The sequence below is a fragment of the Brevibacillus sp. B_LB10_24 genome, from assembly GCF_046036945.1.
Lineage (GTDB): Bacteria > Bacillota > Bacilli > Brevibacillales > Brevibacillaceae > Brevibacillus_C.
This window is the reverse complement of the sequence record NZ_JBJQOQ010000001.1, coordinates 511,023-567,894: the sequence shown is the minus strand read 5'-3', so window position 1 is coordinate 567,894 and position 56,872 is coordinate 511,023. Positions and strand designations below refer to the sequence as shown.

Sequence of the window (56,872 nt, the reverse complement as noted above, 5' to 3'; positions counted from 1 at the left end):
AACAGCGCAGGCAAAGCCCAAAATGGTCCGAAAAAGCTGTAAATGCCCGCCGTTGCCACCGCCATAAGGGCCACGGAGAGAATCGGTTGGGAAGACATGCCGCAGGCAATCAGCGCAAGTCCGCCGAGTACGGGAGGCAGTGCGGCGTGAAGCTTCCTCTCCCCCGTCCGGTCCGAACGGCGGGCCCAGCCTACCATGGCCAGTCCGGCGAAGACGTAGGGAATCATGCTGAGCATGCCTACTTGCAGATTGGTGTAGTTTGCCGGAAACGATTTGATGATCGAGGGCATCCAGAAGCCGATGCCGTACAGTCCGATGACGAGCGCGAAGTAAATAAAGGCCAGATGCCAGACTCGCCCGTTGGTCAGCACCTCTCTGGTCGTGTACTGCTTCCGTCTGATTTTTTCTTCGTGCTCCCGCTTTAATTCCGCCACCAGCCACGCCTTCTCTTCCGCCGTCAGCCACTTAGCCTGTTCGGGGCGATCCGTCATGTAAGTAAATGCAACCACGCCGAAGATGATTGCCGGCACACCTTCGATGATAAACATCCAGCGCCAGCCCGCCAGCCCGGCCCAATCGATATAGGTCATGATCCAAGTGGACAAAGGGGCCCCGATGATGTTGGAAGCCGCCAGGGCGGTCATCAGAAAGGCGACGGCCCTGGCCTGTTCTTTGGCCCGGAACCAATACGTGATGTACAAGATGACTCCCGGAAAGAACCCCGCTTCGGCCAGGCCCAGCAAAAACCGCAGGATGTACAGGTGGGTGGCATTCTGCACCCAGCCCGTCAGAATGACGACAATCCCCCAGGTAATCATGATTCGGGCAATCCAGACTCTCGCACCGATCCGATGAAGGATCATGTTGCTGGGGATTTCAAACAGGAAATAGCCGATGAAAAAGATCCCCGAGATCAGCCCAAACGTCTGGCTGGAAATCGCCAGCGCCTTGTTCATGTCAAGCGCCGCATATCCAAGGTTGACTCGATCCAGATAGGCAATGATGTAGAGCAGAAAGAGAAACGGAAGAATCCGCCACTTCACTTTGCGAATGGTTTGTTCGCCTAATACGGCACCGGTTTGATTCATTGCACTACCTCCTATTTTGGCTGTAGAAAGATTTTTCCCGGGTTTAAGATCCCGTGCGGATCAAGCACCTGTTTTACTTGCGCCATCACATCTACTGCATCACCGTGCTCCTGGCGCAGGTATTTGGCTTTGCCGACCCCGACACCGTGCTCTCCGGTGCATGTCCCGCCGCGTTCAAGCGCATGCCGGACGATCGCGGCATTGACCGCTTCAGCCTGCTGCAGATCTTCCTCCCGGTCCGGGTCGAGCATCAACAGGGCATGGAAATTGCCGTCGCCGATATGGCCCAGCACGCCGCCCGCCAACCCGGAACGATCGATCTGCAGCCGTGCGTGTTCGACGGCATCTGCCAACTGGCTGATCGGGACGCATACGTCGGTCGTCATCATCCGTTTTCCCGGATGCCCGTGCCCAAAAGCGTAGGCGAGGTTGTGCCGCGCCTCCCACAGGCGGGCCCGTTCCTTCGAATCGGTCTCGTGAATAAACTCCAAAGATCCCTGATCTGCCGCCAGTTCCTCGGCGAACCGGATATCGCGGAGAAGTCCGGCCTCATTGCCGTGGAACTCCATAAACAGCGTAGGCTGCTCCGGGTACGAGGTGCCGCTGTGCCGATTCAACTGCATGACCGAACCTCGGTCAACCAGCTCCAGCCTCGCTACGGGAATGTTGGCCGACAGGATCGCAACAGCCGAATCGACAGCTTGTTTCACTGCGGGAAAAGCGACGCGGGCAGCGACGACGGACTCTGGTATGCCGTGCACCCGCAAAGTCAGTTCGGTAAAGACTCCCAGCGTCCCTTCCGATCCGACGAACAGCCCGGTCAGGTGATACCCTGCCGAGGATTTCGCCGCCAGCCCCCCTGTGCGGATGATCCGTCCGTCGGCCAAGACGACTTCCAATGCGCGGACCTGATCTCTCATCACGCCATAGCGAACGGCCGTGGTGCCGCTCGCGTTCGTCGCCGCCATCCCGCCCAGGGTCGCATCCGCACCCGGGTCGACCGAGAAAAACAGTCCGTATTTTTTCAGCTCCTTGTTCAATTGTGAGCGGGTTACACCCGGCTGAACCCTGACCAAAAAATCCCCCGGGCGCACCTCCAGTATCTGATTCATCCGCTGCATGTCAATCGAGATGCCGCCCTGATACGGGATCACATGGCCTTCCAGGCTGGTGCCGAGCCCAAACGGCACGACCGGCAGCCGATGTTCATGGGTAAAGGCCAGCACGCGGCTGACCTCATCCGCATTTTGCGGAAAGACAACCACATCCGGCCGATGCGGAGCATGGTACGATTCATCCCGGCTGTGCTGTTCGAGCACAGTCGGGTTGACCGTCACCTGATCCGCTGTCAGTATCGAAGCGAGCTGTGAATAGAGTTCCATCTGTTCAATCCCCCTGGTTTTTCTCCTTATTCGGACAGAAATGCTAGCGCGGACCTGGCGTACAGCTGGGTCGTTTCGACCAGTTGGTCAATGTCGACGTATTCATCCGCGTGATGCGGGATGTGGCGGTCACCGGCGCCTGTGGTGATGATCGGTACCCCTGCCAGGTGCAGGTAGGTGCCGTCCGTCGAACCGGGTACCCCGTTGTAGATCGGCTCCTTGCCGGTAATCGCGCGGTAAGAATCGGCAACAGCCCGGACGACGGGCTCTTCTTGCGAGGTCTGGGTCCAAGGTCGCTCCACGATGATCTCCAGTTCGGCCTTGAAGTTGTCGTCCTCCCGCGACAGGACGGCCAAAATCTCTTCGATCTGCCCTTTCAGCACCTCGTGATCCTGACCCGGCACGGTGCGGATATCAAGAGTCGTCATGCACTGATCTGGAACGACGTTGATCTGCGCCTCCCCTCTGACCGGAGCTTGCAGGATCGTCGGCGTGATGCTCGGCCAGCCCAACATCGGATGTTCGCCCAGCCGCTCTTTCTCCTTGCGCTCCAGTTCGTCCAAGGCGACGATGGCCCGCGCCATTCGGGTGTTGGGGTTGATCCCGGTCAGCGGCATGGCGCCGTGGGCCATTTTGCCGAACGTGCGAAGATAGGCCCGAATCGCCCCTTTTTGTGTAATGCAAATCTGGTTTTCCTCCGGTTCGCAGATAATCGCTCCGTCTACGCCATTTGCCCAACCGCGCTGGATAAAATGACGGATGCCCAGCATCTCTCCTTCTTCGTCACAGGGAATACAGAGCAATATTTTCCCATAAAATGGTTCCTCAGAGCGTTGAATCGCCTTTACGGCGCAGATCGCCGCAGCCAGATTTCCCTTGGTGTCGCAGGAGCCGCGGCCGTAAATCCGCCCGCCCGAAATCGCGGCGCCAAACGGGTCGTAACTCCACTTTCGCGTATCGCCTTCGGTGACCACATCGGTATGCCCTTCGAACAAGAGCGTCTTTCCCGGCCTGCCCGAATCGTAAAAAGCGATGACATTGGGTCTGCCCGGCACTACCTCTTCGTAGTAAACGGTTAGCCCCATCTGCCTGAGCTCATCCTCGACAAACCGGGCTACCCGCTGTTCGTTGCCGTCCGCTTCTCCCGGACGGTAAACACTGGGTATCTGCACCAACCTTTGAGTCAATGTCACCACTTCCCGCTCATCTACAAAGGAGCGTACACGATCAATTGCCATTCCTCTCCCGCCTTTCTGTTACTGTCAGAGCTTTTGCCCAAGGCAGCGATGCCCCGGGCATCAGCTCCGCTGCGTTACTCTCTACCCGGAGATTTTTGATTTTTTCTTTCCGGATGAACCGAGCTTCATCCAGGCAGCTACGACCGCCAAGGTGATGATGACCGACACGATCGCCTCGGGAATCCCATTGGCGATGGCGACGGTCAAGGCCACTCCCGGCGCAAAATAGCCGCGGACGACGGCCATGAACAGGACGAGAATCGTGTTGGTGATCGAGCCGATAAATCCGGCGGCCCCGATGGCCAGGTACTGGTTGACGTTTTTCAGCCCGACATAGGTCAGATAGGCCGTGATGCCGATGAACAGCCGCGGTAAAATCGCTACCAGGGGATCTTTGAACAGCGGGATCGTCGCGTTGAGAAACGAAGATACGCCAAAAATGAGACCGATAACCAGGCCGACTCCCCAGCCCCCCATAATCCCCCCGATGACGGTGGGAATGTGCATGATCGTCGCGTTCCCTGCCGCCGTCGGCACTGGAATCGAGCCGAGCCTGGTCACGCCAAGCAGGATGGCGATCGCTCCGAGAACGCCAGCGATCACGATCTTGCGTACGGTTATGCCTTTTTCCATCGTTATTCCTCCCTTTTGCCTGATATGTGGAATCCCCCAAACCAAGCGGGGGCAACTCCCTGCGGTGGGCTTACAACGGATAAGGCACGATGAGCAGGATCATTGCAGTCAGGATGCCAATAGCCAGAGCCGCATAGTCACGCGGAGCGGCCCGATAGTGGTTGTATGTGCTTCGCGCCGCACCAGGGGTGTAGCAGCGGGCTTCCATGGCGAGAATCAAATCCTCGGCCCGCGTCATCGCTACGTTGAACAGCGGGATGATAATGGGAAACATGTCCCGGGTCCGCTTGACGATCCTCCACCATTCGCCAGTTCCAAACTCCGCCCCCCGCGATGCTTGCGCCTTCATCATCTTTTCCATCTCCATCGCAAATGTCGGGACAAAGCGAACGGCAATCGTGATCACCACCGCAAAAGCGTGAACGGGAAACTTCCATTTTTCCAATGGGGAGAGCAGGCGCTCCATGCCATGGGTCAGCTGTGTCGTCGACGTGCTCAGCGTCAGCACGCTGGAGATAAAGATAATCTCAACGAAACGGACCGCGGAGACGATGACCAGTTTGATGCTGGCGCTGGTGATTTTGACGAAAGCATATGCAAGGTAAACGGTTCCGCCTGTCGCTACCCCTCCGTAAAACAATAGCTGCAGCACCCCTAAAATGATAATAAAAGGCACGGCCGGTTTGATTCCGGAGATTCCGTAGTGAAGCGGGATTTTGGATTGCCAAAACAGCCACAGGCAGAAAGCCAGCGCAACCAGGTTGCCGAGATAGGAACTGCACATCGCGATGGCAATGACAATGATCACATAAGCCGCCAGTTTATACCGCGGATCCAGCCGATGGATGACCGAGCCGGTCGGCAAGTACTGCCCGATGGTGATGTTTCTCGTCAATTCGAATTCGGCCGCCACTTTCCTTCACCTCCTGATGCCGGGCAGGACCGAAAGGATCTCCTGCGCCGCTTCTTCGACCAAAAAGGCGTCCGGTTTTACGGCAAAACCGCGATCGTACAGGCGGTACAGGATCTCGACCGTCTCCGGCGCTCCCACCTGATGCTGCTCAAGGACCGACCTGTCGCCAAATATCTCGCGCGGTGTACCGGAGCTGACGACGCATCCGCCAGCCATCACGTAGACGCGGTCGGCGAGGTAGGCGACTTCCTCCATATTGTGGGAGACAAAGATAACGGTCAGCTGCTCCTGCCGGTTCAGCTGCCTGATCCGCTCCAGAAGTTCCTTGCGCGACATGGGGTCAAGGCCTGCCGTCGGCTCATCGAGCACGAGGATTTTCGGCCGGAGCGCCAGAACGCCCGCCAGCGCCACCTTGCGCTTCTGGCCGCCGCTGAGAGCATAGGTGGCCCGGTCTTTCATCTCTTCGAAGGAGAGGCCGACCAGCTCCATCGCCCATTTGACCTGTTCCACTACTTGTTCAAGCGGCAGCCCCTGCTTGAATGGTCCGTACGCGACATCGTCACCCACCAGTTTTTCAAACAACTGGTCTTCCGGGTTTTGAAAGACCAGCCCCACCTTTTTCCGCAGTTCTTTCACGTTCAGCCTGGGCTGCGACAAGTCGACGCCATCGATCACGACTTGGCCGGACTCCGGCAGCTGCAGTCCGTTAAAATGCTGGATCAACGTCGATTTGCCTGACCCGGTGTGGCCGATGATGGCGACGCACTCGCTTTTATTGACGTACATGTCGACGCCGTGCAGCGCCTTGTGCTCTAGCGGCGTTCCCCGCATATAAGTGTGGCGGAGGCCTTTGACCTGCAACAGCGGCTGGCTCACGAACCGCTCACCTCCGCTCTTGGCGGCTGCAGCCGTTCTACTTCATCGACGATCTCGTGTTTGTGAATCAGGTCGGGACGAAACCTCGGGTATTGCCGGTTGATCGCCGCCGCAAGCTGGCTTGCTTGCGGGACGTCCAGGTGAAGGGCATGCAGCCGCTCCGCCTGGCGAAACACCTCGCGCGGCGTACCTTCCAGGACGATTTGCCCCTCCTCCATCACCAGCACCCGGTCGGCATCGGCCGCTTCCGACATGTGATGGGTGACAGAGACAATCGTCATTCCGGCCTTGTTCAGTTTGCCGATCACGCCGAGGATTTCCCTGCGGCCGTGGGAATCCAGCATGCTGGTCGCCTCGTCGAGCACGATGCAATCCGGCTTCATCGCCAGGATGCCGGCGATGGCGATCCGCTGCTTCTGCCCGCCGGACAGATGGTGCGGCGGGCGCTGGCGAAATACGCTCATCCCGACCGCTTCCAGCGCCTGATCGACCCGCTGCTTCATCTCGCTGGCAGGAACCCCGATATTCTCCAACCCAAAGGCCACGTCGTCCTCGACGATGGTTGCGACGAGCTGGTTGTCCGGATGCTGAAATACCATGCCCACGCGACGGCGAATCTCCCGGTGCAGCGATTTTTCCCTTGTATTCATTCCCTCTACCCAGACATCGCCTGCGTCAGGAGTGAGAATGCCGTTTAACATTTTGGAGAGAGTCGACTTACCCGAGCCGTTGTGGCCGATAATGGCAAGGTACTCCCCCGGATACACCTGAAAAGAGACGCCGCGCAGGACGGGTATGATGTTTGTTTGATTGATGGTGTAGGCAAAAGAGACGCCTTCCACTCGGATGAGAGCTTCCTTCCTCATGACCTCTCCCCCTTTCTCGGCCCATCGTTTCAGCCGTTCCAGCAATGGCCAAGCGGCCGACGGATCCAATCAGTACCAGAATATTTGCACAAGTCCTGCTATATGCCACGTCCTCCGTCCACATGAAGGATTTCCCCTGTCACCAGCTTCGCCATGTCGCTGCAAAGGTAAAGGGCTGCCTGGGCGACATCTTCCGGCTGAATCAATGAGCCGAGCGGAACGCTGCTCAAGAATATCTCTTTTGTCTCCCGCTCAACCTGTTCCGGGTCGCCGTTCATAAACCTCGGCAGCATAGGCGTATCGGCCGGGCCGGGATTGATGCCGTTAACCCGGATTTTGTGCGGAGCCAGCTCGATCGCCAGCGCCTTTGTCAGCATGATTACCGCCCCTTTCGAAGCGCAATAGGCGTTTAGTCCGGGACGGGCCCTCACTCCGGCGATCGAAGCGGTATTGACGATGACACCCGAGCCCTGCCGCTTCATATGCGGCACGACATACTTGGCAGTCAGGTAGACGGATTTCACATTCACATCCATGATCCTGTCCCACTGTTCGCCGGGTACCTCCTCGATCGGCGTGAACGACATCGGCATGCCTGCGTTGTTCACCAGGATATCCACCTTGCCGAACCTCCCGATCACCTGATCTGTCAGCTCTTTCACCTGCGCTTCCGCCGTTACATCGGTGACCGCTGCGATCGAATCACCGCTCAGCGCTTCCGCCGTCTGCCGGGCGGCATCTCCATTCACGTCCGCAACGACGACTTTTGCCCCGTGGGAGTCGAAAAGCCGGGCCATTGCCCGCCCCATCCCGGAGCCCCCGCCAGTGATGATCGCTACTTTCTCTTGCAGCAGCATCTTTCTCGCCTCCTTTTTACTCCCATTGCATCAATTTGTCGACGATCGCCGCTCACAGCTCAGCTATCGTCGCCCTGCCGATTCAAATGTACAGCCATTTTCTCTCACCAAAAGATACATTAGGTAGGCAAACTGCATTCTCCTCCCTGTATTCTGAATATTATGCAAGTACAACAAAAAAACTGACGCGAACCATTGGCTCGTCACGTCAGCTTTTTTCCTCAGCGATCGTTTTGAGAAGTAACTCTGTCCTTGAGCGCGATAAAAATGTCGACTTGGGCCAAAGACGGATCGGCAGCCCGTTCGTCGTAAACTTCGAAATCTGCTGTAAAGGCTCGCTGGACGCCTCCTTTTGACCACTCCCAGATGACCTGCCAGGTCTCCAGGACTACCTCGGCCAGCGGCCCCTTTCTGGATGTAAACACCGCATATGCCGCAGGAGGAATGACGATCCCCGCCAACTGGTTCTCCCGGCCTTCCAGCGAATCCACAAATGACCCGATCGAGTAGGTGTAAAGTCCTGTCTCATCTGACTCGTACTGCGAATAGAGGGCGATCGTCTGATTTCCATCCGTCCGGTTGCAGATCTGTTGCTGAACCTGTTCCTGCCTATACTGTTCCCACAGCGAAACGATCTTTCCTCGCCCCGACATCTCGCGCTCATTGTCGGTCTCAACCGATATCCCGGCAAATTTCCGCTCCCCAAGTGTAACGATCCTTGGTTTGTCCATGCTGCCTCCCTTGATTACTGCCATCTCTTCAGTTTTGGCAAATGTTGTTGCAGCAGCTGCCTTGCCTGTTTTTCCTCCATCCCGTTCTTTTGCATAAACGGAATACATGTCTCAATCATCTGCTCCATGGTCAGCTCAGGCTGTTTAAACGCCCCCTGTTCGTAACAATACAGGCAGTACTCTTCGTTTTTGGCACCGTTCTCCTCTGTCCCTGACAACTCTTCCGTCAGCGGCATCGCACAGCTTTGGCACAGTTTTACATTCATAGATGATTCCCTCCTTTGCCATCTATGGTAAAGGAAGCAACTTGACAACAGATTGTCAGGTTTAAAAAAAGAGTTTACGAACCTGGTTTATAGAGTTGGTACACTTTTCTCGCCTGCTCTTTTACTTTTTCCCGCACGTAGACAGGATCCAATACCTCGATGAAGGGACCAAAACTAAGCAGAAAACTGAACAGCCATTCATCCAGTGGCAGCGTGATCTCCGCAAGACAGCCTCCGGTCCCGTCCGTTTGTATCTTCTCCGGGCCAAACCACTCTTCTGCCAAGCTTTTTACTTTAGGGTCAATCTTCAACACCAGGTCTACGAAGTTTTCGGGACGATGCCACGCCTGAACCCAAGGGCGCTCTTCTAACGCAATTTCCCGCCGCTGAAATACAGACGGACGGCATTCAAGCTCCCTCATTCGAGAGAGTTTAAAGAAGCGAAACTGGTTCTTCTCCGTACAAAAAGCGTACAGGTACCATTTTTGCTGTTTTTGCACCAATGTGTGCGGTTCTGCCGTTCGCCGGGATTGTTCACCGGCCGCATTCACATAGGTAAAAGAAAGGTGCTGGCTTCCTTCTATCGCCGCCATGATCAAATCAAATTTTCCCTGCAGCGCCGGGTCTTTCCCCCAGGGTGAAAAGTCGATAAAGATCTTCTCCGCTCTGGCTCGGAAATTCTCTTCTTCATGCTTCGGCACCAGGCGGGCAATTTTTTGGAAAGCTGCACTGACATGTTCATCTTGGATCGTAGTAGACACACTTTTAAGAGCAGTCGCTACCGATGCCAGTTCATCGTCCGACAACCAGTTTTTTTCGAGGCGATATCCATCCATGATGGCGATCCCTCCGTTGGTTCCCTGTGTCGTGATGACGGGTATTCCGGCCAGGCTGATCGTCTCTATATCCCGGTAGATGGTTCTGACTGATACTTCGAAAATCTCGGCAAGCTCTTTTGCCTGCATTTTTCTTTTGGAGAGAAGCAGCAAGACGATGGCCAACAGCCGGTCTAATTTCATTCGAATGACTCTCCTTCATACCTTGTCCGCTGTTGCCCTATGCAGCCAAAATCGCTGAAACGAGTTGCAATTATACGAGCAGCGGAAGTACATACATGAAAAAAGAGCCCGACTTTGATTGTGTCCATGGTGCGACCACGCCAACCAAAAAGGCTCCGCAAGAAAATACTACAAGAATGCAAGATAAACTTCAACCCTAAGGGATGACAGACAGCGCTTTCAACCACATCTAAGAAAAAACTTGATTACAGGGAGGCGGCCTTCTGGGGCAATGGCAGGACATTTTGCAGATCGTCCTGGAGCAGCAAATGGAAATGATGCACACAGTTCTCGGTTAAAGAGAACCTTCCTTGCGTGTATGCGCCGGTTTCCAGTCCCTTTTGCACCACTTCGCAAATATCGCGGTCTTCCTTGCGCAGGATATCATCATACGCAAACAGCTCTTCTGCTTCTTTGCCAACTTCGTCGAGTAAAAAGGTTGTGTACACGTACTTTGTCGTCTTGTGATCGATCGGAATGGATTGGTGAATCGACAGGTTGGCCGGTCCCGGATCAGAGGACATCCACATATTCGGGTACAACCAGTAATACCGTCCTCCCTGGCCCAAATCGAAGTTGTCTGCCGCCACATTTTTCAAGGGAGCGCCTTGATAGCAGTAACGGTCAAAAATACTGATTTCGTAATCTTCCATCTCCAGCTTTTGCACAAACGCTTTGTGAATGATCGGACAATGATCGCACTCCAGGTAGTTGTCGATCCCAATTTTCCAGTTGGAGTGGCAAATCGTCTCCACAACCCTTGACTTTTTGAAATTTTCAAACCTAAATTTTTTCAAACCCTCAAACAGACCGCCGAACACTTCCGACATCGGACGGGCATTTGGATCCAAATTCACAAAAATAAAGGATTCCTGAATTTCCAATCTGACCGGTTTCAGACAAAAGTCCTTTTCATGAAAATTCTCGACACCTTTCATATTCGAGGCCTTGTGAAGTGTACCGTCCAGCCGGAATGTCCACGCGTGGTACGGACACGTGAAAAGACTCTTATGTCCCTCTCCCTCTACCAGTTTGGAAGCACGATGCGTACAGACATTGTAAAAAGCTCTGACTTCACCGTCATTTGCGCGCGTGATGACAATCGGTCGATCCGCCACTTCAATCGTAACGTAATCTCCTGGTCGTTGGACTTGGCTAATATGCCCCGCATACTGCCAGGTTTTACAGAATATTTCCCGTTTCTCTATCTCCAGTACTTCGGGGTTTGTATACAGCCATGCAGGCAATGTGTGGGCTTCACTTAACTTTTGACTGACTCTCACATCTGTGTGCGCCACGCTTGTTCCTCCTCTTCCGCATGAGTTATTATCAGAATTTACCTTATTTTATAACAGAAGCAATCGAAGTACACATGGGTAGATTGAATAAAAATAATCGGAATCCATACAGAAAATTTGTTCACTTTCACCTTCACCAATGGAATGCGGAGTGCTTTGCACAAGCTGTACACAAAAAAGAGCACTGTGAAAAGTGCTCTTTTGTCAAACTGCGGTTTTGCATCTTCCAAGAGGCTTCAGTAGAAACTTTTTTACCAGCCAAACAGACCTTCTATCAGGCTTGCCTTATCGGTATGCGGGTAGATTACGTACAACAGGGCGTAGACCGCAGCCCCGGTGATGCCAGTAAAAAACCAGATGACGGACGTCCATGGACCGATCTTTTTATGGCGGCTGAACCGTCCTTTAAAGCCGAGATAGAGTGTGTAGAGACCCATAACGGCTCCGACGGTGGCAAGCGTAGTATGAAACAGCAAGAAGACGGTATATGCCGGCTTCAAGTTGGGCGGCCCGCCGAACAGCGCTGTCCCGACAAAAATCGTTTTGGAGACGTAAATGATGAAAAACAGTATGGCAAAAATCGAAGCCCAAATCATGACCGTTTTATGCTGGTCCCGTTTCCCTCGGCGGATCAAATACCATCCGATCGCGACGAGGCAAGCGCTGATGACTATACAAGAGGTACTGATTAAGGGCATTAATTCTGCTAGTTTCAAATTGGCTCTCCTCCGTTTCAACTGCAAGGAAGCTATTTTCTATGTATGGTCAGACCAAGGCTGGTCCGCATCCGTACGCTACGACCGCCTTGATCATCGTTTTCTTGCTTTAAGAACGCTGCTGGGGCATCGCTGCGATCGCATCGGGTGAGATCGGCTCGTCAATGGCATCCGTCGCACTCAAGCTGCCCTCTTTACGATACCAGCTTTTGAAGATCGAGAAAAATACACATGTATAGACGACAACTTGAAAGATCTTCAATATGATCGAACCCAATTGCTGATCATCAAGTGCTGTGTAACCGGGATACACCTCTGGAACCGTCTGATATGCTGCATACAGCGGAGCATCGGCAAACAAGAGGTACATGCTGATCGGAAACAGCAAAAGGCCGCTGACGACCAGGAAGCCAACCTTCTGAATGTCGGGGAGCCGCCACTCTTTGACGGGTGTCAATATGGGCCACCACGTGCAAAATGCGGCAAACAATAACAACAGACGGGAAATTCCGTAAAGATAGCTATTTTCCATCAGTCGGTTAAATACCGCCGGTAAAAGGGAAATGGAAAAAAGCCCATCGAACAGAAGCATCGCCACAGGGGTAACGGTAAACACCCTTAACAGTAGACGGGATTTTTTGGTCCGAAACACAGAATGAATCAACCAGGCTGGAAGCCCCAGCAAAATAAAGACAGGCATGACGATATTTACGGTTGCCTGCTCCAGCACATACGCACTGAAAAACGTCTGCGCAAAGTAGTGGACAGGTCCTAATCCCAGGTAAAAAAGCAGTAAACCGATGACGAAAAGGCTCTTTTTCTTGAGGCTTGTCGGTTCAGCTCCTGCAACTCGCCTGCTTAGCGGACCTACGACGCTAAAGTACAAAACGGCCAATACAACCGTTACCAGAAACACTGCCGGACTGAATAGACCATTCATCACGATGAGTACCTCCCATCATTAAGAAAAGCTTCGATTGAAGCTTTTCATGCAGGATAAGGAAGCCGTCTTAAGGAAGTTATACGTTGCTTATCCTGTGAGAAAAGACAGGCGGCTTTTAACAAGCCGCCTGCAAGTATTTACCACCAAATCCAAAACGAAAAGGCTACGACGGCCAGCAGCGCTACAAAAGCGCCACCGCCGATAAAGATTCTTTGAAACTGATGTCCCTTTTGATCCAAGTGCATCCAAACAAACAGCTGGAAGCCTGCTTGAATCAAGGCCAGGAGAAAGATAAACGGAACCACCGATTTGATATCCACCTGCTCGAATGCAACAGCGGCAAAGGCAATCGCCGTCAGGATGATTGAGAGAACAAAGGTAATTACGTGGTTACGGGCACTGTGCTGCGAAGGCAAGTGCTTCTCGCCCTTCTGATCTGCTCCGGAATGTGTGTCGGTCATTTATATTCCCACCTTCCCCATCAGATACACAACGGTGAAAATGAATACCCAAACCAGGTCGATGAAGTGCCAGTACAAGCTGAAGACGTAGTACTTCGGCGCAGTGACGACGGTAAGTCCCTTCTTTCCGGTCGTCGCCAGAAGCGCGAACAGCCAAAGCAATCCAAAGGCGACGTGCGCTCCGTGGAAACCGACCAGCGTGTAAAAGGCAGATCCAAATGCGCTGCTGGTCAAGGAGTGTCCTTCATGCACATACTCGGTAAACTCGTAGATCTCCAAGCCCAGGAAGCCAAGGCCTAACAGAGCAGTAACGACGAGCCATACGACCATTTGCGAAACGTTCTTCTTGTGCATGGCCAGAATGGACATAACACTGGTCAAGCTGCTGGTTAACAGCAGAATGGTAGCGACTGCGACGAGCGGCAGGGAGAACAGTTCGACACCTGTCGGTCCGCCGTTTGCTTTATCGCGCAGGGCGATAAACGTCGCGAACAGGGAACCGAAGAGTACACATTCTCCGCCGAGGAAGAGCCAGAAGCCAAGAACCTTATTTCTGCCTTCCAGGGTTGCTTTTTCCGGCTCAGCCGGCAGCTCCGTGTGTAATGCGTGATTTGCGCTCATTATGCCTCAACCCCCTTATCTTCAGTCGGGTCGACATGGTATCCTGGATCGTCTATCAAAGAGCGGAGCAGCATACAGAATAGCGTGATCAATGCTCCAACGATTGCAACCGCAACTGTTTCATACATGAGTCCAAACGCTGCAATAAACAATCCGACACCCATGAAGAACGGAAGGATCGAACCGGAAGGCATGTGGATATGTCCAAGCGGTTCAGCCGGCGTCATTCCTTTGTTTCCAGCCATCTTTTCTACCCACAGAGCATCGTAGCCCCGAACTTGCGGAGTCTGCTTGAAGTTGTACTCAGGCGGCGGAGATGGAATCGCCCATTCCAGTGTACGACCGTCCCACGGATCTGCAGGAGCTTTTTTCGGTTTCGAGTTGGTAACGGCGATGTTAATCAGGAAGATAATTGTTCCGACAGCCATTCCGAAAGCACCTATCGTACTGATCATGTTACCGAAATCAAGTCCTTGGTTCGGCAAGAAAGTAAAGATCCGGCGCTGCATCCCCATCAAGCCCAGGAAATGCTGCGGGAAGAACGTCAAGTGGAACCCGATAAAGAAGAACCAGAAGCTCCATTTGCCCAATGCTTCGTTAAGCATGCGGCCATACATTTTCGGCCACCAGTAGTACAGGCCTGCAAACAGACCAAACACCATCCCGCCGACGATGACGTAGTGGAAGTGAGCAACTACAAAGTAAGTATCATGGTACTGAAAGTCAGCTGCCGGCGCAGCAAGCATGACACCGGTCATCCCGCCGATCACGAAGGTAGGGATAAAACCGACGGCCCACAGGTTTGCCGTAGTAAAGCGAATTTGTCCGCCCCACAAGGTAAACAGCCAGTTAAAGATCTTGATACCGGTTGGAATCGCGATCAACATGGTGGCAATCCCGAACAGCGCGTTAGCCACTGGCCCCATTCCTACGGTGAACATGTGGTGAGCCCACACCATGAAGCCGAGGAAACCGATCAGCACGGTAGCAAAGACCATGGAGCTGTATCCAAACAGGCGCTTTCTTGAGAACGTGCTGACGACTTCGGAGATAATCCCGAAAGCAGGCAGAATCAAGATGTACACTTCAGGGTGACCGAAGATCCAGAATAAGTGTTGATAAATGACTTCGTTACCGCCGTTGGCAACGTTAAAGAAGTTAGCAGAGAACAAACGGTCAAAGGACAACAGAACCAAACCGACGGTGATCGCCGGGAAAGCGAACAGGATCAGTGCCGATGTGACAAAGGAAGACCAGGTAAACATCGGCATGCGCATAAAGGTCATACCCGGTGCGCGCATGTTGATGATCGTCGCCAGGAAGTTGATACCCCCGATCAATGTGCCAAGACCGGCAATCTGCAAGCCGAGAGCGTAAAAGTCAATCCCAAACCCGCTGAACGATGTAGAGAGCGGCGCATAAGAGGTCCACCCGGCATCAGGGGATCCGCCCAAAAACCATCCGCAGTTTACCAGCACTCCTCCGAAGAAGAACAGCCAGAAACCGAGCGAGTTCACGAACGGGAACGCAACGTCGCGAGCACCAATTTGCAGCGGAACGATCGCGTTCATTAAGGCGAAGATGACTGGCATCGCCGCCAGGAAGATCATTGTCGTTCCGTGCATCGTCATCATTTCGTTAAAAGTAGCTCCATTGAGGAACGTATTATTGGGAACAATTAGCTGAATCCGCATCAAAAGAGCTTCCAGACCGCCCATCAGGAAGAAAATACCGCCGGCAACGAAATACAGAATACCGATTTTCTTGTGGTCGACGGTAGTCAGGTAATCCATCAAGAAGCCTTTTTTCTTAGGCGCATGAGAATGTCCCATGGTCTTACCTCCTTATAGAATGAATCCTACAGAAACGCTTGCTGCGTTTATTGGTTAATCTTCAAGCCCATCAGGTAGTCAACAAGTGCGTCCATTTCTTCCGGTTTCAACTTGTCGCCGAACGCAGGCATTTTCACTTTTGCACCCGTTTTCACTTCATCCGGGTTGGAAATCCAGCGCTTCAATTCGTCCGCATTGTGGTCTAAATAGCCAGCAATGGTTTGACGATCGCCAAAATCAGTCAAGTTTGGACCTACTTTGCCGCCTTGTCCGCCAATCGCGTGGCAAGCCAAGCAGTTTGCTTCGTACACTTGCTGCCCCAACTGAGTTGAAGCTGTCGGTTTTGCCGTTTCTGCAGCCTTCATCCCCGCGATCCACTTGTCGAAGTCAGCCGGGTCTTCCGCAATCACTTTAAAGTCCATCAAGGCATGGGAGTAACCGCAGAGCTCGGCGCATTTGCCTTTGAAGACACCAACTTTGTCAGCTTGCATCCACATCGAGTTGATATTTCCCGGGTTGGCGTCGATCTTGCCGGCAAGAGCTGGAACCCAGAACGAGTGAATGACGTCTTTGGATCCGATCTGGAGGGCAATCTTCTTGCCTACTGGAATATGTAGATCCTGAGCGGTTGTCACACCCAAATCCGGATACTCAAACTCCCACCAGAACTGGTGGCCGGTTACTTTCACCTTGATCGCATCGGGATCGTTCCAATGGTCCTTGGCCAGCGCAAAGGTCGTAGAAACAGTAGGAATTGCGATGACAATCAGCAAGATAATCGGAATTGTAGTCCAAATGATTTCCAGCGTGTGACTTCCTTCCACCTGTTTCGGAATCCCTTCTTGGCCCGGGCGTTTGCGGTAGCGAACCAAGACATAAGTAAAGATAATCATGACAACAACAAAGACAAAAATCATAACTCCAATACTGATTTTCATCAGTGATAATTGTTGATCTGCCACCGGTCCTGAAGGAGTTAACGCGGACAGATAGGGATCACCACACCCCGTGAGTAAGAGCGTCAATACTACAAGAAGAGGTAGTAGACGCCATACATGTTGCCATCGACGATTGGACATAAAACTTACCCCACTTTCTCTGCTTTTGTTCTCAACATGGATGGCTACAACTTCTTTATCCTTCCCTCTGAAAGAGGTTGGCAGATAATAAAGTTACCAAGTCTTTCCGTTTTTTCACACGTTAACCATTATAAAGCAGAAATAGTTTTGCGCAAAAACAATTTCTTCCACAACTTAACACGACAAGCGTAAGCCAGCCGCTTTATTTATTATTGTGATTCAGTATAAGTTTGTCAATGTTTACAGCCTGACATCTTGCTTTTCCTGTAAATTTCACATTTTGTTCAAAAATTATACTTCATCACAAAGAATCTCCCTCACCCCCAGATCTTGCTTATGTAGTTGTAGTATTGCCTGATACGCGCCCGATCATTTGCGACGCGCAGTCGCCTGGGTGTGCGTATTTCCCGCCAATCCTTACAACCCGTTCCGCCGCCCTCTCGGATACTATTGTAATAGAACCAGGGCAGACTTTCCTCATCATATGTGGAGAAAGTATGACAAAAATAACGAAAAAGCCCTTCCCTTTCAGGGAAGAGCCTTGGATGACGTTTAGTTGCCCATGACGTTGTTGTAGTTGGCAAGGGCAATGTTGTAAGTATGGATGCCCGCCTGGTACTGATTCTCGCTGTTCCTCAGCGTTTCCTCCGCTTGGATCACATCGACGATGGTCGACAAGCCATTCTGGAAGCGCAGCTTCACGAGACGGTAATTTTCCGTAGAGGCATCCAGGGCTTTTTTGTAGGCATCGATAGCCGATTTGGCCGCATTGAGATTGTTGTATGCCACGGATACATCTACCGTTATCTGCTTCTTCGTCTGCTCCAGGTTTAGCTTCGCTTTCTCCAGATCGTTTTTGGCCATGTCGCCTTGATAGGTGGCGATCGACGAGTACTTGCTGATCAGGTCGATGTTCAGCTCCGCCACTTTTATTTCTTCTTGGCTCTGCATGATTTCTGCCCGCTGCCCCAGGGCCAGTTCCGTTGCTTTATTCAAAGGCGTGATGTCCGCTTGATTGAGGACGTCTTCCTTGAGGTTCCACTGTTTATCCAGATCGGTGCCGATAAACTGATTGAACTTCAGACGGTTTTGTTCCAGCGTGCTCTTCGCCCCAGCCAAAGCCGCTTCTGCAGTTGCTTGTGCCGCTTCCGCCTGCAGCACGTCTGTTTTGGCTTTCGTTCCCACCTGGAAGGCCGCCTGGGCCATTCTGACCTGTTCTTTGGCACGATCCAGACTTTGCTGCTTCAATTCGACGTCCGCCTTGGCGTTCAGCAGGTCGTAGTACGCTTTTTGGGCGCCCAGCTTCGTCTTGCTTTCGGCTGCCTTGAGCGCGTATTTATTTACTTCCTTCGCGCTTTGGGCCTTGGCGTTGTTCACGTACTTCTGCTGTGCCGCGTCCAGCGTAGTGACAAAATCGGCAGGTATGTCGCGTACTTTGGCATTGACCAAACGGGCGTTGGTGTCTGCCGTATCGACGTCAATCCGAATTGCTTTCAGGTCGCTGTTGTTTTCCAGTGCCTGTTTGATCGCATCGTCTACTGTGATGGCGCCAGAGGTCGCAGCCGGCTTGTTCGTTGATGCTCCGCCGGCAGCTGTCTGCGAACTTTGGTCAGTAGTACCGGCCGTGTCTGTCTTTTGGTTTTGATTTCCGGTTCCGGTCGGGTTCGCCGCCTGGTCCTGGTTGGCCGTACCGGCCGGATTTGCTGCCGCGTCCTGTTTGGCAGTATCGGCCGTATTTGCTGCCTCGTCCTGCTTGGCTGTATCGGCGTTGTCTGCCGCCTCGTCCTGCTTGGCTGTATCGGCGTTGTCTGCCGCCTCGTCCTGCTTGGCTGTATCGTCGTTGTCTGCCGCCTCGTCCTGCTTGGCTGTATCGGCCGGATTCTCGGTCTCACTATGCTTGGCTGAATCGGACGTGTCCGCGGCCTGGCTTTGTCCGGAAGACTGGGCCGCTGCCGCTGCCTGTGCTCTTTCGGTTGGATCCGTACGGTCATCCGAAGCAGCCCAGGCGAATCCTGCCGTCAGCGTGATACTGGCGGTAAGCAGGTAAAATACCCATTTTTGTTTCGTATGCAAAATATTCATCGAGTCTTCTCCCTCCCTAGCTACTATTCAAAAAGAGTCGGATATCAATTTCAATGAATGTTTCTTGGATATTTTGTCAAGAAACAGGAGATTTCTGAAGACAAAAAGAAAAACGGTCCGTTCATCATGGACCGTTCATCCTATTTCGGCGCGATTTTATTCAGTTCTTGCTCTAGAGATCCCGCATCGACCATGCCGATGATCGACTTGCGAACAACACCCTGCTTGTCGACGAGGAAGGTGGTGGGAATCGCTTTGACCTGGTACGTATCCGACACCTTTGAATCGGTGTCCAACAGGATTGGCATCGTCAGCTTAAACTGGCTGACGAATTGCTTGGCGGAATCTAGCTTGTCATTGCGCGTGATATTGATCGCGTAGAAATCCACCTTATCTTTGTACGTCCCGTAAAGCTTCTCAAGGTCAGGCGCTTCCATCTTGCAGGGGCCGCACCACGATGCCCAAAAATTAATCACCAATGGCTTGTCTCGCGGCCCGGTTAGCTGGTACGTCTGGTCATCCAAGCCCTTGAGCGAAAAGTGGGGCGCATAGTAGCCGACCTGCGGTTTTTGCATCGCTGCGCTGCTCTGCGTCTGAATGTTGTTGTAGATGGCAAAACCGGCCAGACCAAAAATTACCAGGACTAACAAAAATCGTTTCATGACACTCCTCCACTTCTACAGTGCGGGCACCCACAATTTTTGCAAATAGATCGTGATCACCGTCAACTGGTCCGTGTAGAGCAGGATACCAAACAGCACCATCAAAACGCCGCCCGCTTTCATCAATCGCTCCGAGTACTTGGCGATCCAGCGAACGCGGCTGATGAAGAACGTCATCAGAAAAAACGGAATCGCAAAGCCCAGCGTATAAGCGAGCGTGTAGTTTAGCGCCCGGCCAGGGTCGCTCATTCCAAGCGTAATGATCCCGGTCAAAATCGGTCCGACACAGGGAGACCAACCGGCTGCATAGGTAATCCCGACCAGTACAGACCCAGTATACCCCAGCGGCCGATTCTTTATGTCCACCTTCCATGTGCGCATCATCCAGTTCAGCTTAAACACGCCAAGCATGACCAACCCCATGACGACCAGCAAAATGCCGCCGAGCATGCGAATCAAATCCCTCTGGTTGGAAAAAAAGCTGCCCAGCCAGGAAGTTGAGAGCCCCAGCGCCAAAAATACGATCGAAAATCCAAGGATAAAAAACAGCGTATGCAGCAGTGCCTCCCGGCGGAATATCGTTCGACCCTGCTTGATTTCATCCATTGTGACCCCGGTGATATACGATAGAAAGGACGGATATAAAGGCAGACAGCAGGGAGAAATAAACGATAAGAACCCGGCACTGAACGAGAGGAAAAGAGTTATATTCGCAGCCATAGCCCCTCCTGATACTTGTTTCAGTCTTTTCTTTTTCCATTGTAGAGCAATGACATAGCGAACGGAATCCCGTTTACAGGAAACCTGTTACAATTTTAAGGCGTACCTCTTTGTACAAAAGGTACGCCTGGTTTACCGCCGATATGCTCATTCATCCTTCAGGAGCGCCAGACCTGCCTGGATAAGCGGGTTTAATTCCGGCTGCGGATTTCCGATTTCCGTCAAGCGCTGCCGAAGCTGGCGCTGCTGATCCGGCAGCAGCCCATGGGCAGTGAGCAGCTCCAACAGCTCCAGGCGAAGCAGCCAGTCATCCGGTTCGTACTGATCCAGGACTTCCAGGATTCGCTGCAGTTCCAGCGCCAGCACTTCCGACTCCGGCGGCTGCTCGCGCAGATCGCGCACGCCCTGGTACAGCTTGTGCAGCCGTTTTGCCCCAGCCGTGTAGACCGGCCGCCTTGTCTTCACCTGGGACGGCTGATGCACTCCTGTCTCGTACTGTTCCCGGTCCGCAGCCCCGGCGAATACGGAGACGATCTTCTCCCCTACCGCCATGTCATACGTTCCCCACTCCGACCGGAACAGCACATCGCTGCCGCAGGTAACGGTACAGTTGTCGAAACCGATCAAAACCAGCCGGCTGTCTTCCCGCAGGAGGTAGGCTACCGCTCCGCTGACCACCACGCCCGAGGCAAAGGTAAGCGTCGCCCGATCCCCGGGAACGATGCCGCAACCGGCCAGCTGTGCATCAGTCATCTGCTCCAGCGGAGTCGACTCGCCGGCAAGCCGTCCAATCGGCGAGCCGAACCCCTCTCTGTGGTACTCCTTGCCGTGACCGGGCAGTTGGCGCCCCTTGACTGCCAGGGCGGTGGCGCCGTTTGTCTTCAGATAAACCGCCTCTCCATCCTGATCGTACACAAGCTCCGAGATAATCCCGCTCACCTGCAAGCCCGAACTGAAGACAGCGGTTGCAGGCTGCCTCATCTTCATTGCCTTGACCAGGCTCTGTGTCCCGCCGATGGAGATAGCCATCGTCTGGGCAAACTCCTGCACCGCATCAATCAATTCATCAAAGCTTTTGCAGACAAACAATTGCGGCTGCGGCTTGGTGATATCGAAGTCGGTCTCAATGCATTCCTGCAGGGAAAACGGCAGCTTTTTGACATCATCGCGCATACAGCTGATGCTCTCCCCTACCGACGAGAGCAGGCCGGCGCCGTAGATCTGAGGCTTCTCGAGATCTCCAATCAGGCCGTATTCCACTGTCCACCAATAGAGGCGAGCCAGCTGAGCCGCTTCGGATACCTCCTTCACAGCCGCCGTTTTTTCCTGCAGATTCCGCTCGGCCAGGGCGATTTGTTCTTCTGTCGCCTGCGGATCCTCCTTGACGACGGACAGTAGACGCGTCGCTTCGTACACTTCGTAATCTTCATGGGAAAAGATCGCTCTCGAGCCGATTTCGCCAAAGATTTTCAGATAGGTCCGGTACTTCTCATCTTTTATGATCGGCGCGTGTCCTGCCGCTTCGTGAATCATATCCGGAGCCGGCGTATAGGCGATATGATCGTATTGTCTGATGTCACAGGCAATCGGCAGGATATGGTGTGCCTGAAAATCGAAAAAAGCAACAGCGGGGATAAATCCATCAATCGTCACCGCTCCCCAACCTATTTCCGACAGACATGCGTTCATCTCTTCGATTTTGGGAATTCGCTCGACGTCAATCCCCGATTGCCGCAGACCGTCCAGGTACACCTGATGAGCCCGGCTGCCAAGGTAATGGCTGTTTTGGCGCATGACGTAGCGCCAGACCGCCTGATCGATCGGGGTGTAGCGGTCGTAATCCTGTTCGATCACAAATTGTTTGAGATGGAGCGGAACACGTACGGCGCAAACCTTAGATTCAACGTGGTTCATACTACTATTTGCCCCCTTGCAGCAAACGTTTGTAAGCGCTTTCTAACTGCTCTTATCATACCACAAATCACTGTTGGAATGTTTAAAAAAATATTGCGATGGGGCGTTTTCCAGCGGCTGTACCAAGCCTTTTTTCACAAAAAGCGGGACAGTGATAACTGCGTTTTAGAATGTCAAAAAATGAAACAGCGGCGTGCCGGAACTTGAAAACAATGTCAGGCACTACCGCTGCTTTCCTTGTGCTAGCTATCATTTCACGCGTTACCTGTCATTTCGCAAGCCGCATGCAGCAGCCAATGCGATCATGAAACTGGCGGTCGCCGCTAGAAATGCATCCGAATAAGCAATCGCATCAAGCGTGTAGAAGGGATTCAAAGCACTCAGCACCCGGGCATTTTTGGCCCAGGTGCAGCAGTCAGTCTCTCTTTCTGTTTACCTGCTGTTCCAGCATCACATCCAAGAGCAGCAGATCCTGAAGCGGATCGCGCGGATCTGTCGTCAGCAGGGCGGCAACGGCCGCAATGGCGGAACGGACGGCGTGATACGAGTAAAAAGCGTCGCGCTCCGCCTCGGTCGTCAGCGACAAGTCGGACAGGCCTTGGGACGGCTGGGGAAACTCCAGCTGCAGGCCGGCGCGGTCCAGCACCAGCAGTGCCTGTTTGATCGCGATCAGGGCTGCGCTCACGCTGATGCCGTACTCCTTGCGCAGGCTGTCCCATACTTCAAAGGCGGACCTCTCCAGGCGCTCTCCGCTCATGCCGGTGACAAAACCGCTCTTGCGCCCTTCGTCCAAAAGCCAGCCGACGAGTACGTCCTGCCGTGGCGGGAACGCATATACCTGCAGCTTCAGTTCCAGTTCGGTGGGAAAATCCTTGGCAAAGCGGGCGTGAGCGAGCGACATTTCATAACGTCGGGAGGGGTGGCCGGGAACGGTGACAAACACGGTCTCCGCTCGAATTGCTGCTACCTGCAGCTTGGTCCGTGCCGGTATCCGTGCTTGCGGAGCCTTCTCCCGGCGGATATTGGCCGGCAGCAGCTCCATTCCGTACAAGTGGTATTCCAGCGGCGAATTGATCCAGGGAATTGGCTCCCGCTGGACGATCTCATACAAACCGGTAAAAGTAATCCACTCCCCTGGCCGGTGTTGAAACCGGACGAGAATGGCATGACGCTCTTCTTCCGGCGGTATCTCTTCCGAAAGGACGGACGAATCGGGAGACAGAGGGCGGTGTTCCACCAGCAGGCATTCACTCAGCCCCAGCCGCGCCAACAGTTCGCGTTTCCCGACGATTTCGTAGCCAATCCGATAGGTCTGTTTCATTCAGTCCGCCTCCTCTGCTGTATGTATTCATCGGGTACGGATCGGTTCACTGCGATAGGACGGACAAAGATTCATTCAGCCAGGCCTCCATCTTCGCCTGCCGCGGGTCACTTGGATCCAGCTTCCGTACAGCTTCTTCAACCAGCTTCCTCAGGTAAAACCTTTGCTGGAAGTCCAGCTCTACGTTTACCTCCGAGGGAGGAATCGGCTGCTCATGCAAAAAAGCTACGCCAGTCAGCAGCGCACCGGCGATGGATTCCACCAGTACTGCCTGCTGTGCTTGCTGTCTCCATTCATCGTAACAGCTGTCGAAGAGCTGGCAGAGAATGAGAAACGGCTGTGTAGGAATGGCAATACGACTTGGTTGATCGATCATGGGAACCTCCATCTGTTCGTTCCCCCTATTATATCATATGAAGATGATGCCGTTATCCGCGAAAAAACCGCTGACCATCAAGTTCAGCGGCTAGTCGGCGGCCATGGACAGGCTAGCTGCCATTATCCCGGATGTTGCGGTTTTTGTCGTTTTTATCCAGGGTTTTGCCCCTGTTTTTGCTGAGATTTTTGCTTTTATTGTTTTTGCTGGACATGCTGCCACCTCCCTGTGGTTGGTAGCGTCTCCATGGTTGCGGCGAACTATACGATCAGCCCGGGCCCAAACGGGGTCACACCGCCCCGCGCCTGATATACCAACTGTACACCATTCTCCAGGCCGCCAAAAGAATCGTATTGGCGATCAGGGTGACAATCGCGAAGCTCAGGATGAACGGCTTACCGAAAAACAAGGCGCGGATGACCATGCTGACGATCTCCACTGCAACCCAGATCAGAAAGGCCCGCCATGCCGCTGTTTTTACGCTGCTGACAGCCGCCGGCCGATACGCCCCCAAAAGCGGCGCGGTGATCACCCAGCCGATCAAAAAAGGGGCGGCCGTATAGATCAGGCCGGTAATGCCAATCATCCGGTCGTGCTCTTTCATGCCGATCAAAGTAAATAGCAAAATCATCACGAGGTCCCCTAGCAGCAGGATAACCGTCGATGTCGTCGAACGATTCAGTGTGGACTGTTTCATCTCTTCCCTCCATACCCTTATTTAGGCATAGGCAGGCTGGCGCAGCGCTGCACTTCGTCTATTCTAACTCATGAAACGGACAGATGAACAGTTGTTCACGGAATCGCTACATTTCTATTTTTTTGCGATCAAACGATTAAGGAGAAATGATGCCATGCTGCAAATTGCCCCGGTTACCTTGAGCGGCGACACCGTTCGCCTCGAACCACTGACACATTCGTTTGCTGACGGCCTGCACGAGGCAGGCCGGGATGAGCGTATCTGGACGTACATGTCCACAGTCATCCGCACGCGTGAGGATGCCGTTCGGTTTATCGATACAGCCCTGGAGGCCCAGGCGGCCGGTACTGAGCTGCCCTTCGCGATCATCGAGCAGTCAACGGGCAGAGTCATCGGCAGCACGCGGTTTCTCAACATTTCCAAAAAAGACCGCGGCCTGGAGATCGGTTGGACCTGGCTGACCCCCGACGTCTGGAAAAGCCGTGTCAACACGGAATGCAAGTGGCTGCTGCTCGGGCACTGTTTTGAGCAGCTCGGCTGTATCCGGGTGCAGCTGAAAACCGACCTGCGCAACCTCAACTCCCAGCGGGCGATTGCACGCATCGGCGGGGTGCGCGAGGGTGTATTGCGCAGCCATATGGTAGTCCGGGACGGCTATATCCGTGACACCGTCATGTTCAGCATTCTCGATCGGGAATGGCCCGAAGTGGATCAGAAGCTGCGGAAGATCCTCGGTCAACCGAAGCGCTGAGCCAAATAGGGGGCTAGTCCCGGGGCGGTTATTCGTGTAGAGTTAGAGGGGAATGTCTATCGCTTTCAATGAGGTGACTCTTACATGCATCGCAACATACGCTCTTTTCTCGAACAACTGAGACGAGAAGGTCAGCTTGTGGAGATTGACGCCCCTGTTGATCCGCATTTGGAACTGGCTGAGATACACCGCCGGGTCATCGAAGAACAGGGACCGGCGCTTTTGTTTACTAACGTGAAGGGAAAGTCGTTCCCTGTCGTCACCAACCTGTTTGGAACATCGGGCCGTGTCGATATGGCCTTTGGACCGAAACCGGAAAACACCGTCAAGCAATTGGTCGACGGTCTGGACAAGCTGATGCCGCCAAAGCTGGGTTCGCTCTGGAAAATGCGGCAGCCGCTGCTCAGCGTGATGGCGACGGGAACCCGGCGGGTGTCAGCCACTAAGGCCCCCGTGCTGGAAGTAAGCGGCGAGCCGGACATGACATCGCTGCCCGCGATCACCAGCTGGCACATGGACGGCGGACCCTTTGTCACCCTGCCGCTCGTCTACACCGAGCATCCGCAAACCAAGGAGCACAATCTGGGGATGTACCGCATCCAGATCTACGATCGGCAGACGACCGGCATGCATTGGCAGATCCACAAAGGAGGCGGCTTCCACTATCACGAGGCGGAACGGATGGGCCAGCCGCTGCCGGTCACCCTAACCATCGGCGGGCCGCCGGCCTTGATCATCTCTGCGATCGCACCGCTGCCCGAGATGGTGCCCGAGCTGATCTTCGCCTCACTGTTGACCGGCGAAAAATTGAATCTGGTCGACGTGCCCGATCATCCGCATGCGATCGCGGCCGAAGCCGAATTTGTCTTTGGCGGAATTGTACCTCCGCATCAGCGCCGCATGGAAGGACCGTTTGGCGACCATTTTGGCTATTATTCGCTGGAGCATGAATTTCCGGTCTTTCAAGTTAAGCACATGTGGCGGAGAAAAGACGCGATCTACCCGGCTACTGTCGTCGGGAAGCCGCGGCAGGAGGACTTTTTTATCGGAGAATACTTGCAGCGGCTGCTCTCGCCGCTGTTCCCCGTGGTCATGCCCGGCGTGAAAGCGCTGTGGACTTACGGGGAAACCGGCTTCCACGCGCTGGCCGGGGCCGTCGTTAGAGAGAGCTATTATAAAGAAGCGATGGCTCATGCTTTTCGCATCCTCGGGGAGGGCCAGCTTACCCTGACCAAGTTTTTGCTGGTGACAGATGTCCCCTGCGACCTGTCCGATTTTCGCCGCTTCCTGACGATCGTTTTGGAGCGGTTCCAGCCTGAACGCGATCTGTTGATCGTCAATGACACGTCAAGCGACACTCTGGATTACACCGGGCGCAAGTTTAATCACGGCAGCAAGGGCGTACTGCTTGGCATCGGCGATCCCGTCAGGGAACTGCCGCACGAATATCCGGGGGAGGGCATCCCGGAGATCGACCGGATCGTGCCGTTTTGTCCCGGCTGTCTCGTCCTGTCCGGCCCCAGCTTCGAGCAAAATCCTGACTTTGCTGCGCAGTTGGTCTCTTATGCCAACCAGCACCTGCAGAATTGGCCGCTCATCTGCCTGGTGGACGAAGCCGGGATCGCAGAGCGCGAGAGCAGCTTCCTCTGGACGGTGTTCACCCGCTTCGATCCGGCCCATGACCTGTATGCGGAAGCCAAAATCGTCCGCAACAAAATCCGCTATGAAGGCCCGTTGATCATCGACTCGCGCATGAAGCCTTTCTACCCTGATGAAGTGGAGACACGGCCTGATATCGCCGAATTGGTGACAAAACGCTGGTCGGAGTATTTTCCTAAATAAAGGAAAAACAGCCCGGGAGACAGATTCGCTCCTGGGCTGTTCCTCTTTACCTGCAAGAGTTTAGTTCGCCGTGATCATCCTTTTTGCGAACAGATAGTGTTCGTACCAGTACTCTCCATCTCTTGGGTCGTTGTGGATCGTGCTGATCGTAACGCCAATGCCGGGTTCGTACGTGTGCAGGATCTTGCCGTCACCGATGTAAATACCCACGTGGCGAACCTTGCTTAGACCTGTTTCATTCGGAAAATCTTCATCCGAGAAGAACATGACATCCCCTTTGCGGAGCTGATCAAACGGAACCCATTCTCCCTGAACGGCTTGTTCTCTGGCGTTCCACCCCAGGTCGATGCCGTATTGATCAAATAGAAACTGCACAAAGGATGAGCAGTCAAAGGTTTTATCTTGAAAGCGCTCTGCGCCGTATACATAGGGGGTACCCATGTAACTCTCGCCCAATTGGATGATGCTGTCTGCCGTCTGCTGCCATGCCGGTACAGCCGCGGCAGCTGACGCTTTTTCCACTGTCAGCGGAGAAGCCAGCAGCGACAGGGCCAGCAATACCCCGCCAATCACCGTCGTCTTCTTCTGCACAGGTAACCCTCCTTCCAATTATTTTGATAAAAAAAACACATCGCGCAAATCCGGGATGTGTCCACTTCTGTTATTTTACCAGGATCAGCCCCGCTATTCATTGCAAAAATGTTGCCAGTCCCGAGCCGCGTAAAAAACGGCACCTTGCCAGTGCCGTCCACAGCGTAAATGTCCTCTTCTAATCGTTCAGATGGATCAGCCAGAACTTGGTTGACTTGTCCCAGCCCAGATCCCAGGGGACGTGATAGCGGTCGCCCGTATGGGAATTGACCAGGACGTAGCCCTTTTCGTCCCGGGCCGTGACCACGGAAAAGTGATCGATGTCTCCGCCTAATTCATAGGCGATCAGATCTCCAGGCTGAAGCTTGGCCAGAGCCCCTTCCGGAAAACGGGATGTCGGTTTGGCTACCTCATCATACGACCCGCGGGCGATCAGACGAGCGTACCCGCTGTACAACAGGAAATTTTTAAACGCATCGGTTCGGACCCATGAGACGCTGCCCCCTTGTTTATAACGGTAGTACCAGCCTCCCCTCATCGGCAGTCCTCCGCCTTCTGCCTGATCGCCGATGACCTGTGACGCGTAATTGGTGCAATCGCCGCCTAAGTAGGTGTAATCGAGGTATTTTTTATTGTACCGGTTGTTGTTGCCCGCTCCCCATGCCGCCCCGGCGTACTTATCCGCATACTTGACAGCAGCCTTGCGGTTGTACTTCGGGCGCTTCGCTTTCTTTTGATTTGCGACCCACGCTTCGGGAAGAGCTCCCTCTATGGCCGACTCGTCTGTCTGTACCGATGCTGCCGGAATAAAACTGGAATCTTCATCCATCGGGTCCGTATACCATTCTCTTAGCACATGCCACTTGCCATTCTCCTGTTTTAAGGTGACGGCATGCCTGGTGCCAATCCCGAATGCCTGCGGCGCCAGCTCTTTTTCTTTATAGGCATACGTAATCTTCAGCGTTTGAATCAGCCCCGCTTTGGCGTAATTCCCCTCCGTCCGCAAGCGGACAACGCGAATTTTGCTTTCGGCGCCGATGATCTCGACACCCCGCTTGGCTGCCCAGGCCTTTAGGTACTGACCCCTGCGCAGTTCATGTTCCAAAGCGTACCTGCTGACTCTCTCCCGCGGCAAATACAGTTTAGTCAACACGTCTTTCGACTCTTTTACAAGGTTTTCTGTCCGCATGCGGAACAATCGCTCCAAAAATTGGGCAGGATCTTCCACATTTGCGGTATTGGCGGCGGCACTGCCGGCAAAGGCAAGCATCATACAGATAAAGGACAAGACAATACGTCTACAGGTCGTCACGACGTGATCACCCCGGAAGATATCATTCACCTTCGGAGTTTCCCCTATTGCCGGCGGAAACATTCACCCTGCTGTTCCCGATTTAAAAATGCTGGTATGAGATGTCCCTGGTCCCAATATACTGTAGCACTTAGGCGAGACAGGTCAGCTCGCCTGTCTTGCCCGAAAAAGGGGGGAATGTAATATGAAAGTGCAAAGGGAAGAGGGCGGCATCGTCACGCTGACAGAGGAGGGCTTGAAGCAGATTAAAGACAGCCCACTGTTCAATGAAGGCCTGCGCCCGACTTCCAAAGCAGAACACCACTGGACTGCCTACAACTTCGCCAGTTTGTGGATCGGGATGTGCATCTGTTTGCCGGCTTACTCGCTTGCCGCCGGTCTGATCGCCTTGGGGATGAACTGGGTGCAGGCTATCATCACGATTATTTTAGGAAATCTTATCGTTCTCATTCCCATTCTGCTCAATTCCCACGCCGGGACAAAATTTGGCATTCCCTATCCCGTCTTCGCTCGGCTCTGGTTTGGTTCCAAGGGCACCCATATTCCGTCTCTTGCCCGCGGCCTGATCGGGGCAGGCTGGTTTGGGATCAACTGTTGGTTTGGAGGAGCGGCAATTGACACCCTGCTCTCCTCGATGTCGGGCTGGGGCAGCATTCCCGGCCACTTGGCCATCGCCTTTCTTCTCTTCTGGGCACTCAACGTCTGGGTAGCCTACCGCGGTCCTGAAGCGATCCGGCGGATGGAGTTTTGGGCCGCTCCCACACTGATCGTAATGTCAATCGCGCTGTTGATCTGGGCCGTCACTTCCGCGGGTGGATGGGGACCGATGCTGTCGGCGCCGTCCAAACTTACCTCGACCGGAGAATTTTTGAAGATATTCTTCCCTTCCCTGACTGGAGCGATTGCCTTCTGGGCGACGATGGCCCTCAATATCCCCGATTTTTGCCGGTATGCCAAAAGCCAAAAGGCACAGATCGTCGGCCAATCGATTGCGCTTCCCACCACGATGGGTTTCTTCTCGTTTATCGGCATAGCTGTTACCTCGGCTACGGTGCTCATCTTCGGTGAGGCGATCTGGGATCCTGCAGCCGTACTGGCCAAATTTTCACCGCTCGCCATTTTCTTCGGCACGATCGGGATCGTCCTTGCTACTCTGACCACGAACGTCGCAGCCAATATCGTTGCGCCCGCCCGGGCCATCGAAAATCTGTGGCCGCGCAAAATGACGTTTGCCAATGGGGCGATCATCGCCGGAGTCGTCTCGCTGCTGTTTCAGCCCTGGTATATATTGGAAAACTTTGGAAATTACATCTTTGGCTGGCTGGGAACCTATGCCGCCCTGCTTGGGCCGATCGATGGAATCGCTATTGCCGATTACTGGCTGGTGCGCAAGCGGCGCATACATCTGATCGAGCTGTACCAGACAGACGGACGATACCATTACACCTCCGGCTTTAATCGGAAGGCCATCTGGGCGTTGATCGCAGGCATCCTCGTCCCCTTTGTCTGCAAACTGATCCCGGGAATGCAATTCGTCTGGGACAATGCCTGGACGGTCGGGCTGCTCGTCTCGGGATTGCTCTACACCTGGCTGATGCGGGATGACAGCAGCTGCCTCGGCATCGAGGAATACAGGAAAATCACGGCTGCAGGTATCGCCCGGAACGCCTGATTTCTTCCCAAAAACGAAACGATCCGGGGCTCTTGCCTCGGATCTTCTTTTGTTGATGGGGCCCGTCAAGATTTCGGCATTGCGTTCGCTGCACAGCCGAGGGCGAAAACGAGGGACAGAGAAATACCCGTGATTTGCCGGTCAGGATCGTAGCAAACGTAATAGGTCAACTCATTGCTCAATCGGTAGACGATCCCGTCATAGCCGCGCTCCATGAGAAAGCTGCGGATTTGTTCACCAGTCCAGTGCAGCCAGTCTGTTTCGCCCATGGACGCGGACAAGCTTTCAACCACTTTGGGAGAATGCTTCGAAAACAACGCTTCCCTGCGCAATTCGTTCTCACCGTACGCCCCGTCCAGGTACATCGGCCGGGTGAACCTGATCGACTGGCACAGCACTGCCGCCTGGTCAGCCGACACCTCCGCGTGGCAGTAAGCGTACTGGGCAGCTACCTCTGGGCTGCTGACCAGATAGACGCCTGGGCCAAATACGGCCTTTGCGGCAACGCCGGAACAAAAATCCCTCCGCTCCCCCCGCAGATACGATTGCCGTTCAACAACGACAGCTGCCTCTGTGTACTCTACCCCGCGATAGGCAGTCAACATCACTTGCATCCCCCCGTTTTTCATCCCGACGCCGTGACGGCGAACAAAGGCAGCCTCCCGATTCGAGGAAGCTGCCCGGTACAATCGGCTTATGACTATGGCAGCTGACGGGCCATGTCTTCGTACGTCTCAGGGCGGCGATCCCGGAAAAACTGCCACTGATCGCGCACTTCCTGAATCAGGCTTTTATCCATTTCCGCCACCAGCACCTCATCCCGGTCGCGGCTGGCGATCGCGACAAACCGCCCGCGCGGATCCACCAGGTAGGACTGCCCGTAAAACTCGCCCATATTCCAGGGCGCTTCCACTCCGACCCGGTTGATCGCAGCGACGTAATAACCGTTCGCCACGGCATGTGCAGGCTGCTCCAGTTTCCACAGGTATTCCGACAGGCCGGCCACCGTAGCGGATGGATTGAAGATGATCTCAGCGCCGTTCAAGCCGAGCAGGCGTGCTCCCTCGGGAAAATGGCGATCGTAGCAAATGTAGACACCCACCTTGGCGTATGCGGTATCGAATACCTTGTAGCCGAGATTGCCCGGCTTAAAGTAGTATTTCTCCCAAAACCCGCAGCCCTGACCCCCGGCAGCGACGTGCGGAATGTGGTGCTTGCGGTACTTGCCCAGGTACGAACCGTCGGCATCGATCACGGCGGCCGTGTTGTAATAGATGCCGACAGTCGCTTTCTCGTATACCGGCAGGATTAGCACGGTTCCCGTCTCTTTGGCAATCTGTTGAAACAACCGGATCGTCGGTCCATCCGGCACCTCTTCGGCCGACTCGTACCACTTGGTCGACTGCTCGGTGCAGAAGTAGGGTCCGTAGAAAATCTCCTGCAGGCAAATGATCTGGGCCCCTTTTTCTACCGCCTCATGTACCAGTCTGATGTGCTTTTCAATCGCCTTCTCTTTGTGAACGTGAACCGGTTCATCCCCGTGCACTTCATGCTTGGCCTGGATCAATCCGATTTTCACCTTGCTTGGCATTGCTGCTCCTCCTCCCTTTACGTATTTATGGGCGAGCAAAAGGCGAGCGTTTGAGGAACCGGCCTGCTCCCACCCGGCCGACAAACGCTTTGTCGCGGATGACGAAATCCCCCCGCGACAGCACCGTCATGACCTCCCCTTGGACCTCCATGCCTTCAAATGGGTTGTAATCGACATTCATGTGATGGGTCTCGGCAGAGATGGTCCGCCTAACACGCGGGTCGTAGATGACGATATCGGCGTCGGAGCCTACTGCGACCGTTCCTTTCTGGGGGAAAAGTCCGAACAATTTGGCCGATTTGGTCGCGATCACATCGACGAACTGGTTGAGGCTGATCCGGCCCTTGTGCACCCCTTCCGAGTAGATCAGGCTGAAGCGGTCCTCGACTACCGGCCCGCCGTTGGGGATTTTGGAGAAATCGCCTAATCCCAGCTCCTTCTGCCCCCTGTAGTTGAAGGAACACATATCAGAGCCGACGGTTTGCAGGATGCCGCTCTTCAGCGCGCTCCAGAGTACCTCTTGGTTCCACTTTTCCCGCAGCGGAGGCGACCAGACGTACTTGGCCCCTTCGAAGCCAGGCTGATCCATCACGCTGATGTCAAGCACAAGGTATTGCGGACAAGTCTCGCCGTACACATTCCAGCCCTTCTCCCTCGCCTCTGCGATGCGCTGGACCGCGGCGGCGCAGGTGACGTGTACCACGTAAAGCTGCGAATCAGCCAAAGCGGCAAGCGCGATCGCACGACCTGTCGCTTCTCCCTCCGCTTCGGCGGGACGAGTCAAGGCGTGATAATACGGCCCGGTATTGCCCTTGGCCAAGGCTTCCTTGGTCAGAAAGTCGATGACGTCGCCATTCTCCGCGTGAACCTGTACCAGTGCCCCCAGCTCCTTTGCGCGGATCAGCGTCTTGAACAAGGTCTCGTCATCAGCCTGAAAGACGTTTTTGTACGCCATAAACACTTTGAGCGATGAGATCCCCTCTTCTTCGACTACTTCCCGCAATTCTTCCAAGACCCGGTCGTTTGTCTCTGCCACCATCAAGTGAAATCCGTAGTCAATCACCGCCTTGCCGGCTGCTTTTTCGTGCCAGGTGGCGATCACTTCTTTCAGCGGCCGCCCTTTTTGAGTCAAGCAGAAATCGATCACTGTCGTCGTACCGCCGAATGCCGCTGCCCGCGTGCCCGTCTCGAAGTTATCTGCCGTAACGGTGCCGCCAAAGGGCATGTCGAAGTGTGTATGCGGGTCAACGCCTCCGGGAAAAACGTAGCAGCCCGCGGCATCGATCACCTCTGCTCCGGACGTGTCGAGCCGCTCTCCGATGGCGGCTACCTTCTCCCCCTGGATCAGCACATCCGCTTGGAAAGTATCAGCAGCAGTGACGACAATGCCGCCCTGTATCACTTTTTTCATGGGTCTATCCCCCTCTGTTTGTCCCAATATAGTGAGGCCGGGCTGGTTTGGCTGCCGAGAAACGCAAAGAGCCCTTCCTCGTACAACGTATGCGCCGGTTTCTTCGATCATGCCTCGCAGCTTCCGCCTGCCGCCAAAGCTGCCTGCCGCTGATTCCATGTGAGCGGCGGCTGGCCGGTGTCGATCTCCACCATCTCGATCGTCCCCTCGACGGGGCAGACGATCGCGCAGAGATTGCAGCCGACACAGTCGTCTTCGCGGACGACCAGCCGTTCCTTCCCGGTTGCATCGTCCCGGACGATGTCAATGCACTGGTGGGAAGTATCTTCACAGGCGATATGGCACTTGTTGCAGTGGATACACGTTTCCTCGTGGATGCGGGCGACGATTTTGTAGTTGAGGTTGAGGTTGCCCCAATCCCGGTACGTTGAGACTGACTTGCCGACGATGTCCATTGCGGAGGCGATCCCTTTTTCATCGAGGTAATTGTTCAATCCATCTATCATGTCTTCGACGATCCGGAACCCGTGGTGCATCGCTGCTGTGCATACCTGGACGCAGGCTGAGCCCATCAGCATAAATTCGACCGCGTCGCGCCAAGTGCCAATCCCGCCAATCCCGGAAATGGGGATTCCCACAAGCGGGTCGCGGGCACACTCGGCCACCATGTTAAGGGCGATCGGCTTGACGGCCGGACCACAGTAGCCGCCGTGCGCTCCCTTGCCATCAACGTGCGGTATGGGCAGCCAGGAATCCAGATCGACACCCATCAGGCTGTTGATCGTATTGATCATGCTGACCGCATCTGCCCCTCCGAGGCTTGCCGCTCGGGCGGTGTGGCGAATGTCGGTGATGTTGGGCGTCAATTTGACGATCACCGGGGTTTGCGCCACCTCCTTCACCCATTCCGTCTGCTGCCTGACCAGGTCAGGGTGCTGTCCCACCGCTGAGCCCATGCCCCGCTCCGCCATGCCGTGCGGACAGCCGAAATTAAGCTCCAAACCGTCCACGCCTACCGCTTCCACCGCCTTGACCAACTCGTGCCACCTGTCCCGGTTGGGCTCCATCATCAACGAGGCGATCAAAGTGTGTTTAGGGTATTTCTTTTTGGTCTCGGCGATCTCTTTCAGGTTGTCTTCCAACGGACGGTCTGTAATCAATTCAATATTGTTGAAACCGAGGACCCGCTGTCCGCCGTAGTGAAGGGCGGCAAAGCGCGAGGTGACGTTGACGATCGGATCGCCCAATGTCTTCCAGACGGCTCCGCCCCAGCCCGCTTCAAACGCCCGCTGCACCTGATAGCCGGAATTCGTCGGCGGGGCGGACGCCAGCCAAAACGGATTGGGCGATTCGATGCCGGCGATATTGATCCGCAAATCTGCCATGGGAACTCCTCCTTTTCGTTTTTTGCTCCATGATGGTCATACCGTTGAAACAAGTCCCTGCAGAGACTCGTGGATGGCGTAAGCCGCCCGCTTTCCTTGCTGGGCAGCGTCGACAACCATCGCATCCGTTTTCCCCCCGCCGAAGATGATGTCGCCGGCGGCGAAGATGTTCTCCCGCGAGGTTAGGAAGGTGCTGGGATCGACTTTGACTACTCCGCCCTGATGCTCCAGGCCAAAGGACTCGATTAGCGGCAAGTGCCGCTCTTGACCGATAGCCTTGATGACGAAGTCGGCCTCCAGCGTGAACTCACTGTCGTCGATCGGCTGCGGTTTGCGCCTTCCCCGCTCGTCCGGATCTCCCAGCTTCATCCGCTGCAGTTCGAGGCCGGTCACTCTCCCGTCCTGGCCGAGAATCCGTTTGGGGGCCACCAGCCAACGGAATTCCACACCGTCCTGTTTGGCGAATTCATACTCAAAATCGTACGCTGTCATTTCTTTTTCCGTCCGGCGGTAGAGCATTTGCACCTGCTCGGCACCCAGCCGCTTGGCACAGGTCGCCGCGTCTATGGCCGTATTGCCGGCGCCGATCACCGCCACCTTTTTGCCGATGAATTCCCCGGTCAGCGGCTTGGTTTTCGTCGCTTCGATCAGCGGCAGGGCATCGTATACACCGGCCAGTTCTTCGCCTTCGATGCCAAGCCGGGGAACAGAAGCCATTCCGACTGCCAGCAGCACGGCATCGTAACTGTCGGAAAGCTCTTGTGGGGAGATGTCCTCTCCAACCCGCACGCCGTACTTGAACTGGACGCCAAGCGCCTCCACCTGCTCGGTCTCCCAGAGAGCGATCTCCTGCGGCAGTCGAAAAGAGACGATCCCGTAAGTATTAAGCCCCCCTGCCTTCTGTCTTGCTTCGTAGACGGTCACGCTGTACCCCAACCGGGCCAATTCCCGCGCTGCCGAAAGTCCGGCCGGTCCTCCCCCGACGATCGCGACGCTCTTGCCGTTGTTCTCCCCCGGGGAAAACAAGACCCGCTTGTTTCGGATTGCCCAATCTGTCGCGTGCCGCTGCAAGAGTCCGATCAGAATCGGCTGAGAGGCGCCATTCAAGACGCATGCCCCCTCACACAGCTCTGATGTGGGACATACCCGGGCGCAGCTTGCACCCACCGGATTGGCTTCCATGATCGTCTTTGCCGAACCCAGCAGATTACCGGTTGCGATTCGCTTGATGAACATAGGAATATCGATACCCGTGGGACATGCTTTCACACACGGAGCATCGTAGCAGAAGAGACATCTGTTCGCTTCGTCGATCGCCTCCTTCGGTTTAAGCGCCGCGGTGACTTCCGAAAAATTCTTCTCTAAATCCGAAACCGAAACAGACATTTCGCGGTCAGGGTTCATTGCGATCCTCCTTTTGGCGTATTGGCAAAGCCATTTACTATTAAAAGATGTCAAGATCCGCGCTTTTATGAATTTTTCGTTTCACAATCTCGTAGCTGCGAACGGTATCAATCCTTTTTTCTGCTCATGAATGATGCCGGGGATTCATATCTTGTTAACAAAAACCATGTGATGAAGAGGGACCCATACATGTGTGAGCTGGATAAAATCACGGAAAATATTGAGCGGCTAAAAGAAAAAATCGCCGCCGAGACGAGACAGTTGGCGGCGTTGGAACAATCCCTTACGGCCTACCTGGCTGAGAGGGAGAAGCGCTCCCAGTACCTATCCTCGCGGGAGCTGCAAGAATTGATTACGATCCACAGCGGCAAGCGGCTGAGCATGACGACGATCAAGCGCTGGGCGGACCTGGGGCATTTGGGAAAAGTGCTGGACGAACGCGAACAGTTTCCCCTTTTGACGCGCAAACAGGGGAGGAAGCGAAGTCTCTATCACAAGTCTTCCGTATATCCCTTTCTCTGGGATAAAAACCTGCTGCGGCCAAAATACGATGTATTGGATGTCGTCGGCATCCGCATGAATGGCTCGGACGGTCAAGCTGACCGTGCCGTCGTGCTCTCTTCGCGGCTTTACGGGCAGCACATCCTCTACCAACTGCAGGCTGAAGCGTCTATGGAACTTTGGCAGGACGTGCCGGAAGAACATCTATTCGCGCTGGAGGAAGAGGTATGTCACACGTCTCGCTGACCCTGCCAAACACGACGGAGCATCAGGCGTTTTGCCGGGCCATTCGCGACTGCCACAGAGAAAGGGAGCAGCCGCTTGTGATCCGCTTTAGCGAGCGTGCCGCCCAGATCGTGTTGGAAGGGCCGGTCATCCTGCTCCCGATGCATCAGTCCTTGCCAAAGGGGGCCAAAATCGTCGGGACTGTCAAGCAGATGGACAGCCGCTATGAAATTCATCCCCAGGAAAAGGGAAAGACGATTAATTTGCACCTCGACTCGGAGCTGGTTGCCGAATTGGAACAAATCCGCAGACACGTCGCCAGCAAGACCCAGCATGAGGTCATCCTGGAGATGTTCGTCCGCGGCCTGCGTTCCTTTCAACAGGAGCACCCGGAAGAGGGGAAGAAGCCCTAAAGACAGGCAAAAACGGGTTGAGAACACGTATGTGCTCTCAACCCGTTTTTGTCTGCGATAACACTGTCAATCCGACAGCGTATCCAAAGCTTCTTTCAGCATGTTGACGATAAAATCGACCTCCTCCGCAGTCGTGGAGAACGGCGGACTCAGGGTCAAAATATTGTTGAAGCCAGGTACGGTTTCTCCGTTCCGGCCGATGATCAGCCCGCGCTTTTTGCACTCGCCGATTACCTTGGTCAATTTGTCCGGAGCAGCCGGTTCTTTTGTCTGGCGATTTTCCACCAGCTCAATTCCGGCCATAAAGCCAAAGCTGCGGATGTCCCCGACGTTGGGGTGGTCTTCGATAATCGAGAGTTTCTGGCGAAGCAGGACGCCCAGTTCCGCTGACCGCTCGATAAGACCTTCTTTTTCCATAATATCCATATTCTTCAGAGCGAGTGCACAGGCCGCCGGGCTGCCGCCAAACGTATTGACGTGACGGAAGTGCTGATTGCCGCCTGGTTCGTTGAACAGATCGGCAATCTCGGCACGGACGGCAGTCGCCGACAGCGGGAGATAGGCACTGGTAATCCCTTTTGCCATCGTGACAATATCCGGCTTGACGCCGAAGTTCTGATGTCCAAACTTGCGGCCGGAACGGCCAAATCCGCAAATGACTTCGTCTATGATCAGCAGGACGCCGTACTTGTCGCAGATTTCCCGCACTTTGGGCAGGTACTCGGGCGGCGGAACGATCACGCCTCCGCCCGTGATCGTCGGTTCCATGATCACGGCTGCGACAGATTCCGCTCCTTCCCAATTGATCACTTCGTCAAACACCTGCGCGCATTCCAGGTTGCAGCTTCCGTACGTCTTGCCGAACGGACAGCGGTAGCAATACGGCGGTGAGACGTGCAGAAAGCCGGGAGCGAGCGGCTCATACTGCTGTTTGCGGATGGACTGTCCCGTCGCCGCCAGCGACCCCATCGTATTGCCGTGGTACGCGCGATGGCGGGAGATGAACTTGTAGCGTCGCGGCTGTCCCTTGTGCTGATGGTACTGGCGGGCGATTTTAAAAGCCGTCTCATTCGCTTCCGAGCCGCTGTTGGAAAAGAAGACGCGGTATTCTTCGCCCAGCCATTCACTTACCTTTTCAGACAGTTCAATCGCCGGAACGTGGCTGTTGGACAGCGGGAAATAGGCCAAGGACTTTAACTGCTCGTACGCCGCATCCGCCAACTCCTGTCGGCCGTAGCCGATATTTACGCACCACAGTCCGGCCATCCCGTCCAGATAGCGGTTTCCATCGATATCAGTTACCCACGACCCCTTTGCCTCAGTCGCGATCATCGGGTTGGGATTGTAGGGAGACATGTGATGCCACATGTGAGCCCGGTCTTTGTCCAGCAGCTCCTGTTTTTCTTGCGAAACGGTTTGCTCTTTTTGCATAGTGCCCGTCCTCCTCACCTGTGATAAAATTGTGGGAATCCTGTTACTTTACAAACACTTTTTGCGAACCGATATTCGTCTCGCCGTCTTCGAACCAGCGGGATGTAACTGTCTTTTTCTTGGTGTAAAATTCGACGCCGTCCTTGCCGTTGGCATGCAGATCGCCGTAGAAGGACTGTTTCCAGCCGGAGAACGGGAAGAAGGACATCGGTGCAGGCACGCCTACGTTTACGCCGACCATTCCCGCCTCTACGCGCTGGACGAATTCGCGCCCCAGGCGGCCGCTGTTCGTGTAGATGCAGGCACCGTTGCCGTAGCGGGACTTGCTGATCGTCTCAAGTCCGTCTTCAAAGTCTTTTACCCGTACGATGCTAAGGACTGGAGCGAAGATCTCGTCGCGGACGATTACCATTTCGGCCGTAGCTTTATCCAGCAGGGTTGGTCCGAGGAAGTAGCCTTTGTCATGGGACGCTGCGTCTTTGCGTCCGTCGCGGACGAGCTGGGCCCCCTCCTCTGTCCCGCGCTCAATGTAGCTGTGGACCCTCTCCAGGTGATTCGCCCGGATAACCGGTCCCAGATCGACGCCATTCTCCAAGCCATTGCCCATGATCAACGCGTCGGATTCCTCGATCAGGCACTGCACCAGCTCGTCGGCGATGCTCTCTACAGCGACCACCACACTGGCAGCCATGCAGCGCTCGCCAGCACAGCCGAATGCCGCGCTGGCAATCGTTTTGGCCGCCCGCCGCAGGTCCGTATCCGGCATGACCAAATGGTGGTTTTTGGCGCCTGCCAGCGCCTGAACGCGCTTGCCGTTGGCCGCAGAGGTTTTGTACACGTACTCGGCCACAGGCTGGGAACCGACGAACGAAATCGCTTTCACGTCAGGGTGCTCCATCAGGCCATTGACGACGTCGTGTCCGCCGTTGACGATGTTGAACACACCGTCGGGAAGCCCTGCCTCCTTCAACAGCTCGGCGACGCGGGCAGATGAGTTGGGAGTCCGTTCGGAAGGCTTCAGGACAAAGGTATTGCCGGCCGTAATGGCAATCGGGAACATCCACATCGGAACCATCAGCGGGAAGTTGAACGGCGTGATTCCTCCCACGACGCCAAGCGGGAAGCGAATCGTCTGGCTGTCGATGCTGCGGGCGATGTTGGGCAGGGTATCCCCCATCAAGAGCGTAGGCATTCCGGCTGCAAACTCTACCATCTCGATGCCGCGAAGCAATTCCCCGTGGGCTTCCGGCAGGTTTTTGCCGTTTTCCTGGGTAATCATTCGGGCAAGCTCGTCAGCGTGCTGCCACAGCAGCTGCTGAAACTTGAACATGATGCGGGCGCGGTCGACCACGGGCGTGTCGCTCCAGGCGGGAAATGCCTTTTTGGCAGCCTCAACCGCGGCGTCAACATCTGCTCTCGTGGAGACCGGCACTTGTGACAAAACCTCTCCGGTCGCCGGGTTGGGCACATCTTCATAGCGATCCGTCTGAGGCGCGGCCCATTCGCCGTTGATGTAGTTGGCCAGTTTCTTTGTCGTCATCGAATCGTCAACTCCTTTTGCAAACATCTGTCTTTCGCCTTATTTTATCAGAAAATTTTTTCACATATCATGAGACATCTTGTCACCTTTTTACGGCCATTTATTTAACAAGGTGTAAATTTGGATGGAGGTGGAGCCCATGCAAACCGAGTGGAGATTAACCGTTGCCGATGTACTCAGGCGCCCTTTGTTCAAACACGCCGCCGTCATTGCCGGCAGCCGCGGGTTAGCCCGGTCGATCAGATGGGTGCATATCCTGGAGGCGGCTACAAACGCAGCCTTCCTCAATGGCGGAGAGTTGGTTCTCTCGACCGGAGTGGGCTTTGGCGAGGATGACGGGAAGCGGCTCGCTTTTATGCAGGGACTGATTGAGCGAGGAGCGGCCGGTCTATGTGTGGAATTGGGACCTTACATCCCGGAGATCCCGGAGTCGATGCGGGAATTGTCCGAGCACCACCAATTTCCCTTGATCGCCTTTCGCAAGCCTGTCCGCTTCGTCGATATTACGCTGGATCTGCACGAGAGCATCGTGACCCGGCAAACAGAGGCGCTGCGTCATTTGGAAGCTTACTCGCGTGAACTTCAGCAGCTGACCCTGCAAACGACCGGTCTGCCTCGGCTGTTGGCTCACTTCCAAGCGGCTGTCCAAACCCAGGTATTCCTGATTCGGCAGGAGCGCTCACCGCTGTTCGTTCCGGCGATGGCCCATTCTGTACAAGATGAATTGGCGGTGCTTTTCGAGAAGTCGCAGCAGGCAGGAGAGCTGTCCGGGCAGGCCAGCGGAATCTTGTCCTTATCGGAGCAAAAGCGAATTCTCTACCAGCCCATCAATGCCATGGGCCACGTACTAGCCTACCTCGGGGTCATCCTCTACGAACAAGAGCCAAATGAAATCCTGCTGCTTACACTGGATCGCACAGCTACAGCGGTCGCCCAGCTCTTGCTGAGGAGCATGTTCGCCGAGGAGCAGGCCCGTGACAGTCAAAATCGCTTGCTTGACGATATCCTGCAAGGCCGAATGCGCCACGAACGGCAGCTTCAGACACTGCTCGGAATTCAGCCTCAAGCAGTCCCGCCCGGCTATTTTGCCGTCGTGATGGAGATTCAGGCAGAGACGCCTCAGTTTAATGAAGAGGATGGCTCGTACTACGATCTGCTCAGCATCTTCCGCTCGATTGTTACCCGCTGCGGGTTCCGCCTGTATCAACGCGCAAAGGGCGAGCGGTTGTACATGCTGTTCGTCGAGACCATGGCGCTTGCTAGACCGCGCAATCAGCTGCAGAAAGCCGTAAACGAGCTGACCCGGACCTGCCGCAGCGCACTGGGCAAGGCCGCCTGCGTCCAATTCGGGATCAGCAGGCGATCCGTGAAGTACATGGAAGCAGACAGCCACTTTCGCGAAGCGGAACAAGTGCTTGCGCTGCAGACACAAACCGCCTCTTCCAGCCCGTTTTACGATGACCTCGGCGTCTACCGGCTGCTGCTGCAAATCACAGACGCACATACCATCGACGCGTTTATCTCCGACTACCTCGGACCGCTGCTTCAGTACGACGAACGCCACGGCAGCCAATTGGTGCTCACCCTTCGCACCCTGCTTGACCATAACGGGTCCAAACAAGAGACTGCCGACCAGCTGTACATCAGGCGGCAGACCTTGTACAACCGTCTCGACAAGATCGCCGAGCTGATCGGAGATACGTACCTCGCCCCAGAGCATCGGCTCAGCCTGGAGTTGGCTCTCAGAGCCTACGCTTGGCAGCAGCGAATCCAAGACTAAGCGCTGTGCAAAAAAAGATCCGCCCATCCTCATTCGAGATGGAGCGGATCCTTTTCAATCGGTGCTGTGCTTATTTCGATGACATTTACTTTTTGATTTGGCGTTTAATCGAATCGAGATCGGTCTTACTCATACCGCGTTTGGATAATTTATCCATAATGCTTTTTGTGTTCTCAGTTTTGGACATTTGCCGGAATTGCGCGGCGAGTTTCTTCACTTGATCGTCGGACAAATTTTTGCCGACCCGCTTGCCGATATCGCGTATGACATCCCGTAATCCGGTTTCCGATTTCAGCTTCTCTTTTGGAATCGATTTGGCGTAGTTGATCCACTTGCTGTAGTCCACATTGTCTCCTCCTGTCTGTATTGGCTTCTCCCCTTTACGATATGCCGGTCCGAACGGAATGGCTTGGTCGCATGACATATGTCAGTCAACCAATTTTACGGCAAAAAAACAGGATGCACCGTTGGGTACATCCTGAGAAGACCTTGCCTTTCCTAATTTTCAAACTCGGCTACAATTACAAGGAGAATGAACAGCACCAAGATGACTGGAGTAAAGAAACAGCCCCCACCAGACATGGATATCCCTCCCTTCATTGGTTCCGGTCTTATTGTATGGCGTTTTGCCGCTGCCCGCATGTACAGATGCATATATAAAGCAGCCCTATTCTGTTTTTTCCGCACAAAAAATGCCTGGATCATCCAGGCATCCTTGCTCTTTATTCCAGTACTGGGGCGAAGTCTTCCCAGACCAACTGGCTGAGGGCATCCGGGGTCAGTTCGTCTGCATCGATGAGACCCAGCCGGACTGCCTGCTGCTGCAGCGCCGCTTCGCTAAGATTGCGGATCAGTCGGCCATTGCCGTGCAGCCTGCCCTGCCGCTCCATGTCAATCAGGCGATCCAGCAGCCGGTCAGCCGCCGCCTGCTCCAACCGATAGCCTTGCGCCTGCAGCAGTCCAAGCATCATCTGCTGCAGTTCTGCGGGAGTATAATCCGGAAAGGCAAAGAATTTGGCAAACCGGGAAGCCAAACCGGGGTTGCTGGCAATCAACCGCTCCATCTCCTGCTGGTACCCGGCCAATACGACAACCAGGTTGTCTTCATGCTTCGTCATCTCTTCTACCAGCGTATTGATCGCTTCCTGCCCGAAGTCGTTTTCGCTCCCTGTCAGCAGCGCGTAAGCTTCGTCGATAAACAGCACGCCGCCCAGCGCTTCCCGGACTTTTCGCCGTGTCTTTAACGCGGTTTGCCCGACGAAGCCCGCCACCAGATCGGAACGGCTGACCGAAACGAGATGTCCCCGCTTCAGATGCCCGGTCTCTTTTAACAACTGGGCGTACAATTGTGCAACAGTGGTTTTTCCGGTTCCAGGATTGCCGGTAAAAACGGCATTCAAGTGAAGCGGGACTACAGGCAGCCCTTTTTGGTGGCGCATTTGTTGAATGCGCAGATACGCAGCCAGCTTTTCCATTTCGGCCTTAACTTCCCCCAGTCCGACCAGCTCTTGCAGCTGCTCGCGGGCAGTGGCGTACTTTCTTGGCTTTTCGCTGGGTCGCCGCCCTTCCGTTTCGCTCCGGGGATCGACGTCCTCCGGGTACAGCACAGTAAAATCGTTCACCTGCAGCTCTTTGTCTGCATCCATTCCCCTTCCTTTGGAGAAGATGGCGTCGAGCACGATATTCCGGGCCGTACGGGCGTTGCCGAACGTCTCGTCGACCCTCTCCCGCTCCAGCCTTTGAAGCATCGCCCGCTTGGCCGCTTCGGAAAAAAAGAAATCGTTGCGGGATGCTATGTGTTCGGCGATCGCCAGCAATTCCTCATCATTGTAGTCTGGCAAAACAAAGTGGCCCGTTTCCGGAAAACGGCTGCGGAGCCCGGGATTGGCCTCGAGAAAGTGGCGCATTTCTTCCGGGTAACCGGCGAGGATGACAACGAACTTGCCCGCGTATTCACCGCTGGTCATCGCTGCCACCAGGGTGTCGATCGCCACCTGGCCGTAATCTCCGCCGTGGCTGTCCGGGCGTTTTAGGCTGTATGCTTCATCGATGAACAGCACCCCGCCGACCGCCCGCTTTACGGCGTCCATCGTCCGCTGCTCCGTCTGGCCAAGGTATGAGCCAACCAGGTGGGAGCGATCCACTTCCACCACTTCATCCCGGCCGAGCAGCCCCAACTCATGGTAGAGGCGGGCAAGCAGCCGGGCCAGCGTGGTTTTGCCCGTTCCCGGATTGCCCATCAGCACAGCGTGCAGTTCCGGTTCATCCTGCATCATCCAGCCTTTTTCCCGGCGCAGGCGCTGGTAGCGGAGGTACCCGGCCCATTGTTTTACCCGTGCTTTGATTTCTGTCATCCCGATCAGTTCGTCCAGCTCGGCCAGTGCGGAACGCACCTTTGGCGCCGCCGCCGGCTCTTCCGCATCCAACTGGCTGCCCAGCGTCTCGGTCCACTGCCCCTGCAGCCCGGACAGTTTTTGGATCGCACTCTGCACGTTTTTCAGCAATTCCGAGGAGTAAAACACGCCCTGCAAGGATTCGGCGTAGGCGATCGCATGGACAACGAGATCCTGCATCGCCCCCTTCAGCTCTGCCAGCAGCGGAGCAAGCCGGCCCAAAATCTCTTCGACAGCTTTGTCTTCGGCAACTGAGACAGCTGCCTGGGCGCGGTGCAGGAGCTCATCCCATTGGGTGAACCCCTGTAAATGTTCACTGATTTTTTCCAGCAAAGTTCGAATATGTTGTTTCCTCGTGGCGGCATTGTCCGTCTCACGAATGGCAGGCAGTCCGCTGACGACATCCAACCGAGCCAAACTGGCGATTGCAAGCCGGGCCGCCAGCAGCGCGGCCTGCTTCAGCCGGGGATCTAGCTCCATCGCCTTGTCGATCCATTCCATCGCCTGCTGCAACCCGTCTGCCTTTTGCCAGCGCGATTGCGCCAGGCACGTGAGCAAAAACGCTTCCGCCCGGTCCAATTTCGCTTTCTCTGTCTCCCCGTGCTTTCTTTCCATGGCTACCTGGCTCAGCAGCCCGATCGCGTCCCGCTCCGACACCTGCTCCGGTGATATCTCGCCGTCCAAGATAGCGGCGATCCTGTCTGTCTCCTCTGTCATATGCATGTTTATCCGTTCCTCTCCAAGCATCGTTCCACCTTGTTGTACCATGTTTCAGCCGAGAAGAAAAGGGGGCCGGCCATGCAAACTCTGGTAGATTCAACTGAAATGGGCAAACTATGCTAGGAGGTGAACCGCATGGAAAGAAACATGAAGGTCAACGGGCGGGAATTAAACTTCGCCACGACGTACGACGGCGATTCGCAGTACGATGTACAGGTTCGCAGCGGGGAAAAAATCGTTACCCGATTTAAAATCGCCGCCGAGCGGGAACAGGACGTATTTAAAGCAGCATTGGCACACGTAGAGTCCGACATCCAGATGGGGAATGTGGACATCTAAGCAAGCATAGAGGATGCGGCAATGTAAAAACCTCCCTGCTTTTTTTGGCAGAGAGGTTTTTAGCTTTATACAGCCGAAAAAGCGGCCAACTGTGTCGGCTGGGAGAGTATTTCGCCGGACGGCAGAAGGATCGTTACCACGCCTTCGCCCTTTTCCGCATCCGTCCAGTCAAAATCAAAGGTAAACGGCTGCTTGGCGTGGCGATCCGCTTCGTCCAGCCGGACCAGCATGTCTTGCAGCGAACCGGCCAGGAGCGGGACGGCGATCCGTCCGCCCTCCTGATCAGGCAGGGACAGGTACTTTGGCGTCTCTTCAAAGTAGAGCACCGTATCCAGCAGCAGCGCCGCCTGCTGCCAGGACAGCTCTGCGGTAAAGCGCTCAAACGGTTTTTCCATATGCGATCAGTCCTTCGGCTCAGATGGGTTGTCAAATAGACTTACCTGTTCGGCGGGCGGATCGTCATGAGGGGACACGGGAGCCGATTTGCCGGATGGCGGCATACTTCCCGGCTCTTTCATCTCTTCGGCCGGAACTGTCGCTTCATAGGCGATCTCTTTCGCTCCGCCTTCGACGACGACCCTGCCGATCCCCCCCTGCTCGTTGATCGGCACGTGTGACGAATCTACTTCTGTCCAAACTCCGCTTTCGGGTAAAGCGTACAGCTTGTCCATTGCCTCCTCTTCGAGTTGGGCAGTGACGACGACGTGCGGATGGGTCTTTCGTTTGCGGATGACGACAAGCCCTTTGCCCGCCCGCGCCTGGACCGGGAATCCGCTAACCCAGGTGCGCTTCACTACGCCTTCCGAAGTCAACACACGAACGCTCCGCGGGTCGTCTTCTTCTGCCGCAAGCACGGTGACCACCTCGTCGCCTTTGCCCAGGTTGATCGCCTTGACACCGCTGGATGCGCGGCCGGTAGGAGCCACCTCGCTCTGCAGAAAACGAATCGCCATTCCCTCCCGCGTAAAGGCGAAGAAGGTGCCGGACTCGCCGACAAGCATTACATTGATGTACTCGTCATCATCGCTTTTCAACTTGGCGGCTACAATCGCATTGGAGCGATTCGTCTCGTAATCGGTGAGTGCGCTCTTCTTGATCAGCCCCTGACGGCTGACGTGACAGACGTACAGCGGCTGCGAGAAGCTGTCGACGATGTGCATCGCCACGACGCGCTGATGTTTTTCCAGCGGGATGACGTTGACGAGTGCGGTCCCGATGTCCTTCCATTTTGCATCGGGAATATCGTTGACCAACATCGCAAAGTACTTTCCGTCCTGGGTAAAGAAGAGTGCGGTATGCGACGTGTTCGCCTCAATGAATCTGCGAACGCGGTCTCCTTCTTTGACCCCGCAAGATTCGATTGTCCCGCCCATCGACTTGAAGGAACGGGGGCTCGTCCGCTTGATGTAACCGTCGTTGGTCAAGGTGACGATGCAGTCCTCGGCATTGATCTGCATGGCGATGTCGACCTTCACTTCTTCAATTTCTCCCTTTATCTCCGTCCGCCGCGGTTCGCTGTACTGCTTCTTGATCTCCAGCAGCTCGTGCTGAATCACGCTGATCAGTTTTTTCTCGCTGCCGAGAATCGACTCCAGCTCGACGATCTCCTTGGCCAGTGCCGCCAGTTCTTTTTCCAGCTTGATGATGTCGATGCGGGTCAAAGAAGCCAGTTGGATGCTTAATATCGCGTCCGCCTGGACGTCGGTGAAACCGTACTGCTCCATGATGTTTTTCTTGGCGTCGGCACGATCCTCCGAAGCCATGATCGTATCGACGATTTCCCGCAATATCGACTTGGCTCGGATCAATCCCTGCACGACGTGTTCACGATTCCGCTTCCGCTCCAGATCGTACTGGGAACGGCGGGTCACGACTTCTTTTTGATGACTGATATAGGCGTCGAGCAGCTGCTTTAACCCCATTTGCCGAATCGTGCCTTCGTGAATCGCGTTCATGTTGTAGTTGTAGAAAATTTGCAAATCGGTGTTTTTATACAGGTAGTTGAGGATCGCCTCCGGGTCGGCCTCTTTCCTGATGTCGATGACGATCCGCACTTGGCGCAGCTCTGCTTCCTTGCGCCCGGTCTCATCGCGGACAGCCAGCGCTCCCTCGATCTTGCGCTCCAGCACCAGGTCGTCGATCTGGGCGACCAGCTTTGATTTGACGACATCGTAGGGGATTTCGCTGATGACGATCCGCTTGCCTTTGCTGCCCTTCGCCTCTTCCACGTGACAGCGGCCGCGGATGACGAACTGTCCTCGCCCGGTCTCAAACGCCTTGCGAATCCCGGAGAGCCCCTGAACAATTCCGCCTGTGGAGAAGTCCGGTCCCTTGATGTGCTCCATCAGTTCGTCAAGGGTGATGCCGGGCTTCTTCATCTGGGCGATCGTCGCATCGATCACTTCCCCCAGGTTATGGGTAGGAATGTCAGTGGCAAACCCGACGGCAATCCCGGCCGCTCCGTTGACCAGCAGGTTGGGAAAACGGGCAGGCAGCACCGCCGGCTGAACGGTCGTGTTGTCGTAGTTGGGGATAAACGACACCGTGTCTTTTTCGATATCGCGCAGCATCTGTTCGGCCAGGGCGGACAGCCGCGCCTCCGTATAACGCATCGCTGCCGGCGGGTCGGCGTCCAGACTCCCGAAGTTGCCCTGTCCGTCGATCAAGGTCTGCCGCATCTTCCACCACTGAGCCATCCGGACCATGGTCTCATAAATCGCCGAGTCTCCATGGGGATGGTAGGTTCCCATCACGGCCCCGACCGTCTTGGCCGATTTGCGGTACGATTTGTCATGCGTGTTGCCATCCTCGTACATCGAGTACAAAATGCGCCGCTGCACCGGCTTTAGGCCATCGCGCGCATCAGGAATCGCCCGCGACAGGATGACCAGATTGGCGTAGTCGCCGAACCGCTTTCCCATCAGCTCGGCAAAGCTCCGCTCGATCACTCTCGTCGATAACATGCCTATTCATCCTCCCCCACTTCGAATGTGACGTGGCTTTCAATCCACTCGCGGCGGGGAGGCACCTTGTCTCCCATCAGTACGGTAACCAGTTTTTCCGAATGGGCCAAGTCTTCCAGCCTGACCTGGATCAGCTTGCGGGTTTCCGGGTTCATCGTCGTCTCCCACAGCTGATCCGGGTTCATTTCCCCAAGACCCTTGTAGCGTTGGATCTCTGACCCCCGGCCAAGCCTTTTGAGCGCCTGCTCCAGCTCGCTGTCGTCCCAGCAATAGACGGATTCCGGCTTTTTTCCGCCCTTTTTTACCAGATAGAGCGGCGGCTGGGCGATGTACAGCTTGCCAGCCGAGATTAACGGCTGGGTGTAGCGGAAGAAAAAGGTCAACAGCAGAGCCTGGATGTGAGATCCGTCCACATCGGCGTCGGACATGATGATGATCTTGTCGAACGCGCAGTTCTCGAATGAAAATTCGTCGCCGATATCCGTCTCCAGCACTTCCAGGATCGTCCGGAATTCCTCGTTGGCCAGGATGTCCGACAGCTTCGCCTTCTCGGTATTGAGCGGTTTACCCTTCAACCCGAAGATGGCCTGAAACTCGGAGTTGCGCGCCTGCTTGGCGGAACCGCCGGCCGAATCCCCCTCGACGAGGAACAATTCGTTTCGCTTCGGGTCTTTGTACTGCGGCGGAGCGAACTTTTCCGAGATCGACTTCCGCTTTTTGGCCCCTTTTCCTTTTTTATCGCCGCGCAGCGCTTCCCTTTGCTTGCGCAGCTCTTCGCGGATTTCTGCGGAGCGAATCGCTTTTTCGACGAGCAGCTTGCCAATCTCCGGGTTTTCTTCCAGGAAGAAGCCCAGCTTTTCGGAGACGATCTGCTCGACGATCGTACGCGCCTCCTCATTCCCCAGCTTATCCTTGGTTTGCGATTCGAATTGGACGTCGGCCATCTGCAGCGAGAGTACGCCGAGGAACCCTTCGCGCAGATCGTTGCCGGTCAGGTTGGCGTCCTTTTCTTTGAGAAACCCCTTGCGCCGGGCAAACTCGTTGAAGATGCGGGTCGTCCCGTTGCGAAAGCCGGTCACATGGGTGCCGCCGTCGTTCGTCGGGACAGAGTTGACGTACGAGACGAGCGTCTCCGCATAGCCGTCGTTGTACTGAAACGCCAGCTCGACGTAGATATTCTCTTTTTCGCCGTCAAAATAGACAATCGGATGAAGCGTCTGCTTGCCCTCGTTCAAGTAGGCCACGTAAGACTTCAGACCGTCCTCGTAATAAAATTCCTCCCGCTTTTCTTCTGTGCCGCGCTTGTCGATCAGCACAAGCCTAAGGCCCTTCAGCAGGAAGGCGGTCTCCCGAAAGCGGTCGCGGATCAGCTCGTAATCGAACCGGGTGGTGGTAAACACTTTCTCATCCGGCAGAAACGTTACGGTCGTACCGGTTCGCTTCGTCTTGCCGACGACTTCAAGCTTCGTCACCGGCATGCCGACGTGCTCGCTGCCGTCCTCGTCCACCACATATTCAAACCGCTGCTTATGTATGAGTCCTTCCCGATGGATTTCCACTTCCAGCCATTTGGACAAGGCGACGACGACACTGGAGCCAACCCCGTGCAGGCCGCCGCTCTTTTTATATCCGCCGCCGCCGAATTTGCCGCCGGCGTGCAGGGTGGTAAAGATTACTTCCGGCACCGGCCGACCCGACTTGTGCAGGCCGGTGGGAATGCCCCGCCCGTGGTCTTCTACACTGACACTGCCATCCTTGAACAATGTGACAATGATTTTATCGTTAAAACCGGCCAGCGTCTCGTCTTTAGCATTATCGACGATCTCCCAAAGCAAATGGTGCAAGCCGCGGCTGCCGGTTGATCCGATGTACATGCCAGGCCGTCTGCGAACGGCGATCAGCCCTTCGAGTACCTGAATATCGTCTTCTGTATAGGTTAATTGCTGCACTTCCGTCATCATTTCTCCCCTCTGTACGCGTGGTGTTGAATAATGGCGAACACTTAATCGCTATTTTATACCATTTTTTCAAAAGAAAAAACAGCCCTGCGAAAAAAGCAGCCATCCTGCCTGGGCAAGATGGCTATATGGTCTCCTCATCATCGATCTCAAAGTTGGCGTAAACGTTTTGGACATCATCGTTTTCCTCGAAGGCTTCCATCATCTTCAGCATTTTTTCCGCGCTTTCGCCTGAGATCTTCACCGTGTTTTGCGGCACCCACTGTACCTGGGCATTGACAAATGTATACCCTTCCGCTTCCAGTCCGGATTTGACCTGGTCCAGTTCATGCGGGTGGGTGATCACCTCAAATGTGTCGGAAGAAATCTCGACGTCCTCCGCCCCTGCTTCCAACGCCTGCATGAGCATCGTATCCTCGTCGACGTCAAACTCTTCCCGATCGATGACGATGACGCCCTTGTGATCGAACATAAAGCTGACCGAGCCCGTCTCGCCGAGATTGCCTCCGCGCTTGTTGAAGATCGCGCGGACATCCGCAGCCGTCCTGTTTCTATTGTCCGTCAAGCATTCGACGATCACGGCGACGCCGTCGGGTCCGTATCCTTCATAGCGGATTTCATCGTAGTTGTCCGCATTTCCCGTGTCGGTCGCTTTTTTGATCGCCCGCTCGATATTGTCCATCGGCATATTGATCGCCCGTGCATTGGCAATAATTGCCTTTAATTTCAAGTTTGCATTGGGATCAGGGCCGCCATTTTTTGCTTCCACGTAAATCTGTCTGGCAAATTTGACGTACTGGTTGTTCCGCTTTTGGTCAGCGGCGCCTTTTCTGTTGGCAAACAGCTTGAACTTTGGCATGGTAAAAACTCTCCTCACATGACAGGAATACATGTTATAGTGTAGCATTTCATTTCATGAATCGTCAAAAAAAAATCGTGTATTCCCGTTGGCTCCGGGCAAACTAACAACCAGAAACCCACGTTTTCACAGAAAGGGCGATGTACATGATCAGTGCAACAAAGCCGTTTGTCAAGCTTCATCGCTACGATCAGGAACTCGTTTCCGACATTCAGGCGCTCAACTCCTCCGGCTACAAACGGGATGACATTTACGTCCTCAAGTGGAACCCGGACAAAAACCACTCCAACCAGCGGGACAATTACTACAAGTACAGCAAACACTTCGAAGACGCGGTGGGCGATTTTGACAGCAAAGCACAGTTTTTTGACAACGGCGGCAAAGAACTGCGAAGCAAGCTGGAACACCTGGGCCTCACCAAAGACGAAGCATCCGCGCTTGTCCGGGAACTGGAGGAAACGGACTACACTTGTATCCTCGCTGTCAGGGATCTGAAAGACAACATCATTAAAATGGGCTAGCATCCCCGTCGACGACAACTCTACTTTGGTAGGGTTGTTTTTGTAAACAGGAAAGCCGGAAGGGACTTAGACCTTCCGGCTTTGCCTTACTCCTCTCGCTTCATCTTTCGCAGGGCCTTCCGGTAATCCTCATCCGAAATGTGGCGGGTCGGTTTTTTCTTGGAACCGGTTTGAAATTGCCGCAACGCCTGCCGATAGGTGTCATCCTCCATTTTTAACGGATCGCGCTTCCTTTTTTGCGTCGTCTGCTCGGGGCCGGGAGCCTCTCTGTGCTGCGGTTCGCTGACCTCCTGTGGCGCTTCTTCGGCATTTTTTCGCCGCTTTCCCGCTGCCCGGACGTTGAACACGATCAAAAACACGATGATGACCAGAGCGACGATGCCAAATACGATCATTGTCATGTAGACGCCTCCCTTGCTTTATGTTTGGGCGTCGGTGAATCTTTTGGTCGTTTGGGCCACCCGGCGTCCAAGTGCCCGGCCCAGAGCAAGATCCGAACCGGAGGGCAGGTTGGGCGGATCGTCCGGCGAGGTTTCTACCGGACAGGTGATCCCGACTCCGTAATAGCTGCCGTACAGGGCGTTTTCAGGCAGGTTGGCCGGCAAGCCGACAATAATCATCCCCTGATGCAGCATCGGTGTAATCAGGTTGAGCATCGTCGCCTCGATTCCGCCATGCTCGGTTGCCGTCGTGCAGAAAACGGCGCCGATTTTGTCGACCAGCTTCCCTTCCGCCCATAAATATCCTAATTTGTCGATCCAGGTTTTCAGTCCGGCGCTGATGGTTCCAAAGTGGCCGGGACACCCCCAGATGATCGCATCCATCGCTGCGAGATCGCGAACGTTGGCGTTGTCTACATGATGCATGTACACTTCCGCCCCCTCCACTTCGCGGGCTCCCTCTGCAATCGCTTCTGCCAGGGCCTCGGTATGGCCGCCTTCGCTATCGTACACCACGTATATTTTCATCTTTTAACCTCCGGAGATATACTCTGCCTTGTTGTTCATACTGTTCCGTTCATTCCTTGAGTTTATTCGACACTCTGTTGGGATAGGGGCGTCCATCCCCGGGGAAGATACTAAAAACAAGCAGAAGGAGGGGAAAATATGAATAGTTCTCGCATCGTTCTGGTCAATGTGATCGTCATTCTCCTTCTCGTTGTCGGCGGAGGAGCAGCCATTTACTACTACACGCAATCGGCCAACTACGTTTCAACCAATAATGCTCGAATCGACGGACAGCCTATCTCCATCGCGGCTCCCTCACCGGGGCAGCTGGTTGAATGGCATGGCGAGATCGGCAGGGCATTTGCCGCCAATGAGCGGATCGGCGTCGTCCACACTCCGGGAGGTGACGTGAACATCCACTTTCCCTTAGCTGGAACCATTGTCCAGCAGTCGGCAGTCATCAATACGTTTGTCGGAGCGGGAACACCGCTTGCCCGTGCCTACGATCTGAATAATCTCTGGGTTACGGCCAACATCGAAGAAACGAAGATCAACGATATCAAATACGGTCAGATGGTCGATGTCTACGTAGACGCATTCCCCGGGACAGCTCTCACGGGAAAAGTCTCCAAGCTCGGCTTGGCTACAGCAGGCACTTTTTCGCTTTTGCCCACTGGCAACACGACGGCTAACTATACGAAAGTCACCCAGGTGATTCCCGTTACAATTGCCTTGGAGGGGTACAGGGGACTATCTCTGGTGCCCGGCATGAGCGTCACCGTGAGAATTCACAAATAGGAGTACAAAGAGAATGGAAAACACAAATATCGGGCGCGTCATCGTTGTCCTGGTGCTTGGGATGTTCATTGCCATCCTCAATCAGACGTTGGTCAATGTCGCGATCCCGCACATGATGACTGATTTGAACGTCACGACGACCACTGTTCAGTGGCTGTCTACCGGTTTCATGCTGGTAAATGCCGTGTTGATTCCGATCAGTGCGTTTTTAATTGAAACTTTTGGAACCCGAAGCTTATTTTTGGCCGCCATGCTGTTTTTTACCTTGGGTTCTGCTGTCTGCGGCATCTCCAGCACTTTTTCCCTGGTGTTGACGGGGAGGCTGATACAGGCGGCAGGCGCAGGTATTCTTATGCCCCTGGTGACAAATGTTTTCCTCAGAGTCTTTCCCCGCGAACAGATGGGAAAAGCGATGGGGATGATGGGGATTGCGATGATGTTTGCCCCTGCGATCGGGCCTACCTTATCTGGTTATATCGTGCAAAGCTACTCCTGGCGAATCTTGTTCTACATGATGGTGCCCTTAGGGATCCTCGAAATCCTGCTGGCGCTAAAATGGCTGACCAACATATCCAAACCGTCGTATCCGAAGTTTGATACAATGGGTGCCATTTTTTCCACGATCGGTTTCGGAGCATTGCTGTTCGGACTGAGCGAAGCCGGCAACAAAGGCTGGACGAGCGGAACGGTCCTGGGTTCGCTGGGAATCGGGATATTTTTTCTGATCCTCTTCGTCTGGCGGGAACTTTCGGCCGAGGATCCGATGCTGGATCTGCGGGTGTTCAAATACGATATCTTTACTCTAACGACGATCGTCAGCATCATCGTCAACATGGCGATGTTCGGTGCGATGCTGCTGCTGCCGATCTACATTCAAAATATCCGCGGATTTACCCCGTTGGAGTCCGGCCTGTTGCTGCTGCCGGGTGCGATCGTGATGGGCATCATGTCGCCGATATCGGGAGCCCTGTTTGACCGGTTCGGGATTCGGCCGCTGGCGATCATCGGCCTGTTGATCACTACGTTTACCACCTACGAGTTTAGCAAGTTGACATCAGAATCCTCCTATACCCATATCTTGTGGCTGTACTGCGTACGGAGCTTCGGCATGTCTTTTATCATGATGACGATCATGACTGCAGGCTTGAACCAATTGCCGCGAGCCCTCAGCAGCCATGGAACGGCGATGGCCAATACGCTAAAGCAGATCGCCAGCTCTATGGGCACGGCTCTCCTGGTGACGATCATGTCGACGCGAACCACAAACCATCTGGCTGATTATTCAAATGCGATTACGTCAACCAACACCTATATCGCTGATTCGATCAACCAGCTCGGGCAGGGACTGGCAGCTTCAGCCGGACTTGACCCGGCGTCGGGACAGGGCATCGCCATTTCCTTGATCAACGGCATGGCAGCCCAGCAATCCTCGATCGACGGGATCAACGATGCGTTTATCGTCGCAACGCTGATCACCGTCGCCGGTTTGATCGTCTCTTTCTTCTTAAGAAAAACGACTCCCACGGGCTCTTGAGGCGGATAGAACGGAAAAAGCGGCGATTTTGCATCGCCGCTTTTTCGTGAACCGCTTATTTATGGTCGTGATCGTGGTCGTGTTCTGTAAGTTCAATGTCGTCGAGGATTTCATTCAGCTTGGCGTATGCGGCATCCTCTTCATCTTCTTCCAGCGGAACCAGCTCTTCTCCATCCAGGCCCAGGACGAAAATGTCGATCTCTTCGTCCATATCCTCACTGGCCTCTTCGTCTTCAGATGCAGGTGTGAGCGCTACATACTGCTTTTTGCCCATCTCATAAATCGCCACGATTTCGAACTCGCCGATCTCTTCGCCGTTCTCGTCATCGAGCGTAATCACGTCGCCAACTTCAAGCGGGTTGTTCTCCATTTCCTTGCTCATGTCTTCACTTCCTCATATACTTGGTAGAAACTTCTATCCTATCTTACTTCTTTTCCGGTCAAGAAGCAAAAACACCTGCCTAAGCAGGTGAAAAAAATTCAAGAACGACTGCCGCAGGAGGCGCCGGGACCCGTCATGGCCGGCGGCGCCCCAGCCTGAGCGGGCGCCGGACCGGCTGCAGCATGTAGCAGCTGCACGCGATCAGGATACCGCTCAAGACCGTGTAGACGATCGCATAGTACACCCACGGCGTAATAAAAAATTGAATGGCAGGTTCAATCGGACGGCCCAGGATATCAAACATGGTGATGACCGGATTGAGTCCGGCAAACAGCTGAACTGCAGGCAGGTTCCAGACATATTCAGTTGTGTATTCCGGCCGATTTGCCTCCTGAAGCAGGGAAATGAGAAAAAACAGGATAACGCCTGTACCTGCCACAAAGAAAAACGACAGACCGTAGGAAAGGATCGTGCTCACCCCTGTCCGTTTCGTCCAGGTGGAGCAGAACAGCCCCAGTGAACCAAAAAACAGAATGGTTATGGCAAAAAATAGCACCAACACACATAACTGGGCAGGCGATACTCCTCCATACAGAAAGACAAAGCTGTACAGGGGCAGTGACGCCACGATCAGCAGGAAGATAAAGGCAAGCGAAGTAAGCAGCTTGCTGACGATAATCCTCGCTGGTGAAAGCTGTGTCGCCAAGAGAATGTTCAGGGTCTGCCGCTCCCGTTCGCCGCTGATCGCTCCTGCCGACAGGGCGGGGGCGATGAAGCAGATCATGCCGAATTGAATGACGGCCATCAATAGAAACACCTTGCGATTTTCCCCCGGCATCAAGATGCTGTAGGGCTCGTTAATCTGCGTCACGTAAATAAAGCCGAGCAGAATCGCCCCCATGACAAACAGATAGAGGGCCAGAATCCAGACGGTCTTCTTGCTGCGAAAGCGTTCCCTCATCTCCTTGACGATCAGAGG

The 56,872-nt window shown here is 54.6% G+C and carries 54 protein-coding genes (2 of these 54 only partly in view); 10 read left to right on the top strand and 44 right to left on the bottom strand.

Annotated elements, in window-relative coordinates:
- The 25 genes from ACI7RC_RS02880 to ACI7RC_RS02760 all read right to left on the bottom strand — a co-directional run.
- Positions 1-1,088, bottom strand: partial view of an MFS transporter gene (locus tag ACI7RC_RS02880; protein WP_408106692.1) — the 5' portion only. Its footprint begins 244 nt before the window's first position; 1,088 of the gene's 1,332 nt are visible here — the first part of the coding sequence; its start codon is at positions 1,086-1,088; its stop codon lies beyond the left edge, outside the window.
- Between the two features lie 11 nt (positions 1,089-1,099).
- The gene (locus tag ACI7RC_RS02875) at positions 1,100-2,470 is read right to left on the bottom strand and encodes an FAD-binding oxidoreductase (protein WP_408106691.1); all 1,371 of its coding nucleotides are present in this window, start codon (positions 2,468-2,470) and stop codon (positions 1,100-1,102) included.
- A gap of 26 nt (positions 2,471-2,496) precedes the next feature.
- Positions 2,497-3,708: a M20 family metallopeptidase gene (locus ACI7RC_RS02870; protein ID WP_408106690.1), complete on the bottom strand. Its 1,212-nt coding sequence runs from the start codon at positions 3,706-3,708 to the stop codon at positions 2,497-2,499.
- 81 nt (positions 3,709-3,789) lie between these two features.
- Positions 3,790-4,341, bottom strand: coding sequence for an ECF transporter S component (locus ACI7RC_RS02865; RefSeq protein ID WP_408106689.1), 552 nt, complete (start codon positions 4,339-4,341; stop codon positions 3,790-3,792).
- A gap of 70 nt (positions 4,342-4,411) precedes the next feature.
- Positions 4,412-5,254, bottom strand: a complete 843-nt coding sequence (locus ACI7RC_RS02860; RefSeq protein ID WP_408106688.1) for an energy-coupling factor transporter transmembrane component T family protein — start codon at positions 5,252-5,254, stop codon at positions 4,412-4,414.
- Between the two features lie 6 nt (positions 5,255-5,260).
- Positions 5,261-6,130 carry an energy-coupling factor transporter ATPase gene (locus ACI7RC_RS02855; RefSeq protein WP_408106687.1) on the bottom strand — a complete coding sequence of 290 codons (870 nt, stop codon included), beginning with the start codon at positions 6,128-6,130 and terminating at the stop codon, positions 5,261-5,263.
- Entirely contained in the window at positions 6,127-6,996 is an 870-nt protein-coding gene (locus ACI7RC_RS02850; RefSeq protein WP_408106686.1) for an energy-coupling factor transporter ATPase, read from the bottom strand. The genes ACI7RC_RS02855 and ACI7RC_RS02850 overlap by 4 nt, the downstream gene beginning before the upstream one ends.
- Before the next feature lie 98 nt (positions 6,997-7,094).
- A complete protein-coding gene (locus ACI7RC_RS02845) occupies positions 7,095-7,853 on the bottom strand; it encodes an SDR family oxidoreductase (protein WP_408106685.1) in 759 nt (252 codons plus the stop codon).
- Between the two features lie 221 nt (positions 7,854-8,074).
- Complete coding sequence (locus tag ACI7RC_RS02840) at positions 8,075-8,584, bottom strand: GyrI-like domain-containing protein (protein WP_408106684.1); 510 nt, start codon at positions 8,582-8,584, stop codon at positions 8,075-8,077.
- A gap of 14 nt (positions 8,585-8,598) precedes the next feature.
- On the bottom strand, positions 8,599-8,850 hold the full coding sequence (locus ACI7RC_RS02835; protein WP_408106683.1) for a zinc ribbon domain-containing protein: 252 nt from the start codon (positions 8,848-8,850) through the stop codon (positions 8,599-8,601).
- A gap of 74 nt (positions 8,851-8,924) precedes the next feature.
- Positions 8,925-9,869 (bottom strand): helix-turn-helix transcriptional regulator, encoded by a 945-nt coding sequence (locus tag ACI7RC_RS02830; protein WP_408106682.1) that lies wholly within the window; start codon positions 9,867-9,869, stop codon positions 8,925-8,927.
- Positions 9,870-10,114: 245 nt separating this feature from the next.
- A complete protein-coding gene (locus ACI7RC_RS02825; protein WP_408106681.1) occupies positions 10,115-11,206 on the bottom strand; it encodes an aromatic ring-hydroxylating oxygenase subunit alpha in 1,092 nt (363 codons plus the stop codon).
- Positions 11,207-11,457: 251 nt separating this feature from the next.
- Positions 11,458-11,904, bottom strand: coding sequence for a DUF420 domain-containing protein (locus ACI7RC_RS02820; RefSeq protein WP_408106729.1), 447 nt, complete (start codon positions 11,902-11,904; stop codon positions 11,458-11,460).
- Positions 11,905-12,031: 127 nt separating this feature from the next.
- On the bottom strand, positions 12,032-12,862 hold the full coding sequence (locus tag ACI7RC_RS02815; RefSeq protein WP_408106728.1) for a cytochrome c oxidase assembly protein: 831 nt from the start codon (positions 12,860-12,862) through the stop codon (positions 12,032-12,034).
- Between the two features lie 140 nt (positions 12,863-13,002).
- On the bottom strand, positions 13,003-13,326 hold the full coding sequence (locus tag ACI7RC_RS02810; protein ID WP_408106680.1) for a cytochrome C oxidase subunit IV family protein: 324 nt from the start codon (positions 13,324-13,326) through the stop codon (positions 13,003-13,005).
- Positions 13,327-13,947: a cytochrome (ubi)quinol oxidase subunit III gene (locus tag ACI7RC_RS02805; protein ID WP_408106679.1), complete on the bottom strand. Its 621-nt coding sequence runs from the start codon at positions 13,945-13,947 to the stop codon at positions 13,327-13,329. It abuts the gene before it with no gap.
- Positions 13,947-15,779 carry a cytochrome c oxidase subunit I gene (gene ctaD, locus ACI7RC_RS02800; RefSeq protein ID WP_408106678.1) on the bottom strand — a complete coding sequence of 611 codons (1,833 nt, stop codon included), beginning with the start codon at positions 15,777-15,779 and terminating at the stop codon, positions 13,947-13,949. Before ctaD ends, ACI7RC_RS02805 begins: the two co-directional genes overlap by 1 nt.
- A gap of 47 nt (positions 15,780-15,826) precedes the next feature.
- Positions 15,827-16,858, bottom strand: a complete 1,032-nt coding sequence (coxB, locus tag ACI7RC_RS02795; protein ID WP_408106677.1) for a cytochrome c oxidase subunit II — start codon at positions 16,856-16,858, stop codon at positions 15,827-15,829.
- Positions 16,859-17,410: 552 nt separating this feature from the next.
- On the bottom strand, positions 17,411-18,940 hold the full coding sequence (locus ACI7RC_RS02790; protein WP_408106676.1) for a TolC family protein: 1,530 nt from the start codon (positions 18,938-18,940) through the stop codon (positions 17,411-17,413).
- Between the two features lie 140 nt (positions 18,941-19,080).
- Complete coding sequence (locus tag ACI7RC_RS02785) at positions 19,081-19,602, bottom strand: TlpA family protein disulfide reductase (RefSeq protein ID WP_408106675.1); 522 nt, start codon at positions 19,600-19,602, stop codon at positions 19,081-19,083.
- 15 nt (positions 19,603-19,617) lie between these two features.
- Positions 19,618-20,322 carry a cytochrome c biogenesis CcdA family protein gene (locus tag ACI7RC_RS02780; RefSeq protein WP_408106674.1) on the bottom strand — a complete coding sequence of 235 codons (705 nt, stop codon included), beginning with the start codon at positions 20,320-20,322 and terminating at the stop codon, positions 19,618-19,620.
- Positions 20,323-20,469: 147 nt separating this feature from the next.
- Entirely contained in the window at positions 20,470-22,236 is a 1,767-nt protein-coding gene (locus ACI7RC_RS02775) for an aromatic amino acid hydroxylase (RefSeq protein ID WP_408106673.1), read from the bottom strand.
- 415 nt (positions 22,237-22,651) lie between these two features.
- Positions 22,652-23,557, bottom strand: coding sequence for a hypothetical protein (locus tag ACI7RC_RS02770; RefSeq protein ID WP_408106672.1), 906 nt, complete (start codon positions 23,555-23,557; stop codon positions 22,652-22,654).
- Positions 23,558-23,603: 46 nt separating this feature from the next.
- The gene (locus ACI7RC_RS02765; RefSeq protein WP_408106671.1) at positions 23,604-23,945 is read right to left on the bottom strand and encodes a hypothetical protein; all 342 of its coding nucleotides are present in this window, start codon (positions 23,943-23,945) and stop codon (positions 23,604-23,606) included.
- 277 nt (positions 23,946-24,222) lie between these two features.
- Complete coding sequence (locus ACI7RC_RS02760; RefSeq protein WP_408106670.1) at positions 24,223-24,630, bottom strand: DUF3054 domain-containing protein; 408 nt, start codon at positions 24,628-24,630, stop codon at positions 24,223-24,225.
- A gap of 154 nt (positions 24,631-24,784) precedes the next feature.
- On the opposite strand from ACI7RC_RS02760, the gene ACI7RC_RS02755 reads away from it, so the two are divergent.
- Both ACI7RC_RS02755 and ACI7RC_RS02750 read left to right on the top strand, forming a co-directional pair.
- The gene (locus ACI7RC_RS02755) at positions 24,785-25,381 is read left to right on the top strand and encodes a GNAT family N-acetyltransferase (protein ID WP_408106669.1); all 597 of its coding nucleotides are present in this window, start codon (positions 24,785-24,787) and stop codon (positions 25,379-25,381) included.
- A gap of 84 nt (positions 25,382-25,465) precedes the next feature.
- Complete coding sequence (locus tag ACI7RC_RS02750) at positions 25,466-27,223, top strand: UbiD family decarboxylase (RefSeq protein ID WP_408106668.1); 1,758 nt, start codon at positions 25,466-25,468, stop codon at positions 27,221-27,223.
- A 60-nt stretch (positions 27,224-27,283) separates the two neighbouring features.
- Here ACI7RC_RS02750 and ACI7RC_RS02745 read toward each other — a convergent pair whose 3' ends face one another.
- A complete protein-coding gene (locus tag ACI7RC_RS02745; RefSeq protein WP_408106667.1) occupies positions 27,284-27,814 on the bottom strand; it encodes a C40 family peptidase in 531 nt (176 codons plus the stop codon).
- A gap of 178 nt (positions 27,815-27,992) precedes the next feature.
- Positions 27,993-29,156, bottom strand: coding sequence for an amidase domain-containing protein (locus tag ACI7RC_RS02740; protein WP_408106666.1), 1,164 nt, complete (start codon positions 29,154-29,156; stop codon positions 27,993-27,995).
- Positions 29,157-29,310: 154 nt separating this feature from the next.
- Between ACI7RC_RS02740 and ACI7RC_RS02735 the strand changes: the two genes are divergently transcribed.
- On the top strand, positions 29,311-30,798 hold the full coding sequence (locus tag ACI7RC_RS02735; RefSeq protein ID WP_408106665.1) for an NCS1 family nucleobase:cation symporter-1: 1,488 nt from the start codon (positions 29,311-29,313) through the stop codon (positions 30,796-30,798).
- Between the two features lie 65 nt (positions 30,799-30,863).
- Here the strand turns inward: ACI7RC_RS02735 and ACI7RC_RS02730 are convergent, their stop codons facing one another.
- From ACI7RC_RS02730 to ACI7RC_RS02710, 5 genes are all read right to left on the bottom strand, one after another.
- Positions 30,864-31,403: a hypothetical protein gene (locus ACI7RC_RS02730; RefSeq protein WP_408106664.1), complete on the bottom strand. Its 540-nt coding sequence runs from the start codon at positions 31,401-31,403 to the stop codon at positions 30,864-30,866.
- A gap of 95 nt (positions 31,404-31,498) precedes the next feature.
- Positions 31,499-32,389 carry a nitrilase-related carbon-nitrogen hydrolase gene (locus tag ACI7RC_RS02725; RefSeq protein WP_408106663.1) on the bottom strand — a complete coding sequence of 297 codons (891 nt, stop codon included), beginning with the start codon at positions 32,387-32,389 and terminating at the stop codon, positions 31,499-31,501.
- Positions 32,390-32,414: 25 nt separating this feature from the next.
- Entirely contained in the window at positions 32,415-33,800 is a 1,386-nt protein-coding gene (hydA, locus tag ACI7RC_RS02720; protein ID WP_408106662.1) for a dihydropyrimidinase, read from the bottom strand.
- Between the two features lie 107 nt (positions 33,801-33,907).
- The gene (preA, locus tag ACI7RC_RS02715) at positions 33,908-35,185 is read right to left on the bottom strand and encodes an NAD-dependent dihydropyrimidine dehydrogenase subunit PreA (protein ID WP_408106661.1); all 1,278 of its coding nucleotides are present in this window, start codon (positions 35,183-35,185) and stop codon (positions 33,908-33,910) included.
- A 36-nt stretch (positions 35,186-35,221) separates the two neighbouring features.
- Positions 35,222-36,571 carry an NAD(P)-dependent oxidoreductase gene (locus tag ACI7RC_RS02710; RefSeq protein ID WP_408106727.1) on the bottom strand — a complete coding sequence of 450 codons (1,350 nt, stop codon included), beginning with the start codon at positions 36,569-36,571 and terminating at the stop codon, positions 35,222-35,224.
- 207 nt (positions 36,572-36,778) lie between these two features.
- Between ACI7RC_RS02710 and ACI7RC_RS02705 the strand changes: the two genes are divergently transcribed.
- Together ACI7RC_RS02705 and ACI7RC_RS02700 are read left to right on the top strand one after the other, a co-directional pair.
- Positions 36,779-37,336 carry a hypothetical protein gene (locus tag ACI7RC_RS02705; RefSeq protein WP_408106660.1) on the top strand — a complete coding sequence of 186 codons (558 nt, stop codon included), beginning with the start codon at positions 36,779-36,781 and terminating at the stop codon, positions 37,334-37,336.
- Positions 37,318-37,728: a hypothetical protein gene (locus ACI7RC_RS02700; RefSeq protein WP_408106659.1), complete on the top strand. Its 411-nt coding sequence runs from the start codon at positions 37,318-37,320 to the stop codon at positions 37,726-37,728. The genes ACI7RC_RS02705 and ACI7RC_RS02700 overlap by 19 nt, the downstream gene beginning before the upstream one ends.
- 66 nt (positions 37,729-37,794) lie before the next feature.
- Here the strand turns inward: ACI7RC_RS02700 and ACI7RC_RS02695 are convergent, their stop codons facing one another.
- Both ACI7RC_RS02695 and ACI7RC_RS02690 read right to left on the bottom strand, forming a co-directional pair.
- Complete coding sequence (locus tag ACI7RC_RS02695; RefSeq protein WP_408106658.1) at positions 37,795-39,159, bottom strand: aspartate aminotransferase family protein; 1,365 nt, start codon at positions 39,157-39,159, stop codon at positions 37,795-37,797.
- Between the two features lie 43 nt (positions 39,160-39,202).
- Positions 39,203-40,699 carry a CoA-acylating methylmalonate-semialdehyde dehydrogenase gene (locus tag ACI7RC_RS02690; RefSeq protein WP_408106657.1) on the bottom strand — a complete coding sequence of 499 codons (1,497 nt, stop codon included), beginning with the start codon at positions 40,697-40,699 and terminating at the stop codon, positions 39,203-39,205.
- A gap of 139 nt (positions 40,700-40,838) precedes the next feature.
- Between ACI7RC_RS02690 and ACI7RC_RS02685 the strand changes: the two genes are divergently transcribed.
- Complete coding sequence (locus ACI7RC_RS02685) at positions 40,839-42,479, top strand: PucR family transcriptional regulator (protein ID WP_408106656.1); 1,641 nt, start codon at positions 40,839-40,841, stop codon at positions 42,477-42,479.
- Positions 42,480-42,564: 85 nt separating this feature from the next.
- Here the strand turns inward: ACI7RC_RS02685 and ACI7RC_RS02680 are convergent, their stop codons facing one another.
- Both ACI7RC_RS02680 and ACI7RC_RS02675 read right to left on the bottom strand, forming a co-directional pair.
- The gene (locus ACI7RC_RS02680) at positions 42,565-42,825 is read right to left on the bottom strand and encodes a hypothetical protein (RefSeq protein WP_408106655.1); all 261 of its coding nucleotides are present in this window, start codon (positions 42,823-42,825) and stop codon (positions 42,565-42,567) included.
- A 376-nt stretch (positions 42,826-43,201) separates the two neighbouring features.
- Positions 43,202-45,595 (bottom strand): AAA family ATPase, encoded by a 2,394-nt coding sequence (locus tag ACI7RC_RS02675; RefSeq protein WP_408106654.1) that lies wholly within the window; start codon positions 45,593-45,595, stop codon positions 43,202-43,204.
- Between the two features lie 132 nt (positions 45,596-45,727).
- On the opposite strand from ACI7RC_RS02675, the gene ACI7RC_RS02670 reads away from it, so the two are divergent.
- Positions 45,728-45,931 (top strand): hypothetical protein, encoded by a 204-nt coding sequence (locus tag ACI7RC_RS02670; protein ID WP_408106653.1) that lies wholly within the window; start codon positions 45,728-45,730, stop codon positions 45,929-45,931.
- Positions 45,932-45,996: 65 nt separating this feature from the next.
- Here ACI7RC_RS02670 and ACI7RC_RS02665 read toward each other — a convergent pair whose 3' ends face one another.
- The 4 genes from ACI7RC_RS02665 to ACI7RC_RS02650 all read right to left on the bottom strand — a co-directional run bounded on the left by ACI7RC_RS02665 (position 45,997) and on the right by ACI7RC_RS02650 (position 51,711).
- A complete protein-coding gene (locus tag ACI7RC_RS02665; protein WP_408106652.1) occupies positions 45,997-46,326 on the bottom strand; it encodes a hypothetical protein in 330 nt (109 codons plus the stop codon).
- Between the two features lie 6 nt (positions 46,327-46,332).
- Positions 46,333-48,894, bottom strand: coding sequence for a DNA topoisomerase IV subunit A (gene parC / locus ACI7RC_RS02660; protein WP_408106651.1), 2,562 nt, complete (start codon positions 48,892-48,894; stop codon positions 46,333-46,335).
- A 2-nt stretch (positions 48,895-48,896) separates the two neighbouring features.
- Positions 48,897-50,852, bottom strand: coding sequence for a DNA gyrase/topoisomerase IV subunit B (locus ACI7RC_RS02655; protein WP_408106650.1), 1,956 nt, complete (start codon positions 50,850-50,852; stop codon positions 48,897-48,899).
- A gap of 124 nt (positions 50,853-50,976) precedes the next feature.
- Positions 50,977-51,711 (bottom strand): YebC/PmpR family DNA-binding transcriptional regulator, encoded by a 735-nt coding sequence (locus ACI7RC_RS02650; RefSeq protein ID WP_408106649.1) that lies wholly within the window; start codon positions 51,709-51,711, stop codon positions 50,977-50,979.
- Positions 51,712-51,857: 146 nt separating this feature from the next.
- On the opposite strand from ACI7RC_RS02650, the gene ACI7RC_RS02645 reads away from it, so the two are divergent.
- The gene (locus ACI7RC_RS02645; RefSeq protein WP_019119279.1) at positions 51,858-52,232 is read left to right on the top strand and encodes a YflT domain-containing protein; all 375 of its coding nucleotides are present in this window, start codon (positions 51,858-51,860) and stop codon (positions 52,230-52,232) included.
- An 86-nt stretch (positions 52,233-52,318) separates the two neighbouring features.
- Here ACI7RC_RS02645 and ACI7RC_RS02640 read toward each other — a convergent pair whose 3' ends face one another.
- Both ACI7RC_RS02640 and ACI7RC_RS02635 read right to left on the bottom strand, forming a co-directional pair.
- Positions 52,319-52,633, bottom strand: coding sequence for a hypothetical protein (locus ACI7RC_RS02640; RefSeq protein ID WP_408106648.1), 315 nt, complete (start codon positions 52,631-52,633; stop codon positions 52,319-52,321).
- An 18-nt stretch (positions 52,634-52,651) separates the two neighbouring features.
- The gene (locus tag ACI7RC_RS02635; protein ID WP_408106647.1) at positions 52,652-53,200 is read right to left on the bottom strand and encodes an NAD(P)H-dependent oxidoreductase; all 549 of its coding nucleotides are present in this window, start codon (positions 53,198-53,200) and stop codon (positions 52,652-52,654) included.
- Positions 53,201-53,338: 138 nt separating this feature from the next.
- Between ACI7RC_RS02635 and ACI7RC_RS02630 the strand changes: the two genes are divergently transcribed.
- Positions 53,339-53,977, top strand: coding sequence for an HlyD family secretion protein (locus ACI7RC_RS02630; RefSeq protein WP_408106646.1), 639 nt, complete (start codon positions 53,339-53,341; stop codon positions 53,975-53,977).
- A gap of 13 nt (positions 53,978-53,990) precedes the next feature.
- The gene (locus ACI7RC_RS02625) at positions 53,991-55,511 is read left to right on the top strand and encodes a DHA2 family efflux MFS transporter permease subunit (RefSeq protein ID WP_408106645.1); all 1,521 of its coding nucleotides are present in this window, start codon (positions 53,991-53,993) and stop codon (positions 55,509-55,511) included.
- Between the two features lie 55 nt (positions 55,512-55,566).
- Here ACI7RC_RS02625 and ACI7RC_RS02620 read toward each other — a convergent pair whose 3' ends face one another.
- Both ACI7RC_RS02620 and ACI7RC_RS02615 read right to left on the bottom strand, forming a co-directional pair.
- The gene (locus ACI7RC_RS02620) at positions 55,567-55,893 is read right to left on the bottom strand and encodes a DUF1292 domain-containing protein (protein WP_408106644.1); all 327 of its coding nucleotides are present in this window, start codon (positions 55,891-55,893) and stop codon (positions 55,567-55,569) included.
- A 133-nt stretch (positions 55,894-56,026) separates the two neighbouring features.
- A protein-coding gene (locus tag ACI7RC_RS02615) for an ABC transporter permease (protein ID WP_408106643.1) crosses the window boundary here: on the bottom strand, positions 56,027-56,872 show its 3' portion. The gene runs 21 nt beyond the window's last position; the window shows 846 of its 867 coding nt (coding positions 22-867); its start codon lies beyond the right edge, outside the window; it ends in the stop codon at positions 56,027-56,029.

Excerpts from the sequence above, each read along its gene's own strand:
- ACI7RC_RS02875 (WP_408106691.1), bottom strand. The coding sequence starts at position 2,470 with ATGGAACTCTATTCACAGCTCGCTTCGATACTGACAGCGGATCAGGTG.
- ACI7RC_RS02870 (WP_408106690.1), bottom strand. The coding sequence starts at position 3,708 with ATGGCAATTGATCGTGTACGCTCCTTTGTAGATGAGCGGGAAGTGGTG.
- ACI7RC_RS02865 (WP_408106689.1), bottom strand. The coding sequence starts at position 4,341 with ATGGAAAAAGGCATAACCGTACGCAAGATCGTGATCGCTGGCGTTCTC.
- ACI7RC_RS02850 (WP_408106686.1), bottom strand. The coding sequence starts at position 6,996 with ATGAGGAAGGAAGCTCTCATCCGAGTGGAAGGCGTCTCTTTTGCCTAC.
- ACI7RC_RS02845 (WP_408106685.1), bottom strand. The coding sequence starts at position 7,853 with ATGCTGCTGCAAGAGAAAGTAGCGATCATCACTGGCGGGGGCTCCGGG.
- ACI7RC_RS02840 (WP_408106684.1), bottom strand. The coding sequence starts at position 8,584 with ATGGACAAACCAAGGATCGTTACACTTGGGGAGCGGAAATTTGCCGGG.
- ACI7RC_RS02835 (WP_408106683.1), bottom strand. The coding sequence starts at position 8,850 with ATGAATGTAAAACTGTGCCAAAGCTGTGCGATGCCGCTGACGGAAGAG.
- ACI7RC_RS02830 (WP_408106682.1), bottom strand. The coding sequence starts at position 9,869 with ATGAAATTAGACCGGCTGTTGGCCATCGTCTTGCTGCTTCTCTCCAAA.
- ACI7RC_RS02820 (WP_408106729.1), bottom strand. The coding sequence starts at position 11,904 with ATGCCCTTAATCAGTACCTCTTGTATAGTCATCAGCGCTTGCCTCGTC.
- ACI7RC_RS02815 (WP_408106728.1), bottom strand. The coding sequence starts at position 12,862 with ATGAATGGTCTATTCAGTCCGGCAGTGTTTCTGGTAACGGTTGTATTG.
- ACI7RC_RS02810 (WP_408106680.1), bottom strand. The coding sequence starts at position 13,326 with ATGACCGACACACATTCCGGAGCAGATCAGAAGGGCGAGAAGCACTTG.
- ACI7RC_RS02805 (WP_408106679.1), bottom strand. The coding sequence starts at position 13,947 with ATGAGCGCAAATCACGCATTACACACGGAGCTGCCGGCTGAGCCGGAA.
- ctaD (WP_408106678.1), bottom strand. The coding sequence starts at position 15,779 with ATGGGACATTCTCATGCGCCTAAGAAAAAAGGCTTCTTGATGGATTAC.
- coxB (WP_408106677.1), bottom strand. The coding sequence starts at position 16,858 with ATGTCCAATCGTCGATGGCAACATGTATGGCGTCTACTACCTCTTCTT.
- ACI7RC_RS02790 (WP_408106676.1), bottom strand. The coding sequence starts at position 18,940 with ATGAATATTTTGCATACGAAACAAAAATGGGTATTTTACCTGCTTACC.
- ACI7RC_RS02785 (WP_408106675.1), bottom strand. The coding sequence starts at position 19,602 with ATGAAACGATTTTTGTTAGTCCTGGTAATTTTTGGTCTGGCCGGTTTT.
- ACI7RC_RS02780 (WP_408106674.1), bottom strand. The coding sequence starts at position 20,322 with ATGGCTGCGAATATAACTCTTTTCCTCTCGTTCAGTGCCGGGTTCTTA.
- ACI7RC_RS02775 (WP_408106673.1), bottom strand. The coding sequence starts at position 22,236 with ATGAACCACGTTGAATCTAAGGTTTGCGCCGTACGTGTTCCGCTCCAT.
- ACI7RC_RS02770 (WP_408106672.1), bottom strand. The coding sequence starts at position 23,557 with ATGAAACAGACCTATCGGATTGGCTACGAAATCGTCGGGAAACGCGAA.
- ACI7RC_RS02765 (WP_408106671.1), bottom strand. The coding sequence starts at position 23,945 with ATGGAGGTTCCCATGATCGATCAACCAAGTCGTATTGCCATTCCTACA.
- ACI7RC_RS02760 (WP_408106670.1), bottom strand. The coding sequence starts at position 24,630 with ATGAAACAGTCCACACTGAATCGTTCGACGACATCGACGGTTATCCTG.
- ACI7RC_RS02755 (WP_408106669.1), top strand. The coding sequence starts at position 24,785 with ATGCTGCAAATTGCCCCGGTTACCTTGAGCGGCGACACCGTTCGCCTC.
- ACI7RC_RS02750 (WP_408106668.1), top strand. The coding sequence starts at position 25,466 with ATGCATCGCAACATACGCTCTTTTCTCGAACAACTGAGACGAGAAGGT.
- ACI7RC_RS02735 (WP_408106665.1), top strand. The coding sequence starts at position 29,311 with ATGAAAGTGCAAAGGGAAGAGGGCGGCATCGTCACGCTGACAGAGGAG.
- ACI7RC_RS02730 (WP_408106664.1), bottom strand. The coding sequence starts at position 31,403 with ATGTTGACTGCCTATCGCGGGGTAGAGTACACAGAGGCAGCTGTCGTT.
- ACI7RC_RS02725 (WP_408106663.1), bottom strand. The coding sequence starts at position 32,389 with ATGCCAAGCAAGGTGAAAATCGGATTGATCCAGGCCAAGCATGAAGTG.
- hydA (WP_408106662.1), bottom strand. The coding sequence starts at position 33,800 with ATGAAAAAAGTGATACAGGGCGGCATTGTCGTCACTGCTGCTGATACT.
- preA (WP_408106661.1), bottom strand. The coding sequence starts at position 35,185 with ATGGCAGATTTGCGGATCAATATCGCCGGCATCGAATCGCCCAATCCG.
- ACI7RC_RS02710 (WP_408106727.1), bottom strand. The coding sequence starts at position 36,571 with ATGTCTGTTTCGGTTTCGGATTTAGAGAAGAATTTTTCGGAAGTCACC.
- ACI7RC_RS02705 (WP_408106660.1), top strand. The coding sequence starts at position 36,779 with ATGTGTGAGCTGGATAAAATCACGGAAAATATTGAGCGGCTAAAAGAA.
- ACI7RC_RS02700 (WP_408106659.1), top strand. The coding sequence starts at position 37,318 with ATGTCACACGTCTCGCTGACCCTGCCAAACACGACGGAGCATCAGGCG.
- ACI7RC_RS02695 (WP_408106658.1), bottom strand. The coding sequence starts at position 39,159 with ATGCAAAAAGAGCAAACCGTTTCGCAAGAAAAACAGGAGCTGCTGGAC.
- ACI7RC_RS02690 (WP_408106657.1), bottom strand. The coding sequence starts at position 40,699 with ATGACGACAAAGAAACTGGCCAACTACATCAACGGCGAATGGGCCGCG.
- ACI7RC_RS02685 (WP_408106656.1), top strand. The coding sequence starts at position 40,839 with ATGCAAACCGAGTGGAGATTAACCGTTGCCGATGTACTCAGGCGCCCT.
- ACI7RC_RS02675 (WP_408106654.1), bottom strand. The coding sequence starts at position 45,595 with ATGCATATGACAGAGGAGACAGACAGGATCGCCGCTATCTTGGACGGC.
- ACI7RC_RS02670 (WP_408106653.1), top strand. The coding sequence starts at position 45,728 with ATGGAAAGAAACATGAAGGTCAACGGGCGGGAATTAAACTTCGCCACG.
- ACI7RC_RS02665 (WP_408106652.1), bottom strand. The coding sequence starts at position 46,326 with ATGGAAAAACCGTTTGAGCGCTTTACCGCAGAGCTGTCCTGGCAGCAG.
- parC (WP_408106651.1), bottom strand. The coding sequence starts at position 48,894 with ATGTTATCGACGAGAGTGATCGAGCGGAGCTTTGCCGAGCTGATGGGA.
- ACI7RC_RS02655 (WP_408106650.1), bottom strand. The coding sequence starts at position 50,852 with ATGACGGAAGTGCAGCAATTAACCTATACAGAAGACGATATTCAGGTA.
- ACI7RC_RS02650 (WP_408106649.1), bottom strand. The coding sequence starts at position 51,711 with ATGCCAAAGTTCAAGCTGTTTGCCAACAGAAAAGGCGCCGCTGACCAA.
- ACI7RC_RS02645 (WP_019119279.1), top strand. The coding sequence starts at position 51,858 with ATGATCAGTGCAACAAAGCCGTTTGTCAAGCTTCATCGCTACGATCAG.
- ACI7RC_RS02640 (WP_408106648.1), bottom strand. The coding sequence starts at position 52,633 with ATGACAATGATCGTATTTGGCATCGTCGCTCTGGTCATCATCGTGTTT.
- ACI7RC_RS02635 (WP_408106647.1), bottom strand. The coding sequence starts at position 53,200 with ATGAAAATATACGTGGTGTACGATAGCGAAGGCGGCCATACCGAGGCC.
- ACI7RC_RS02630 (WP_408106646.1), top strand. The coding sequence starts at position 53,339 with ATGAATAGTTCTCGCATCGTTCTGGTCAATGTGATCGTCATTCTCCTT.
- ACI7RC_RS02625 (WP_408106645.1), top strand. The coding sequence starts at position 53,991 with ATGGAAAACACAAATATCGGGCGCGTCATCGTTGTCCTGGTGCTTGGG.
- ACI7RC_RS02620 (WP_408106644.1), bottom strand. The coding sequence starts at position 55,893 with ATGAGCAAGGAAATGGAGAACAACCCGCTTGAAGTTGGCGACGTGATT.